The 46,098-nt window shown below is 35.0% G+C and carries 38 protein-coding genes (1 of these 38 cut by a window edge); 22 read left to right on the top strand and 16 right to left on the bottom strand.

The features are described 5' to 3' along the window. Positions 1-93: 93 nt before the first annotated feature. Positions 94-549 carry a hypothetical protein gene (locus ACMHJ2_RS13710; protein WP_413513429.1) on the bottom strand — a complete coding sequence of 152 codons (456 nt, stop codon included), beginning with the start codon at positions 547-549 and terminating at the stop codon, positions 94-96. A gap of 8 nt (positions 550-557) precedes the next feature. Beyond that, positions 558-1,358, bottom strand: a complete 801-nt coding sequence (gene nadE / locus ACMHJ2_RS13705) for an NAD(+) synthase (protein WP_413513428.1) — start codon at positions 1,356-1,358, stop codon at positions 558-560. Between the two features lie 74 nt (positions 1,359-1,432). Here nadE and gldB point away from each other — a divergent pair, with 74 nt between their 5' ends. Both gldB and gldC read left to right on the top strand, forming a co-directional pair. Beyond that, positions 1,433-2,413 (top strand): gliding motility lipoprotein GldB, encoded by a 981-nt coding sequence (gldB, locus tag ACMHJ2_RS13700; RefSeq protein ID WP_413513427.1) that lies wholly within the window; start codon positions 1,433-1,435, stop codon positions 2,411-2,413. 5 nt (positions 2,414-2,418) lie between these two features. Further along, complete coding sequence (gene gldC, locus ACMHJ2_RS13695; protein ID WP_413513426.1) at positions 2,419-2,757, top strand: gliding motility protein GldC; 339 nt, start codon at positions 2,419-2,421, stop codon at positions 2,755-2,757. A 37-nt stretch (positions 2,758-2,794) separates the two neighbouring features. Here the strand turns inward: gldC and ACMHJ2_RS13690 are convergent, their stop codons facing one another. From ACMHJ2_RS13690 to ACMHJ2_RS13675, 4 genes are all read right to left on the bottom strand, one after another. Next, positions 2,795-3,778, bottom strand: a complete 984-nt coding sequence (locus ACMHJ2_RS13690; protein ID WP_413513425.1) for an acyl transferase — start codon at positions 3,776-3,778, stop codon at positions 2,795-2,797. Positions 3,779-3,861: 83 nt separating this feature from the next. Next, positions 3,862-4,221 (bottom strand): T9SS type A sorting domain-containing protein, encoded by a 360-nt coding sequence (locus ACMHJ2_RS13685; RefSeq protein ID WP_413513424.1) that lies wholly within the window; start codon positions 4,219-4,221, stop codon positions 3,862-3,864. Positions 4,222-4,357: 136 nt separating this feature from the next. Next, a complete protein-coding gene (locus ACMHJ2_RS13680) occupies positions 4,358-5,503 on the bottom strand; it encodes a hypothetical protein (RefSeq protein WP_413513423.1) in 1,146 nt (381 codons plus the stop codon). Positions 5,504-5,723: 220 nt separating this feature from the next. Then, the gene (locus ACMHJ2_RS13675) at positions 5,724-8,474 is read right to left on the bottom strand and encodes a TonB-dependent receptor domain-containing protein (RefSeq protein WP_413513422.1); all 2,751 of its coding nucleotides are present in this window, start codon (positions 8,472-8,474) and stop codon (positions 5,724-5,726) included. Between the two features lie 185 nt (positions 8,475-8,659). Here ACMHJ2_RS13675 and ACMHJ2_RS13670 point away from each other — a divergent pair, with 185 nt between their 5' ends. The 5 genes from ACMHJ2_RS13670 (at position 8,660) to ACMHJ2_RS13650 (ending at position 12,125) form a co-directional block, all read left to right on the top strand. Further along, entirely contained in the window at positions 8,660-9,349 is a 690-nt protein-coding gene (locus ACMHJ2_RS13670; RefSeq protein ID WP_413513421.1) for a response regulator transcription factor, read from the top strand. A gap of 5 nt (positions 9,350-9,354) precedes the next feature. Continuing rightward, on the top strand, positions 9,355-10,410 hold the full coding sequence (locus tag ACMHJ2_RS13665; RefSeq protein WP_413513420.1) for a sensor histidine kinase: 1,056 nt from the start codon (positions 9,355-9,357) through the stop codon (positions 10,408-10,410). 87 nt (positions 10,411-10,497) lie between these two features. After that, a complete protein-coding gene (gene trmB / locus ACMHJ2_RS13660; protein WP_413513419.1) occupies positions 10,498-11,169 on the top strand; it encodes a tRNA (guanosine(46)-N7)-methyltransferase TrmB in 672 nt (223 codons plus the stop codon). A gap of 3 nt (positions 11,170-11,172) precedes the next feature. Then, the gene (locus ACMHJ2_RS13655) at positions 11,173-11,796 is read left to right on the top strand and encodes an amino acid permease (protein WP_413513418.1); all 624 of its coding nucleotides are present in this window, start codon (positions 11,173-11,175) and stop codon (positions 11,794-11,796) included. Continuing rightward, positions 11,796-12,125 (top strand): MGMT family protein, encoded by a 330-nt coding sequence (locus tag ACMHJ2_RS13650; RefSeq protein WP_413513417.1) that lies wholly within the window; start codon positions 11,796-11,798, stop codon positions 12,123-12,125. Before ACMHJ2_RS13655 ends, ACMHJ2_RS13650 begins: the two co-directional genes overlap by 1 nt. A gap of 1 nt (position 12,126) precedes the next feature. Here the strand turns inward: ACMHJ2_RS13650 and ACMHJ2_RS13645 are convergent, their stop codons facing one another. Then, a complete protein-coding gene (locus ACMHJ2_RS13645) occupies positions 12,127-13,452 on the bottom strand; it encodes a sensor histidine kinase (RefSeq protein WP_413513416.1) in 1,326 nt (441 codons plus the stop codon). A 12-nt stretch (positions 13,453-13,464) separates the two neighbouring features. Further along, positions 13,465-14,814, bottom strand: a complete 1,350-nt coding sequence (locus ACMHJ2_RS13640; RefSeq protein WP_413513415.1) for a sigma-54-dependent transcriptional regulator — start codon at positions 14,812-14,814, stop codon at positions 13,465-13,467. Between the two features lie 723 nt (positions 14,815-15,537). On the opposite strand from ACMHJ2_RS13640, the gene ACMHJ2_RS13635 reads away from it, so the two are divergent. The 8 genes from ACMHJ2_RS13635 (at position 15,538) to ACMHJ2_RS13600 (ending at position 23,782) form a co-directional block, all read left to right on the top strand. Next, the gene (locus tag ACMHJ2_RS13635; RefSeq protein ID WP_413513414.1) at positions 15,538-16,242 is read left to right on the top strand and encodes an ABC transporter ATP-binding protein; all 705 of its coding nucleotides are present in this window, start codon (positions 15,538-15,540) and stop codon (positions 16,240-16,242) included. A gap of 11 nt (positions 16,243-16,253) precedes the next feature. After that, complete coding sequence (locus ACMHJ2_RS13630) at positions 16,254-17,009, top strand: GIN domain-containing protein (RefSeq protein ID WP_413513413.1); 756 nt, start codon at positions 16,254-16,256, stop codon at positions 17,007-17,009. 8 nt (positions 17,010-17,017) lie between these two features. Next, a complete protein-coding gene (locus ACMHJ2_RS13625; protein ID WP_413513412.1) occupies positions 17,018-19,399 on the top strand; it encodes an ABC transporter permease in 2,382 nt (793 codons plus the stop codon). A 19-nt stretch (positions 19,400-19,418) separates the two neighbouring features. After that, entirely contained in the window at positions 19,419-20,228 is an 810-nt protein-coding gene (locus ACMHJ2_RS13620) for a GIN domain-containing protein (protein ID WP_413513411.1), read from the top strand. A 659-nt stretch (positions 20,229-20,887) separates the two neighbouring features. Further along, complete coding sequence (locus ACMHJ2_RS13615) at positions 20,888-22,018, top strand: P-loop NTPase (RefSeq protein WP_413513410.1); 1,131 nt, start codon at positions 20,888-20,890, stop codon at positions 22,016-22,018. Positions 22,019-22,040: 22 nt separating this feature from the next. Then, the gene (locus tag ACMHJ2_RS13610; RefSeq protein ID WP_413513409.1) at positions 22,041-22,280 is read left to right on the top strand and encodes a NifU family protein; all 240 of its coding nucleotides are present in this window, start codon (positions 22,041-22,043) and stop codon (positions 22,278-22,280) included. A 111-nt stretch (positions 22,281-22,391) separates the two neighbouring features. After that, on the top strand, positions 22,392-23,444 hold the full coding sequence (locus ACMHJ2_RS13605; protein WP_413513408.1) for an NAD(P)/FAD-dependent oxidoreductase: 1,053 nt from the start codon (positions 22,392-22,394) through the stop codon (positions 23,442-23,444). Between the two features lie 2 nt (positions 23,445-23,446). Next, on the top strand, positions 23,447-23,782 hold the full coding sequence (locus ACMHJ2_RS13600) for a ferredoxin (RefSeq protein WP_413513407.1): 336 nt from the start codon (positions 23,447-23,449) through the stop codon (positions 23,780-23,782). Positions 23,783-23,860: 78 nt separating this feature from the next. Here the strand turns inward: ACMHJ2_RS13600 and ACMHJ2_RS13595 are convergent, their stop codons facing one another. Next, positions 23,861-24,553: a DedA family protein gene (locus ACMHJ2_RS13595; protein ID WP_413513406.1), complete on the bottom strand. Its 693-nt coding sequence runs from the start codon at positions 24,551-24,553 to the stop codon at positions 23,861-23,863. A gap of 29 nt (positions 24,554-24,582) precedes the next feature. Further along, positions 24,583-25,830 (bottom strand): dicarboxylate/amino acid:cation symporter, encoded by a 1,248-nt coding sequence (locus tag ACMHJ2_RS13590; RefSeq protein WP_413513405.1) that lies wholly within the window; start codon positions 25,828-25,830, stop codon positions 24,583-24,585. Positions 25,831-26,112: 282 nt separating this feature from the next. Between ACMHJ2_RS13590 and ACMHJ2_RS13585 the strand changes: the two genes are divergently transcribed. From ACMHJ2_RS13585 to ACMHJ2_RS13570, 4 genes are all read left to right on the top strand, one after another. Continuing rightward, positions 26,113-28,014: an alpha/beta fold hydrolase gene (locus ACMHJ2_RS13585; protein ID WP_413513404.1), complete on the top strand. Its 1,902-nt coding sequence runs from the start codon at positions 26,113-26,115 to the stop codon at positions 28,012-28,014. 169 nt (positions 28,015-28,183) lie between these two features. Further along, positions 28,184-29,383, top strand: a complete 1,200-nt coding sequence (locus ACMHJ2_RS13580; protein WP_413513403.1) for an aminopeptidase C — start codon at positions 28,184-28,186, stop codon at positions 29,381-29,383. Between the two features lie 10 nt (positions 29,384-29,393). Further along, complete coding sequence (locus tag ACMHJ2_RS13575) at positions 29,394-30,221, top strand: mechanosensitive ion channel family protein (RefSeq protein ID WP_413513402.1); 828 nt, start codon at positions 29,394-29,396, stop codon at positions 30,219-30,221. A 51-nt stretch (positions 30,222-30,272) separates the two neighbouring features. Beyond that, positions 30,273-30,524 carry a hypothetical protein gene (locus ACMHJ2_RS13570; protein ID WP_413513401.1) on the top strand — a complete coding sequence of 84 codons (252 nt, stop codon included), beginning with the start codon at positions 30,273-30,275 and terminating at the stop codon, positions 30,522-30,524. A gap of 88 nt (positions 30,525-30,612) precedes the next feature. Here the strand turns inward: ACMHJ2_RS13570 and dusB are convergent, their stop codons facing one another. Continuing rightward, positions 30,613-31,605 (bottom strand): tRNA dihydrouridine synthase DusB, encoded by a 993-nt coding sequence (dusB, locus tag ACMHJ2_RS13565; protein ID WP_413513431.1) that lies wholly within the window; start codon positions 31,603-31,605, stop codon positions 30,613-30,615. Between the two features lie 140 nt (positions 31,606-31,745). On the opposite strand from dusB, the gene ACMHJ2_RS13560 reads away from it, so the two are divergent. Further along, positions 31,746-34,112, top strand: coding sequence for a hypothetical protein (locus tag ACMHJ2_RS13560; RefSeq protein WP_413513400.1), 2,367 nt, complete (start codon positions 31,746-31,748; stop codon positions 34,110-34,112). Here the strand turns inward: ACMHJ2_RS13560 and ACMHJ2_RS13555 are convergent. Then, complete coding sequence (locus tag ACMHJ2_RS13555) at positions 34,093-35,250, bottom strand: Pycsar system effector family protein (RefSeq protein WP_413513399.1); 1,158 nt, start codon at positions 35,248-35,250, stop codon at positions 34,093-34,095. The genes ACMHJ2_RS13560 and ACMHJ2_RS13555 overlap by 20 nt on opposite strands. 27 nt (positions 35,251-35,277) lie before the next feature. Between ACMHJ2_RS13555 and ACMHJ2_RS13550 the strand changes: the two genes are divergently transcribed. Continuing rightward, positions 35,278-38,988: a metallophosphoesterase gene (locus tag ACMHJ2_RS13550; protein ID WP_413513398.1), complete on the top strand. Its 3,711-nt coding sequence runs from the start codon at positions 35,278-35,280 to the stop codon at positions 38,986-38,988. Here ACMHJ2_RS13550 and ACMHJ2_RS13545 read toward each other — a convergent pair. Then, positions 38,971-39,852 carry an SdiA-regulated domain-containing protein gene (locus tag ACMHJ2_RS13545; RefSeq protein WP_413513397.1) on the bottom strand — a complete coding sequence of 294 codons (882 nt, stop codon included), beginning with the start codon at positions 39,850-39,852 and terminating at the stop codon, positions 38,971-38,973. The genes ACMHJ2_RS13550 and ACMHJ2_RS13545 overlap by 18 nt on opposite strands. 337 nt (positions 39,853-40,189) lie before the next feature. Between ACMHJ2_RS13545 and lepA the strand changes: the two genes are divergently transcribed. Then, a complete protein-coding gene (gene lepA / locus ACMHJ2_RS13540) occupies positions 40,190-41,986 on the top strand; it encodes a translation elongation factor 4 (protein ID WP_413513396.1) in 1,797 nt (598 codons plus the stop codon). Positions 41,987-42,318: 332 nt separating this feature from the next. Here the strand turns inward: lepA and ACMHJ2_RS13535 are convergent, their stop codons facing one another. From ACMHJ2_RS13535 to ACMHJ2_RS13525, 3 genes are all read right to left on the bottom strand, one after another. Next, complete coding sequence (locus tag ACMHJ2_RS13535; protein ID WP_413513395.1) at positions 42,319-45,054, bottom strand: M16 family metallopeptidase; 2,736 nt, start codon at positions 45,052-45,054, stop codon at positions 42,319-42,321. A gap of 185 nt (positions 45,055-45,239) precedes the next feature. Then, positions 45,240-45,557 (bottom strand): thioredoxin, encoded by a 318-nt coding sequence (trxA, locus tag ACMHJ2_RS13530; RefSeq protein ID WP_413513394.1) that lies wholly within the window; start codon positions 45,555-45,557, stop codon positions 45,240-45,242. Between the two features lie 5 nt (positions 45,558-45,562). Next, positions 45,563-46,098, bottom strand: partial view of an MBL fold metallo-hydrolase gene (locus ACMHJ2_RS13525; protein WP_413513393.1) — the final stretch only. Its footprint extends 892 nt past the window's final position; the window shows 536 of its 1,428 coding nt (coding positions 893-1,428); the start codon falls outside the window, past its right edge; it ends in the stop codon at positions 45,563-45,565.

The raw sequence follows: 46,098 nt of genomic DNA, 5'->3' as shown, positions 1-46,098 counted from the left end.
GATGGGGTATGAGAAATGGGTGAACGGAAGAGTATTCTTCACTCATAACACATTTCTCATAACTCTTCACACTTCACCACTTACTATTCACTACTAGGGGAGGTATTCTTTGGTTTCTACAAATACACGTTCAGAAGGGTGTAATTTAGGCACAAGTGCATGATAAGTAACATATCTTGATCTTCCTCCATAATTCTGTAGAAAGTCTACAAACAAAGTATATTCATTATATCGATCCTTTTTAAAGACATATCGGATATCTTCTGTATTAGATTCGACCCAATACTGACCTATAATAAGATCAAAGTTTCTAAAGTCAACGGATGTATTACAACCTTGAACTAATCTTCTATAATCAATGGCATTGTTGATGATTAGGAATTCATTTCCTTTAAGCGTAGGTACGTACAAATTTTCTTTTGTATTATAACAGCCATATTGTTCTAGATTCTCGGTTCTGATAAAAATATCCGTATCAAAGTAATCGTCATTTATAGAGCAACTATTAAATAATAGTAGGGACCCTAGGAGTAGATAATATTTTTTCATGATTGCTTTTATTTTAAATGTGTGGGGATTAAACAAATTGGTATAGGGTTTATCTTGTGTTGATTTATGCGATTTAAACGCGTATAGATAGCGAATACTTCTTTTTCTCTGCCTTGGAAGTCCTCGATTGTTTTTCCTTGTTCTACGGCGGTCATGGCTTGTTCTAGTTCGTCATACGTTGCTCCCAACTGATCTTCATCTGTGCGATCATCTCCAAATAAACCATCTGTAGGCCTAGCTTTGATAATGCTTTGAGGAATATTCAGGTATTCGCCAATTAAACGTACTTGAGATTTCAATAGATCGGCTATAGGGCTTATATCAACCCCGCCATCGCCATATTTCGTGAAGAAACCTACACCAAAATCTTCTACTTTATTTCCCGTACCAACTACTAAAAAACCGTTGATTCCTGCATAATAATATAACGTTGTCATACGCAGTCTTGCTCTTGTATTGGCAAGAGTAAGCTGTAATAGCTGTTCATTTTCAGTTGGTGGAACCTGTTGTTTAAATAAGTCAAAGGTTGAAGTTAAATCAGAAACTACCGTGCGAACTGCGCTGAAATTGTGTTTTAAAAAATCAAGGTGCTCTTTGGCTCTATTTACTTGTGATTCGGCTTGATGAATTGGCATTTCAACACAAAGTAGTGGCAAACCCGTTAAAGCACATAACGTAGAGGTGACAGCAGAATCTATTCCACCAGAAATTCCTATTGTGAATCCTTTAATACTATTAGCTAAAGCATAATTTTTTAACCATTCAACAATATGTGCGGTTACCGCTTCGGTTTTAAAGTTTTGATTCATGATGGAAAATTTATGATTGATATGTGTTTCTTCTTTTTATATTTGTAGCTAGCAGAAAATAATTCAAGAATACTATGTTCAAAATTAGTAAAATATCTTTACCTATATTGTTGGTTTCTAGTTTTTTTGTTTTGAGTTGTGGTAACTCAACAACGAAGTTAGATAAAGAAGTAGAACAAATCCCGATGAGCGTTGTTGTAGAGCGTTTCGATCAAGAATTTTACACTGGAAAAAAGGAAAATTTCCAGTCTTTAAAAGCGAAATTTCCTTATATGTTTCCTGCAGGTGTTGCAGATGAAGCTTGGTTAGAGAAAAAACAAGATACAATATTTAGAGAGTTATATCAAGAAGTAACTCAGCAATATAGCGATCTGAAAACACTACCTGAAGATTTAAAACGCCTTTTTCAATATATTAAATACTATTATCCCGAGGAGTCTGATCACAAAAAAGTGATTACCGTTATTTCAGAAGTAGATGTTTCTGCCAAGGCAATTTATGCAGATACTCTGGCTTTGATTAGTTTGGATACGTATTTAGGAAAAGACCATCATTTTTATAAAGGATTTCCACAGTATACACTCACTACTTTTGAGCCTTCTCAAATATTGCCAGATATGGCAGAGAGTTTTGTGATTCAAAAGTTGCCTAATACTGCGGATCGTACCTTTTTAAGCACGATAATCCAAAAGGGTAAGGTAGTTTATGCGAAAGAATTAATGTTGCCTTTAGTGCCTAAGGAGACCTTGATGACTTATACCAAAGAACAGTTGCAATGGTGTGAGGCAAATGAAGCGCAGATGTGGCGTTATTTTGTTGATAATCAATTATTTTTTGAAACGGATGCACTATTGACTACTCGTTTTATAGAACCAGCTCCTTTTAGTAAGTTTTATCTAGATATAGATAGTGCATCTCCTGGACGTGTAGGGGTATGGATTGGCTGGCAAATTGTTCGTTCATTTATGGAAAATAATAATGTAACTTTGCAAGAGCTTTTTGCAATGAATGCAAAAGATATTTTCGAAAAATCAAAGTATAAACCCAAGAAGTAATAGTAATGAGTACAAAACATATTTCTGATATTCATATTAGAGTTGAATTAGATGAGAATCGCGTTCCAGATAAATTAACATGGACGGCTAAAGATGGTGGTGTGGATATGGCTAAATCTAAAGCGATGTTATTATCAATATGGGATGATAAAGTACAAGAAACACTGCGTATTGATTTGTGGACCAAAGATATGCCTGTAGATGAAATGAAGAAGTTTTTTCATCAAACGTTGGTAGCTATGGCAGATACCTATGAAAGAGCTACAGAGGATGAAAAAATGGCTGCAACGATGCGTGATTTCTGTGCGTATTTTGCAGAAAAAACCGATTTAATTGAGAAGTAATAATAAAGGGCGTTTTAACTACTAAAACGCTCTTTTTTTATACAATCATTAGGTTGCATCCTCGGATATCAGAATGATCAAATCGACCTAAAATTTCAAAACTTCCATCCTCATATTTCTTCCCTAGGTCTTGGGTAGCTATGAAAGAGCAAGAATTGATATTAGCTAAATCAATAACATTGACGCCTCCTGTTTTTCCGTAGGTATCAAATCGCGTAAAAGGATCTTGCGGATCTCTAATCACAATATCCATCCACATCGGGCATTGAAAAATTCCATCCCCTAAAGAATAGGCTTGTGAAAGTAATTCGGTCATTCCATATTCAGAATGGATTTTAGTTACGCCAAATCCTTCACAAAGGATCGTATGGAGCTCTTCTCGAATCATTTCTTTTCGCTTTCCTTTCATTCCTCCAGTTTCCATAATAATAACATTACTTAAGTGCATTTGTTGCTTTTCAATAAGGTCTAATAAGGCATAAGTAACTCCTAAGAGTAGAATGTTTTTACCTTCTTGATCGAGTACATGTAAATGAGTAATTAGTTCCTCATAATTATGTAAATAGAAACCACTTTCTGGATGATTTGATTTTTCAATAAAATCTTGTGCCATATAGATTAAAGAAGACCCCTCTCTTTCTAAATAAGAAGGAAGTAAAGCTAATACGACATATTCTTCAATAGGTCCATAAAAGTAAGAAAATCCTTTTCTAAAGCTTTCTTCGTAATACTTCAAATCTGTGACCTGATGTTTACTTGTGATTGCTCCTGTTGTACCACTACTTGTAAAGGTAGTTTCAATCGGATTTGTACTACTTAATACGTCCTTGCTTTTGAAAAATTCAATAGGTAAAAAGGGTACTTGTTCTAAGCTTCGAACTTCGGAAGGCGTTTTTCGAATGAGGTTACAAAATTCATGATACACCTTGTTATTCTCATATTGAAAACGATAAATTTTCATCGCTATTTTATGAAACTCTTTTTTAGTCTGTATGCTAATGATATCTTCTGGTGTAAACACAATTCAATTATTTGCTACAAAAATACAATAAAAAAAGCATCATTGTTGACATGATGCTTTAGATTTAAAGGGTATACTATGGGTTACTTCACTATTAATTTTCGAGTAGCGGAAGCATTATTTTCTTTTATTTTGATAATATAAATTCCCGCAGTTACAGCACTTGGTAAGTTTAATTCTTTCGAACTCAATTGAGTTGAAAAAATCTTTTTTCCTACTACACTGTAAATTTCAATGTCTTTCGTTTCATTTGTTTTGGTTTCTATTGTAATTTTACCATTAGTTACCGCAGGGTTAGGATAAATAGAAAGGCCTTCAATTGTTTTCACAACCGTTGTTTTATTTGGAGGTATAGCATTACCGCTAACTTGAGCAAAACCCAAATTAGTTAGGAAGGCAAAAACTCCAATAAATACGCATTTATGAAAGTAATTTTTAGTCATTCAAATGAAATTTATACCATAAAAGTAGTGAATATTTCTTATATACGAAAAAAAATATTTGCTTTTTTAGGGCAAATATTTTTTGTTAACATAAATTGGTGACTTATTCTTGGTATAAATTGTAAAAATCAAAGTCTTATAAACCTACCGTCCATCCTTTTGTCCATTCAGGAGCATTCGTGCTATTACCCGCACCTTGGTTTTCTCCTTCTACAAATACGCGATTTACATCTACAGATTCACCTGCTGTATTTTTGCCTTTGGCTTTTTCTGTAACATCGATTAATTTAACATTAGTGATTAGTAAAGAACCGTTTCCAACGTTGGCAATTGTTTCGTCGTGCTCAACGTCAAAAGCTGTTTTCCATCCACTTAATACTACGTTTTTCATTTTTCCTTTTGTTCCCTCACGTAGTTTCATCGCTGTTCCTTCTCCTTTTTTGGCTGCAATTAAGGTAATACCATCAATTGTAGGGTTAGAATAAGGCTCTGCAGTTCTTGTTTTAGCATTGTTATCCGCTTCGAATCCTTTATCAGCAGTTCCACTTTGTTTTGAAAACCAAAATTTATTTTCTTGTCCATTCCATCCTTCAGTCCAGTCAAATTGATCATCATCATTATGCGTCGAAACTAAGTATTGTACACTTACTGTACCACCAAACCACTCAAATCCATCATCAGACCCTTCGTGTGCTTGTACATATTCGATTTTTGTTCCGCTACCTACTCCAAATAAAGATAATCCGTTGAATTCTTTTTCACTGTTAAAGTTGGCACCTGCGTACTCGATTCTTAAAAAGCGTATTGATCCTGAATTGTCATTCGCAACATCTCCACCATAAGTTAAATCAGATACTTCTGCAGTAGCTGTTTTTGCTTTGTTAATAGGTGCTTTACCACATATTACTAAACCACCCCAGCTTCCTCTTTTTTTCTCAAGAGCTGTCATTACTACTGGATTTGTAGTTGTACCTTTTACAAAGATTTGTCCTCCTTGTGCAACGGCAATGTACGAAGATGTTCCTCCTGTACCAACGATTTCAACTCCTTCTTCAATGTTTAAGGTTGCTCCTTCTTCAACAACTAATTTTGAAGATAAGTTATATTTCTTATTTTTTTCTAACGTAAGTGTTTGTCCTTTTTTTACAGTTTGTCCAATGTTCTCTGTTGGATTAGGACCTCCTCCGTTACCACCATCATTTGAATTGTCATCAGATGAACAGCTTGCGATTAAAACTGATACTAAGGCGATAGATAAACCTGATTTAAATAATCTTTTCATAAAGTAATTGTGTTATTTTATTTTAACTGATACAAAGATTGTTTAGAAACGTGAACTGAGCGTTAGTATCCTGTCATAAAATTGTTAGGATTAAACACTTGAATATTATAAAATTGTTACGTAATTGAATGTTGTGTTAGCACAATACAACTAACAACAAAGGCATAAAATGAAAAAGCCTGCACTTGCAGGCTTTTACGTGAAATAAGATTGTTTTTATTTAGAAGGTATATTTAAAGCCTAAACTAAAGTTTTGTCCTAGTTTGTAGGACTGTACTAAAACATCTTGGGTTAGGTTTTCTTGTTTTCTCTCTATTGCGGGATCTAGTAAGTTTTTAGCATTAAAACTCATACCGAATCTTTTTGAAAAATCGTACTTGAAGGTGAAATCTAAAAATCCAAAGGCTTTATCTACTAAGTTTCCACTCTGTTCTGTTCCCAATGAATAAAGTTTATCAGAGAAATGCGCATAAGAAAGTGTAGCCATTAATTTTTGATCATTCTTCCATTCTTTGATGTAAGAGATATCAGCATTAAGTAGTAAATCTGAAGCTCCTGTAAAACTAGCATTGTCATGCGTAAAAGAGGTGCTTAAATATTTATTTTCGCGATTTACTTTTTCATTGTCTAATTTCTGGTAGGTTTTCATTACTGAAGCATTTAAACCTCCCGTAATTTTATTAGTCATAGCATCATCAAAACTGAATAAGTTTTTGCGAATTTCAATTTCAATTCCTGCCGCATACCCATAATCTCCAGTGTTTGCAAAAGTAATATCGTTGGATGATGAGGCCGAAACAATTTCATTGATTGGGTTTTTAATGTATTTTCCAAAAACAGTAGCTGAAATTACTTCGTCTGTTTTGGGAAAATACTCCCATTTTAAATCCACATTATAATCATCAGAAGCATATAAATCAGGGTTACCTACTTTAATTTCAGTCACATCTTCGTAGATGAAACGCGCTCTTTCTTTAAACTGTGGTAAAGTGTATGTTTTGGATAAAGCAAAACGCAAATTATTAGTATCGTTTACTTCATATTTTAAAGATAAGCTTGGTAGGAAAGCGTTTTTCGTAAATTTATTATTTGTTTCCTCTGTATCAAGTTGTGTTTGCCAAGTAACATCTTGTGAAATTGTTTCAAAACGAGCACCTAATGATCCAGAAAGTTTATCTGTTAATCGGTATTCAACATTTACAAAACCTGCATTGATTAAAAGTTCACCATCGTAGGTTTGTGGTCGCAAGGCATTAGGTGTCCCCGATCCTCCTCTAAAAGTATAGATATCAAAATAACCCTTGGAAAAATTAGTTGGATTGAAGAAATTATCTAATGCATTTGGATTAATATTGGTATTGTAATCGCTATTAATTTGGAATACAAATTGAGTAGCTTTGAAATTTCTTTCTTTTTTTCTGAAGTTATAACCTACCGTTAGTTTACCGTCAAATAAGTTTTCTTCATTTTTACCAAATTTATAGTCTGCGGCTAGATTGGCTGCAAATTCATTTTCTTTTAAATCTTCGAAATAACGGTTGTTGTCTGATCTAGAGTTAATGGAGAATTGGTAACTGTCAAAATCTTTTAGTTTGTTCAGTGTATATTGTTGTCTATCTGGGGTTTGAGAAGATATGGTGTTGAATGCTGTTCCCCAATTCAAATCAAGCTGATCTGTTAGTTTGTGATTTCCCAATAATTGGTTCACCATTAATTGATCTTGGCGATACGTTTGTCTATTTACATAGGTAAATTCGGAGTTATCTAAGGTAATATCTCGCATGTATCCTTTGTAATCTTCATTTTTTTCTTTGGAATCATTGACAAATAAGAAGTTGTATTTGATTGAATTTTTTGCATTAATGTCAAATAACGCATTTAACATACCCGTTGTATTTGTACTGTATTCAAAAGAATCTAAAGTCAAATCTTTGGTGAATGAGTTTTGAGCTTGTGCAGTTCTTGTAATACCTTCTTTTTGTTTGAAATTATTGCCAAATGAAGCCGTTGCAAATAGATGTAAGGCGGATTCAGTACCAAAGTAGAAGGATTTACCTGTGTTGATGTTTAATCCTGCGCCCCAAGGACTACGGGTATCCGTTTGTGTTGAATTTTTAAAATTGTAATTAGTTAAAGCATTAGCAGGAATTTTACTATCAGAAAAACCCAAATAACTGCGGTTAGCTAGTGTTTTAAAAGCATCTTGTTTTACTGCATTTGTGTTTATGCTTGTTCCTAATCCGATTTCTACATACCCTTCTCCGGAATGGTTTTTAGAAATAATATCGATATTTCCTCCTGCAAAATCGCCGTAATTTCTGGCGAAATACGTTTTGTCAATGGCGATATATTCTACAATATCCGTAGAGAAAATATTTAAATCAATGTTTTTCTTTTCCGGATCATTTGATGCTAGAGGTAATCCGTTTAATAAGGTACTATTATAACGATCGCCTAAACCGCGAACGAAAATAGTTCCAGAGCCTTCTTGTTTCGCAACTCCCGTTGTTTTGGCAACAGCACTTGCAACATCACTTACTCCTTTTCTGGAAAGTTCTTGTGAACCGATATGTTGTTTCATCTCCACTGAACGTTGTTGCTCAATTAATAAGGTAGCTTCTTTTGATTTTGAACGGGTTGCTTGTACAATTACACCTTCTAATTGTACACTTTCCGAAATTAAATCTACCGCAATCTCTAGTATTTCATTTGCTTTTATCTCAACTGATTTATCTACAGAGGTATAACCTACATAGTTGAAAGTTAAAATTTGTTTGCCTTCAGGAACTTCTAAGGTAAAAAAACCATCTAAATCGGTATTTACACCTTGCGTTGTTCCTTTAATACTAACTGAAGCAAAGGCCAAGGGTTCTTTTGTTGCAGAATCTTGTAAAATACCTTTAATAGTTCCATTAGTTGCCCAGGTTATTTGACTGATAAATAATAGGACGAATAATAACTTTGATTTCATATTTGTTATTTTATTTAAGCTAGTGCAAAGAACAAGCGTAAATATGTCCTGTGTGTTATCAGTTCTTTAACACATTTTATAGTAAATGTTATTAAATAGTTACGAGATTAAATAATTGTAAACTTTACTTAACGTAATGTATTATCTTTATCTTTGAACTGTTTTATAACACACATATACAAAGAATGAAAAATTCAGACATTAAGGTCTTATTAGTTGACGATGAGCAAGATATAATCGAAATCATCAGTTATAATTTAGAGAAAGAGGGGTATCAAGTACTAACAGCTAGGAATGGAAAAGAGGCGATAGAAAAGGCTAAAAAAGAGCTTCCGCATCTGATTATTCTTGATGTTATGATGCCTGAAATGGATGGAATGGAAGCTTGTGAAAATATTCGAAAAATGGATAATTTGCAAAATGTTATTATTACGTTTTTAACGGCAAGAGGAGAAGATTATTCACAAGTAGCTGGATTTGATGCGGGCGCAGATGATTATATAACCAAGCCTGTTAAACCGAAGGTTCTAATGAGTAAGGTTAAAGCATTATTGCGCCGATTGAAGAGTACCGATGAAGTAGAAAATAGCGATATTATTCAGATTGGCAATATAGAAGTGAATCGCGATGAATATAAGATTTTGATTGATGGCGTGGAATTGTCTTTGCCAAGAAAGGAGTTTGAGTTATTGTACTTATTAGCATCAAAACCAGGCAAGGTATTTACCCGAGAAGAAATTTTAGATCGCGTTTGGGGAAATGAAGTAGTAGTAGGAGGAAGAACCATTGATGTTCACATTCGCAAGCTAAGAGAAAAAGTAGGGGATGATTGTTTTAAAACAATTAAGGGAGTTGGATATAAATTAGATATGTAATTTTAATGTCAACACGCTTTAAAAGATCCTATAAATTTGCTGTTAAATCAGCCTTGTTACTAACAATTTGTTCACTTGTTATTACATTACCTTTAATTTTTTTGGTGAAAGAAGGCCCTTGGGCACTTTTAGCCATACATACCCTTTTAATTTACTTTGCTTCTTTTTTTGTTATTCAATACCGAGTAGAGCATTTTATATACCGTCGAATCAAAAAGATTTACGATAAAGTTTCTCTCTTAGAGCATACGGACCTTCGTGCCAATGCAGTAACAACAGATATGAAAACATTGACAGAGGAAATTGAGAAGTTCGCCACCCACAAAAAAATAGAAATCGAATCCCTACAAGTTCGAGAAGAATATAGACGCGAATTTTTGGGCAATATATCACACGAATTAAAGACACCTTTGTTTATGATACAAAGTTATCTTGAAACCTTAACGGATGGTGCGATTGATGATTTAGAAGTTCGAGATCGATACTTGGATCGCGCCGCACAAGGTGTGGATCGCTTGATTTATATTGTAAAAGATTTAGATATGATCTCTAAATTGGAATCAGGAGATTTACATCTTAATAGTGGGGTATTTGATTTGGTTGAGATGATTCAAAATGCCTTTGATTTCTTAGAATATAAAGCAAAAAAGAAAAATATTTCTCTTCTTTTTGATATGGGCTATAAAGCACCAATCTACGTGGTTGGAGATAAAGAGCGCATTGGACAAGTGATTACCAATTTGATAGAAAACTCCATTAAATATGGCAAAGAGAAAGGCACAACTGAGGTTAGCATTGAAAACCTTGTTAAGAATAAACTAATTGTACGCATCACAGATAATGGTTTAGGTATTCGAAAAGAACATATTCCTCGTTTATTTGAACGCTTTTACCGCATTGATAAGAGTGGAGCAAGAAGTGTAGGAGGTTCAGGCTTGGGCTTGTCCATTGTCAAGCATATTGTCGAGGCACACGATGAACATATCTATGTGGAAAGTAGTTATGGCTATGGGTCGGAATTCTCTTTTACTTTAGAGAAAGCAGCCGATGGAAATAGCTAAAACACAAGTTAATTTGCGTTCCCTATAAAAAGGTTTTACTTTCGTTATATTTATTTAATTTTGCATCGAATTTAAACGAATAGCCCTGTGGGAAGTAAAAACAAGTTAAAGCGATTTAGAGAAAACGAAACTTTTGGTAATGTTTTCCAGCCATCAAGAGAAGAAGTGATTGCTAATTTACCGCAAAAAGGTAAATGGGCAGAAGAAATATTTAAAAACAATAACCCTATTGTTTTGGAATTAGGATGTGGAAAAGGAGAATATACCGTGGAGCTCGCTCGTCGTTTTCCCAATACAAACTTTATTGGCATTGATATTAAAGGGGCTCGTTTTTGGAGAGGAGCTAAAACTGCTGTTGAAGAAGGCCTGACTAATGTAGCCTTTATGCGTACGCAGATTGAGTTAATTGAATACGCTTTTGCCAAAGGAGAAGTTAGTGAAATTTGGATTACTTTTCCAGATCCGCAAATTAAATATAAACGCACGAAGCACAGATTGACTAACTCCGAGTTTTTACAACGTTACAAAGGCATTCTAACGGATGACGGAGTTGTTAATTTAAAGACCGATAGTGAATTTATGCATGGATATACTTTAGGCTTGTTGCATGGCGAAGGACATGAGGTAGTGTATGCCAATCATCACGTATACAAAAATGATGGTTCACCTGCTATTGTAACTGAAATTCAAACGTTTTATGAATCCCAGTATTTAGAACAAAATAAGGCTATTACTTATATTCAATTTAGAATTAAATAAAGAATGGTCGATTACTTTATATTATTATTTTTTGGTTTTTTAGCAGCAGTCATAGGTGTTTCCCTTCCGGGATTATTAAATATGACGGCTGTTAAAGTGGCCCAAGAAAGGGGGAAACAAGCTTCTATTTTATATATATTAGGCGCTTTGTCTGTCATCTTTATTCAAACCTATGTAGCTGTTTTTTTTGCCAAATTGATTGATTCAAGCCCTTTCATAACCGAAATCCTACATGAAATAGGGTTGGTTATTTTTGGTGCATTGACTATTTATTTTTTGGGATTTGCCAAGCGAAAAAAAAAGGAAGAAAATACGGCTGTTAAACGTTTGAAAAAACCTTATGTATATGGGGCTCTATTGGCTTTAATTAATGTGTTTTCTATTCCCTATTACGTCTTCTTGAGTGTCACCTTAGCTTCTTATTCTTATCCTATTTTTGCATGGGCGTACACCGTTATTTTTTCTGTGGGTGTAGTTTTCGGCTCAGCAATGATGTTCTATGCTTATATTTCTATCTTTAAGAAAGTAGCGAATGAGAATGCTTTTCTTTTGAGAAATATCAATTATATTATAGGTTCCATAACGGCAATTGTCTGTTTGATTACCCTTTATAAATTACTTCGTTAGTGCTTGAGTCAACTAATTTTTTTGAACGCGTTTATGCAGTTGTACGAGATATTCCCTATGGAAAAGTAACAACTTATGGTGCAATTGCAAAAGCAATAGGAGCTCCTCGTTCAGCAAGAATGGTTGGTTATGCAATGAATGCTTCTCATTTTGACGATTCTGTTCCTGCCCATCGGGTGGTAAATCGCTTAGGCTTATTAAGTGGAAAACATCATTTTGATGGAACTAACTTAATGCAACAATTACTGGAAAGTGAAGGTATTCTTGTTAAAGATAACCAAGTACAGAATTTTAAAGCGTTACTTTGGATTCCTCCCGTTCATTTTTAATTTAAATAAGCGGAAAATTAAGGCTGAAATAGGTCAAATTATCCTTTCTCTTAAAGGTTAAATAACCTTTGTGCATTTCTACTATATTTTTAGACAAAGGCAAACCAATCCCCGCACCATCTTCGCGTGTGGTATAAAATGGAATGAAAATCTTCGCTTTAATTTCTTCTGGAATTCCCTTACCATTATCTATAATATCAATCCAAAGGCGATTGTTGCGTTCGTATAAATGAACGCTAATCTGTTTTTCTTCTTGATTTTTTACCGCATAAATAGCATTGGTTAATAAATTGATGAATACTTGTTCCATCTGTTTTGAATCCCAATATTGAGAAAGTTGCGTATCAATCTGAGTGTGAAGATTGATGTTGTTTTGTTGGCATATAGGCTTTAGAATAGCTAGGCTATTTAATAGAATTTCACCACTGTTTGTCCATGTTTTGGTAGGACTTGGCAACATGGTAAGTTTGCGGTAATTATCAATAAAATCACGCAAATGATCGGTTCTATTCGCGATAGTTTGAATACTTAGTTTTAAGTCGTCCATATCATCTTCAGTTAGAGCCGTTTCTTCTTCTAATATCTCTAAGGTAGTATGGGCTAGCGAATGAATCGGGGTTAGCGAATTCATTATTTCATGAGAAATAACTTTCATCAAGTTTCCCCAAGTATCTTTTTCTTTTTTATCTAACACTTTTTGAATCGAATCAAGGAGTACAATGTAAAATTCTTGATTCTGACTTATTGTTGTTGACGTTTGTAGCATGAATGTTTGTTTTTCTTCTCCATCCATACGCAAATCAATGGAGGTTTTAGACTCTTTGAATTCCAATTGCTCCAAGTATTGGGTGAGATTAGGAAGTAAGCGCGCGAGATTCTGCCAAGATTTCACTTTGGGAATATCGAACAGTTTGGAAAAATAATCATTGACTAAGAAAATAGTCCAACCCGTTTTCTGACGTTCAAAAATAAGGATTCCTGTTTCTAAATTGTTCAAAATATTGAGATAAACAAGCTCTTTGATTTCGTTTTGCTCTTGTTCTTGTTGGAGTTTTTTATAGAGTGTTTGTAAGTTGCTAAAAGTTTCATTCACTTGTTTTTTGTTTGATTTTAGAGAGAAATCATTGTAAATCATCGCTAAAACCAACCGGTCAATACTGCCATAATACTTCTTTTGAAAGCTGTATAATTCGATAAGCCCTCCCATAATAACTAGAAGCACAATAAAAAACGTATAAACATACGATTGACGAAACAAGCCTACAGCAAGTAATGTAAGGATAATCAGTACCAGAATACGCACAAAAACTTTCAAGTGAAATGACATGGTCGATAGGTTTTAGTTTTTAATATTGTATTTTTCGAGTCTTCGGTATAAAGCAGCTCGTGATAAGCCTAATTCATCTGCAGCCTGACTTATATTGCCATTCCATTTTTCTAAGGTTTTACTAATGGTGGCTCTTTCTCTATCTTGAAGGGTATTGTCATCTAAATTGGCTTCTTTGATAGCCACAGCAGAAATACCAAAGTCTTGCAACGTTAATTCTTCAGCCTCAGTTAAAATTAAGGCACGTTCTACTCGATTTTGCAATTCTCGAATATTTCCCTTCCATTCATAATGGCATAAGGATTCTAACGTATAAGCAGGTATTTGCGGAATTTGAACTTGATACTTATTAGCATATTGGGTGATAAAGAAATCCAATAAAGCGGGAATATCTTCTGTTCGCTCTCTCAGTGAAGGCAATGTAAGAATCACGGTATTGATTCTGTAATACAAATCTTCTCGGAAAACTTTTTGAGCGACTTCCATTTCAATATCGGCATTCGTTGCTGTAATGATGCGTACATCGACAGGACGCGACTGAGATTCTCCCAAACGAATGACTGATTTGGACTGAATCACTTGTAATAGTTTGGTTTGTAAATGGAGTGGAACGTTTCCTATTTCATCTAAGAAAATAGTTCCTCCATGAGCCGCTTCAAAACGACCAGCTGTATCCTGTTTGGCATCCGTAAAAGCCCCTCTGGCATAACCAAATAATTCACTTTCAAAGAGATTTTCATTTAGCGAACCTAAGTCAACGTGCACAAAAGGTTGAGTTTTTCGGGTTGAATTTTGATGGATATATTCTGCTAATACATATTTTCCCGTTCCGTTTTCTCCTAAAATAAGGGTGTTAACTTCGGTTTGAGCTACGCGTTGCGCCATGCGATAGGTTGCCTGAATGGCAGGGGAAGTTCCTTCAAAATACGTAGTTTCTTGATTGGATGGAACCGTTACTTCTAATTCTTTTTTACGTCGTTGTTGGACCGCTTTTTTAACGATATCAACCAAGTGGTCATTATCCCAAGGTTTTAAGATATAATCAATGGCACCTAGTTTAATCCCTTCTACAGCTGTTTCTACATGTCCATAGGAAGTCATGAGGATGATTTGAGCAGTAGGATATTTTTGTTTAATTTCTTTAAACCAGAAAATACCCTCTTTCCCATCTTCAAAACCGACGCGATAATTCATGTCTAAAATAATGACATCAACAGCCGAATTGTTTAAAATTTCAACTATTTTTTTGGGATTATTATTCGTCAAAACGGATTCAAAATGACGTTTTAAAAGTAGCCTAGCAGCAATCAAAACTTCAGTATTGTCATCAAGAACTAGAATTGTAGCGTTTGTTTTTCTCATGTTTAAGCCTTGTATTAGTTAAAACCGAACATTTTTATGTCCACTATCGAACACTTTGGAATTGGTTTGTTATTTATTGTTTTGATTTACAGTGTTTTGTGTTTTTTTTATTTCGTGGCATGCTTTTGTTAGTACTTCTGTAAAAGAAAGTACCATGGACAGGGTTTTGCCTCGTAAAAATAGAAAAAAACAAAAGATTTTACTAATCGGATGGGGAGTGTTACTCCTAGATCTTACTTCATATAGGGCTTTTTTTTAGGCTATTGTTTGAAAGGTTTCAAAAAAGAAATTCACCTAGCAGAAGTTAAAGAAGAGGTTTTATGAAGAATATTTATCTTTGAGTAAATGGAATCAGACCGTTGAGCGTTTGTCCTACGGCAAAAGCGAAAAACAATTGAATCAAGTGGACGTAAAGCAACTCAATTTTTCAAGGCAAGAAAAAATGAAGCTACAAGAAGGAAATAGTATGAGAATCACGTTTTTTTGTCTGGGAAAGAACAACGACTCTTATTGGCCAAAGGAAGTGTTAGGGTCGATAACAATGGAGAAGGGAAGGGGTATAGGTACATAAGAACAATAAAGCAAAATACGACAAGTAGAATTAGGACGTGAACATCCAGCTTATCTCGAAGTGGTTTCTGGTTTGTCAGTTGGATAAAAAGTTGTAATATCAAGTTATAAGAAGTATTTAAACGTGAATTATTTACAGTTAAAGGAGTAGTTATGGTTATATCAATAAAACAATTGTCCCGTATTTTTCAAACGGAAGATGTAGAGACAACAGCGTTGAATGAGGTTTCATTAGAAGTTAAAAAAGGGGAGTTTATTTCGGTTATGGGTCCCTCGGGCTGTGGTAAATCAACCTTACTAAACCTTATAGGATTATTAGATGATGCTACTTCTGGCAACTACCTTTTATTAGCAAAAGAGATGGTGGGTTTGACAGAGAACCAACGAGCCATTATTAGAAAAAAAAATATTGGATTTATCTTTCAGAATTTCAACTTAATTGATGAATTATCCGTATTTGACAATATTGAATTGCCTTTGATTTACAACAAAGTGCCTAGTAGTGAACGCAAAAAACGCGTCATGGAAATTGCAGAACGCTTGAATATTGTACATCGATTAAAACACTATCCACAACAACTTTCAGGAGGACAACAACAGCGAGTAGCGGTTGGAAGAGCGTTGATTAACAATCCGAAAATTATTTTAGCCGATGAGCCAACAGGAAATTTAGACAGTAAAAATGGCGCTGAAGTAATGGAATTATTAACAGAATTACACCAACAAGGAACAACCATTATCATGGTGACCCACTCAAATCAAGATGCCTCCTATTCGGAGCGTACGATTTTGATGAAGGATGGAATGATTTTATCTGAAAAGATAAATACTAAAATAGTAGATGTTTTTGCCATTTAAACCCAAAATATATGATACGTTTTTTTTTAAGTTTATTAGTGATGTTGTTTACGTTGCTTGCTAATGCACAAGCAAAGCAAACACATACAATTGCGGGAAAAGTAACCAAATTAGTTGCATCAATGCCTGTAGAAGTCAATGTAGATACTAATTCAGAATCTACTGCTGTTCGTGTAGAAGGAGTACAAACCGATATTGAAAAGATTACAGTCAAACAAGTGGGGAGTGTACTTTATATTGATATGAGCACAAAAAAAAATAAGAATAAAGTTATTTATAATTCTAAAATAAAAGTTTTTATTGCGCAACCTAAAATTGTTGATTATGATATCAGTACTGCCGTTCATGTACATGCAGATGGACGTGTACAGGGAAATATGGTTACGATTAAAGCCGATGCAGCAAGTTCATTAAATGCTAATTTCACAGCCAATACGGTGAATGTTAATTTAGATTCAGCCTCTAAGTATGAAGGTGATATTATAGCGAAGAATATCAAGGTAAGTATTGATAGTGCAGCAAAAGTGATATTGACAGGTGATACTGAAAATTTAGTAGTTATCGTAGATAGTGCGGCTAAATTTGATGGAAAAAGTTTGAAGGCCAAGTTTGTTAAGGTAGAGGCAGACTCTATGGGAAAAGCGGAGGTTTATCCAATAGAAAGTTTAAATGCTTATGCAGATTCTATGGGAAAAGTGATTTATTACAATACACCTAAAGAGTTGAAAAAATACACAGATTCTATGGGATCTGTTAAATCTAATTAAACACGGCCATGCTATACAGTTGGTTACATACATTTAGTAAAAATATTCAAAAATCCATTTGGTTTTTTTGTTGGACAATTTTAGGTTTAGCTATTGGTATAGCGTGTTTGCTGTTGTCCTTTTTTTTCTTGCAAGCTGAATGGAGCTATAATAAATGGATTGCGGATGTAGACCAACTATACGAAGTGAACGTAAGCGTTGGAGAAGAAGCAAATCCCATTGTTGTACCCGCTGCGGTTGGGCCACAACTACTACAACAAAACAAGATAGAAAACTATTGCTATTATGCCTTAGATTATATTGATTTTTATGCAGAAAGTAACTTTGAGCAAGCGGTAGTAGGTAAAATATTAAATACACAACGTACTTTTTTTGAATTTTTGAATTTTCAATTTATATATGGAAGTCCAGACCAGGTATTAGAAAATTCCAATCATATCGCTATTTCTGAAAAAATTGCAAATCAGTTTTTTCCAGATCAAAATCCATTAGGACAAATCCTGTCTTTAGCTCATAATGCTTATACAATTGCTGGAGTGTATAAGTTGGATCAAAAAGCGACTATCATGCCTGATATCGTTTTGATGAACATGGAATGGAATGAGGAGGTAAACGCTTCTTTATGGCAAGAAAACGGCGGTGGATTACTTGTTAAAGTAAAAGATGAAAGCAAACTTGGTGAAATTGAATCAAATCTTGTATCACTTGTTGAAAACAATCAAGAACAAGAGTTTGGATCCCATGAGAAGAGGGCAAAATACAATGTTTTGCTTTCTCCATTCAAAGAAGGGCGTTTCATTTCTAAACAGACAGCTTTATTGGAGGGAAGAACCAAAGTAGAAACATTGAATTTATTAGTGGGGTGTTCTCTTTTGATTTTTTTACTTGCTGTATTAAATTATATCAATCTAAATCAGGCGGGAATCCTTGCGCGATTGAAAGAATTTCAAGTTCGGTCTATTCTCGGTAGCTCCAAAGGACAGTTAATGCTTCAAATTGGTTTTGAAACATTATTGAATGTTTTAATGGCTTTGGGAATTGCGTTAGTTCTGGTTGAATTTAGCTTACCCATATACAATGCATTCTTACATCAAACTATCGATGTTAATCATCGCGTACTCTGGGGTGGAATTTGCGTAATGATTGGTCTCATCGTACTTTTTGCTGGAGGTATTCTTTCACTATATGCTTCTCGACTTGTCCAGCAGATGTATAAAGGGAAGGTATATATCAAGCAAAAAAAAGGACCTCAGTTAAGAGAAGTCAGCTTATGTCTGCAAGTAGCGATTGCTTTTTTCTTTTTAGTAGGTGGATGGATTATTGCAAGACAAGTACAGTATATGGAAGATAAATCCCGTGGATTTGAAGGAGAACAAGTCGTTCAAGTGAAATTATTTACCCAACAAATTCGCCGTAAGTTATACCGAAATGACAAGCTAATTCAAGAAATTAAAAAAATAGAAGGCATCAAAGAGGTTGCCCTATCTACGATTGCTTATGAAGACAAGTCAATTAAAACTAAATACACTGCTTATTATGGCATGCAACAAATTCCAGATTTTGTTATGGAAGGCATCGATGAGCAGTATATTGATTTAGTCGAATTTGAAAAGGTAGCTTATCAACCTATTGAAGTGGATAGCCTGCCAAAAGTTTGGATTAATGAACAGTTTGCCTTAAAAATGGGAGTAACTCCTAAAGAAGCTTTGGGCAACGTAATTTCATATGATCGAAGTACTTATTTGATTGAAGGAGTGATTAAAAATTATTTTAGCAATGGTTTTGAAGAAGCGATACAACCTATTGTATTGTTTCGATGGAAGGATATTGGATTTCTACCGTATAAAATTAAGTATGTATCGATAGAATTGGATACGAATTTTAATACACTCGAAACCTTAGAGCGCTTGCATGCTTTCTGGATGGTGAATGTAGATTATGAATATCCTTTTGAACAGCAAACCATGGTTAAACAATTTGAAGAAAATTATCAACATATAAAATCGCAAAAACGCATGTTTAAGGCCTGGGATATGGCTGTTGTTTTTATGGCCTTATTTGGCTTATATGCTAGTTTATCCCTTTATTTGGAACAGAAGCAAAAGGAAATAGTCATTCGAAAAATTGTTGGTGCTAGTACGCGTGAACTTTTCTTTTACTTTGGTAAACCTTTCTTTATTGTTGTGATTTTGGCTTGTTTATTCGCTGTCTACCCCATTTGTTGGGTAATGAATGCTTGGTTGAATAAATTTAACTACAGACAAGAAATAGAGCTTTACCCGTTTATCGTTTCTTTTTTTATTTTGGTCCTTTTGGTTGTTTGTATGGTCTGGGCCAAAGTTCGAATCGCAACAAAAATGGATCTTATTAAACGCATTAAATACGAATAAATTTAAAAAATTATAGAATATGAAAAAATTAGCTTTGGTATTCCTATTGATGGGAAGCGCCGTATTTGCACAAAAGCAAGAGACAAGACAAGTACAGGATTTTTCAGCAGTACAAGTTTCACAGAGTGTCCAATTGGATTTTACCTTTGGTGGAGCTAAGTCAGTTGAGGTGCAAGTACAAAATGAAGGTGATTTACAATATGTAAAAACAGAGGTGAAAAATGGTGTTTTACAAGTGTATATCGACAAACCGAAAGGGGTGTTTAATACTTCAATTAATGGAGTTCAAGTGAAAGTAAGTAACCCAACTTTGACAGGAGCTTATGTGTCTTCATCCGCCAAATTCAATGTGAAGAATAAAGTGGTAGCTAAAGATTTTAAAGCAACAGCAAGTAGTTCAGGAAAATTTGAGGCAGATTGGATTCAGTCCGATAATTTGACTCTTACAGCGAGCTCCTCTTCCAAGATAGAAGGCAAATTTGAAGTAGCAAATTCAGCTTCTATTGAAGCAAGCTCCTCTGCTAAAATTGATTTAGATTTAAAAGGAAATAAAGTAGAGGTAACCGCAAGTAGTTCCTCTAAGATTGAGATGGAAGGAACAGCTAAAGACGTGAGTGCTACAGTTTCGAGTTCCGCTCAAATTGAGGGGAAAGATTGGACTATCCATACCCTTAATGCTAAAGCAAGTTCATCGGCATCTATGCGCTTGACGGTGACTAAAGAAGTAATCGGAAAAGCAAGTTCATCCGGAAAAATTTCTATCTATGGATCTGCTTCTTTAGTTGATGTAAAAAAATCATCTGGAGGAAAGATTGAAATAGTGAAATAACTATAACATATGGTTTCTACTGGTTTAAATTAGATCTATGGTATTTTAAAAACTACATAATTTTGACCAGTGGAACCCATAAAAAAAGGGATATACGATGTAGAGAGAATTTTCGAGTCTTAGTTTAAAAATTAGTTTCCCACACTCCAATGGCCACTTGATTAGAACAAGTGCTTGCTATTATTGAGCCTTATATTTTTTTCATTCTATGAGCGGAGGCGTGTCAAAATTGAAGTGGGAAAGGCATTTTATATCAAATAGAAGCACAGCAAACGAATTTTTTTGCGTTCGTGTTTGAAAGGGAATTTGTTGGATTTAATACGGTTTATCAATTTAATCCTAGACTTGAAATCGAGTATTCTTTTGGCTCAATAATCCTTTCAAACAACACTAGTTAAATACGAGAATGGAAAGGCAGATGTTTTTCATTTAATACGGCAAAAAATCAGGTATTAAATGCCGAATTCGCGTTGATTCGGAATGAAATAAAAAGCATTTTTTTAGTTAAAAAAAGGACCCTAAACTACACGAACCACCTATAATACCAAGGGCGTTAGTCATTTGTATTTAGAATATATTAACATCCAAATTTCAAATATAACTGCTATATTTGCGTAAGTCAAGATTTATATTAAAATATTGAAAACTAATCGCATATAATGAAATTAGATAGAAAAGATATTCTGAAAGCATTAGAGACTATTTCTATTGCTGGAGAAGGGAAAAATATGGTTGAAAGTGGGGCAGTTAACAACGTAATGACTTTTGGAGATGAGGTTGTTGTTGACTTAGTTTTGGCAACACCCGCTTTGCATATTAAGAAAAGAGCCGAAGTAGATGTGATGAAAGTGATTCACGAACTGGTATATGAAAAAGCAAAGGTAAAAGTTAACATCAAAGTTGAAGCACCTGAAAAACCAGAGATAAAAGGAAAAGCTATTCCAGGTATTAAAAATATCGTTGCGATTTCTTCTGGTAAAGGCGGTGTAGGGAAATCTACAGTTACAGCAAATATTGCTGCAAGTTTAGCGAATATGGGCTTTAGTGTTGGCGTTTTAGATGCAGATATCTATGGTCCTTCGATGCCTATTATGTTTGATGTAGAAAATGCAAAGCCTATTTCCGTTGAGGTAGAAGGGCGTTCTAAAATGAAACCGATTACTTCGTATGGCGTTGAGATTTTATCTATTGGTTTCTTTACAAAAGCAGATCAAGCTATTATTTGGCGAGGTCCTATGGCTGCCAAAGCCTTAAATCAAATGATTTTTGATGCTGATTGGGGTGAATTGGACTTCTTGTTATTGGATTTGCCTCCAGGTACTGGAGATATTCACTTGTCTATCATGCAATCACTACCCGTAACAGGTGCTGTAGTGGTATCTACCCCTCAAGCAGTAGCTTTAGCTGATGCTAAAAAAGGAGTTTCGATGTTCGCTTCAGAAAGTATCAATGTGCCCGTCCTAGGGATTGTTGAAAATATGGCGTATTTCACACCAGAAGAATTACCAAACAACAAATATTATATTTTTGGAGAAAACGGAGCTAAAAATCTTGCAGAAGACTTAGCTGTACCTTTCTTAGGAGAAGTACCTCTTGTTCAAAGTATTCGCGAATCTGGCGATTTTGGTCGTCCAGCGGCTTTACAAAAAGATACAATTGTTGCTAAAGTATTTGAAGAAATTACTAGAAATGTCGTAGAGCAGGTTGTCTTACGCAATGACTCATTACCTCCTACAGAGGCAATTAAAATTACCACTATGGCTGGATGTTCAGCAGTAGGAAAAAAATAAAACCATTTTATATACTAAATATATGGCATCAGAAACTATCAGAGAAAACGTTATGAAGGCGTTAGACGAGATTCGCCCGTTTTTACAAACCGATGGAGGAGATATTACATTAGTTGAGATAGTTGATAACAAGCACGTGAAAGTTCGCTTAGAAGGTGCCTGTACAGCTTGCAGTGTGAATCAAATGACGTTGAGTGCAGGGGTTGAAACTACAATTAAAAAATATGCACCACAAATCGAGACGGTAGTTAATGTTGGATAAAAATAACATGGTCAACCCTTTGCTAAAGAGAGAGTTCTCTTGGTGACTGGTTGACTTTTATCATTTTTAATAAACATTACAAAGGGTACCTTTGTATTAAAGAACTACACCATGATTGAAACCGATATAATTATTATTGGAGCTGGACCAACAGGTCTGTTTGCTGTTTTTGAAGCAGGCTTGTTAAAATTGAAATGTCATTTAATTGATGGATTGCCTCAACCTGGAGGACAATTAACAGAGCTTTATCCGAAGAAGCCTATTTTTGATATCCCGGGATATCCTTCGGTTGGAGCGGCAGAATTAGTTGATAATTTAATGGAACAAATTAAGCAATTCCAACCGGGGTTTACCCTAAATGAAGTTGCTGAAACAATTGAAAAACAAGAAGACGGTACGTTTATCGTTACCACCAATAAAGGTACAAAACACCACGGTAAAGCTGTGGCAATTGCTGGAGGTTTAGGTTCTTTTGAGCCACGTAAGCCAGAGTTAGAAAACTTGGCTTTTTATGAAGATAAAGGCGTGGAGTATTTCGTGAAAGACCCAGAGGTGTTTGCAGGTAAAAAAATAGTTATTGCTGGTGGAGGTGACTCTGCACTTGACTGGAGTATTTATCTAGCTGATCTTGCGGCAGAAGTGTATTTAATACATAGACGTAATGAATTCAGAGGAGCTTTAGATTCTGTAGAGAAAGTACAAGCATTAAAAGATAAAGGAAAAATTAAATTAATTACACCAGCTGAAATTGTTGGATTAAAAGGAACAACAAAACTGGAGGCTGTTGTTGTGGACTGTGAGGGTGTAAACCAAGAAGTTCCTTGTGATTATTTTATTCCTTTATTTGGGTTGACACCTAAATTGGGACCGATTGCAGATTGGGGATTAGAAATTGAAAAAAATGCAATTAAAGTAAATAATGCATTAGATTATCAAACCAGTATCCCTGGTATTTATGCAATTGGTGACGTTAATACATATCCAGGGAAATTAAAGTTGATTTTATGTGGTTTTCACGAAGCAACTTTAATGTGCCAAAGTGTGTACAATTTGATAAATCCTGGAAAGAAATACGTGTTGAAATACACCACTGTTTCGGGTATTAATGGATTTGATGGTACGCGAAAAGAAGCAGAAAAAGCTGTTGTTAAATCAATTGAATAGTCATGTCAGATATTAAAATTACAATTATTGATAGAGAAGGGGTAGAACACATTGTCGATGCGCCAACAGATATGAGTATGAATATCATGGAAGTGGTTCGTGCCTATGAATTAGCACCCGAAGGAACTATCGGTATTTGTGGTGGAATGGCCATGTGTGCGTCTTGTCAGTGTTACGTACGCAATGCAGAGGAAGTTGATTTGCCAGAAATGAATCCCGAGGAGGAAGCAATGCTTTGGGAGGCCTTAAATGTCAAAGACACTAGTCGTTTAGGTTGTCAAATAGGTATTTCTCCAGAGTTGGAAGGTTTAATTATTGAACTAGCTCCTGCAGAGTAAATGAGTGAAGTATAGAGGTGAAAAGATACCTCTAAGGATAAAAAAAGCGACGTTGTTTTCAACGTCGCTTTTTTGTTTTTATTCTTCTGTAATCGTTTCTGTTTTCTTTCTTTTTGCCAACTTTATAATAATAGGTAAAGTCGTTGCTAAAACTAAGAATAACACAATATATTCAATATAGTCTTTCAAATTGATTCCGTAGCTATCTAATAACCAAACTTGTAGATAATGACCTGCAAATATTAAAGTGGTTGCCCATAAGAAGGAACTAATTACGTTATAAATCATAAAGCGTTTGATATCCATGCGAACGATTCCTGCAACAATTGGAGCAAAAGTTCTTACAACAGGTAGAAATCTTGCGAAGATAATTGCTCTTCCTCCATGTCTTTCAAAGAACACTTTAGATTCATATAAGTATTTTTTCTTGTAAACAAAGTTGTCTTTTACATTGTAGAGGTAATTGCCGCTCTTGGCACCGAACCAATAACCAAAGGTGTTTCCGAGAATTCCAGCTAAGGCTACTAAGGTGGATAACAAGGCAACATTTAAAAAATCGCTTTCGATTGGGAAGATTTCTTGCATTAAAGAGGTGCTATAAATACCCGCTAGAAACAGTAAACTATCTCCTGGTAAGAAGAAACCTGCAAATAAACCGGTTTCGGCAAATACAATAAATAGTACAACATATATTCCAATAGAGTGTCCGGCAATCTCTAAATTGATATAGAACTCAGGATTGATTAATTGTGAGAAGTGAAATTCGTCCATAGTTTGTTTTTATTCTGTCTTATAGCATATTAATTCTCTGTGAGTGGAGAATCGTTCGTGTTGTTTTCAAATTTGTCAATAGAAGCTGTTGATAGGGCATTCCCCAATACATTTGTCATACTTCTTCCCATATCACAGAAGTGATCAATAGGTAGGATAAAGGCAATTCCTTCAGGTGGGATGTTAAACATCGCACAAGTAGCTACAATTACAATCAAAGAGGCACGCGGTACACCGGCAACTCCTTTACTAGTGATCATCAATACGAGTAGCATTAGAATTTGATCGCCTAATGTCATCGGTACATCGTAGATTTGTGCAATAAATATACTCGCAAAAGTCAAATACATCATACTGCCATCCAAGTTAAAGGAATAACCTAAAGGCAAAGTAAAGGATACAATTTTAGGCGAGCAACCAAATTTAGTTAATTGTTCTACTAGTTTAGGAAAAACAGCTTCGCTACTTGTTGTAGAGAAAGCAATTAGTAAAGGCTCTTTAATCGCTTTTAAAAGACGCCATACTTCTTTTCCTAAGATTAGGTAGCCAACGAGTATTAAAACAGTCCATAAGACTACTAAACCGGAAACAAAGGCTAGTAAATATTTGGCGTAAGTTAAGAAAATACCCAAGCCATATAAAGCAACAGCACTTGCAATAGCTCCTAAAACGCCTAAGGGAGCAGTCCACATAATATAAGTAACCATCTTTAAGACAACTTCTGCAATGCGATCAAATAATTTGATAACCACTTTTCCTTTCTTACCCAAACTCGCTAATCCTATACCAAAAAAGACCGCAAAAACGACAATTTGAAGGATTTCATTATGAGCAAAAGCATCAAAGACACTTTTTGGAATTAAATGCTCAATAAAAGATTGAAGACTCAACGCATTGGTTCTCGTTAGTAAATCACTAGCCGAAGAGGTATTCTCTAAGTTGAAATTAGCATTAGCACCCGGTTTAAACCAGTTGACAAGAATTAAACCAATACTAAGTGATACTAAAGAAGCGGTAATAAACCATCCCATTGCTTTACCTCCCACTCGACCTACCATTTTCATATCGCCCATTTTGGCAATTCCCACCACAAGTGTACAGAATACCAAAGGTGCTATAATCATTTGAACCAAGCGAATAAAGATAGTTCCTAGTAATTTGATGTTTTCTGAAAAACCAGCAATATAATCAGGCAGTGAGTAATGAATAATGCTTCCAAAAACAACACCCAAGACTAAGGCGATGATGATAGCAATAAAAAGTTTATTGTTTTTCATAGGTGAAAAAATTTGTTCGTGAAAATAGTTATTATTTTTATAATATTTCCATGTTTTAGATAAAAATAACACTTCAAAACGGATTCCTTTCTGTATTAATATTTATTTATTGTTGGATTTATTATATTTTAGATGGATATTGAAGGTAAAGGTTAAAATAGAAAAGAGATTTTACTTCTTTTTCAAAGGGCCTTTCTGACTGGATTTAACAGCATCTAGAACGAATGCTTCTGTTTTCTCGAAAGAAAAGATTAAATTTACCCCTCAATAAACCTACTGAATATGAAAAAAATAGTTTTGTTTGCCTTGAGTTTAGTGTGTTTTAATGCCTTTTCTCAAGAGGTAATGACAAAAGAACTCTTGTGGAAATTAGGGCGAGTAAGCCCAATTGGAATTACCAAGGATGGGAAAAATCTTATTTATAAAGTGACTCATGCCAAGATGGAAGAAAATAGTTTTGAATCTAAAACGTATCAAATCCCATTAGCTGGAGGTAAACCTGTTGCAATTGAAAATGCTAAAGATTTAGTTAGCGATGCTGCTATTTCGCCTGACGGAAAACATATTTTATTTGATGAAGCCGTTAAAATCAATAAAGTTTTAGGTAAAGATTTATACCCAACCATGGAAAAGTCGAATACGTATGTGTTTGATGGATTGGATTACAGACATTGGGATACGTGGAACGATGGAACACATAACCACGTATTTTATGCTTCAATAGACGATAAAGAGAACAAAATTGACATCATGCAGGATGAACCTTATGATGCTCCACAAAAACCATTTGGCGGCGCGGAGGATTATGTATGGGCTCCAGATGGAAAATCAATTGTTTATGTTTCCAAAAAGAAATTTGGAACCGAGTATGCATTGAGTACAAATACAGATTTGTATTCGTATCATTTAGAAACCAAGCAAACTAAAAATTTAACGGAATCGAATGTAGGTTATGATACACATCCAACTTATTCACCGCAAGGTCATTTGACTTGGTTACAAATGAAACGCGATGGCTATGAAGCGGATAAAAATGATATCATCGTTCGCTTTGGAGAGGTTGAACAGAACTTAACCGCTAATTGGGATGGTACAGTAGACAGTTACCAATGGAGTAAAGATGGTAGCAAAGTATATTTCGTTGCTGCAGTTGGTGGAACGGTTCAATTATTTGAAGTGAATTTCCCTGGATTAAAACGCATCGCTCCAAGGGTTAGACAACTAACCGATGGGGATTTTGATGTAACGGGCATCGTTGGTTTGGATGGAGATAAAGTTGTCCTTACACGTACCGATTTTAATCATGCAACAGAAATTTTTTCGTATGACTTAAAGAAAAAAACGTGGAATCAATTGACGAAAGTAAACGATGAAGCGTATTCAAAAATAGCATTGAGCAAAAGTGAGAAGCGCATTGTAAAAACAGTAGATGGAAAAGATATGGTTACTTGGGTTGTTTATCCACCTAACTTTGATCCAAATAAAAAATATCCAACTTTGTTGTATGCACAAGGAGGCCCACAATCTGCTTTATCACAATTTTATTCTTTCCGTTGGAATTTCCAATTAATGGCCGCTGAAGGATACATTATCGTTGCGCCAAACCGAAGAGGAATGCCAGGACACGGCGTAGAGTGGAATGAAGCAATCAGCAAAGATTGGGGTGGAAAACCAATGCAAGATTATTTAGCCGCTATTGATGATGTTGCCAAAGAAAAATATGTCGACAAAGATCGTTTAGGAGCTATTGGAGCAAGTTATGGAGGGTATTCTGTATTCTACCTAGCAGGGATTCACGAAAACCGCTTTAAAACGTTTATATCTCACTGTGGTGTATTTGATTTAGTTAGTATGTATGGAACGACAGAAGAAGTATTTTTTCCTACTTTTGATACAGGCGGAGCATATTGGGAAAAAGACAATAAAGACGCCCAAAATGCGATTAAAAACTTTAACCCAATTAACAACGTGGATAAATGGAACACACCGATCTTAATTATCCAAGGGGGTAAAGATTACCGTGTGCCGATTGGACAAGGACAAGAAGCTTTCCAAGCGGCTCAGATTAGAGGGATTAAAAGTAGATTTTTATACTTACCTGAAGAAAATCACTGGGTAGTTCAACCTCAAAATGCACAAGTGTGGCAAGGTGAATTTTTCCGTTGGTTAAAAGAAACATTATAAAAAAAAAGCAATCCTTTTCGGATTGCTTTTTTTTTGGAAAATGAAAAGGAGCGATGAGAATGGGTGCATAGGCTAGATTAAAAATAACCCTCATGAAAAACGTTTTCTTTATCTATTCACGGTCATTAGCGAATGTTTTTTTATATTTACAACTATAACAACAAGTAAAATGAATAAAAGAACGATTCAATCATGGGTATTGACGGCAGTTTTATCTGTTAGTACGGCGTCAATTACATTTGCACAAGATAATCTTGTTAATGCGTTAAAATTAAATGCAAGTGATAAGAGCAAGGAGCTTTATCAGTTTAAGCCAGTAGTGGATATTGAGAATACATCCATTAAAAATCAAGGATCATCGGGTACTTGTTGGAGTTATTCAGCTAACTCTTTCATTGAGTCAGAAATGATGCGTATGGGTAAACGTCCTGTAGAAATTTCTCAAATTTTTTCTGCGCGTAATGCATATGTTGAAAAAGGAAAAATGTATGTACGCATGCAAGGGGCAGTAACCTTGGGAGATGGTGGAGCTTTTCATGATGTAATGAATATGTATCGCAAATACGGTGCTGTACCTCAAGAGGTGTATACCGGATTAAACTATGGTACAAAAAAGAATCAATTCGCTGAAATGGCGGCTATTCAAGAAGGAATTTTAAAAGCAGTCGTTTCTAATCCGAATGGAAAATTAACGCCAAACTGGGAGAAAGCTTATACTGCTGTAATCGATGCGTATTTGGGTGAAGTTCCTGAAAAATTCAAATGGGAAGGTAAAGAGTATACACCTCAAACCTTTGCCAAAGAAGTGGTTGGAATTAATGTGGATGACTACATTGAAATTGGTTCAGATATGAATTATCCATACTATGATAAATTCGTGTTATTAGTACCTGATAACTGGGCTTTTGATCAAGTATATAATGTAAAAGTTGAGGAGTTAACAGCTATTATTGACCAAGCAGTAAACAATGGGTTTACAGTTGCTTGGGGAGGTGATGTTAGTGAAAAATCATTCAGTTGGAAAAATGGAGTAGCATATGTTCCTGAAAAGGAGTGGGACGAGATGAATGAAGAAGAGCGCAAGGAAATTTTCAATGGACCACAAGCAGAACGTAAAGTAACCGCAGAAATGCGTCAAGAGGCATTTGATACTTATTCAACAACGGATGATCATGGAATGCACATTGTTGGAATTGCAAAAGATCAAAATGGACGTGAATATTATATTGTGAAAAATTCTTGGGGTATTTCCAATGACCACAAAGGCTATATGTATATGTCGAAAGAATACGTAAAATACAAAACAACAGACTTTATGGTACATAAAGATGCCTTGTCTAAAGACATGAAAAAGAAATTAAAAATTTAAGTAAATAGCTATGGAAAAAGTGTTACTGGGACTTGAAAGAATGGTGGAAGCAATATTGACATCCTTACCTAAAATTGCCGTAGGATTAATCATATTGGGACTTGGAACGTATTTGATTAAATTAATTTTAAATCTTATTCGCAAGCGCCTTGAACGAAAAAAGGTAGAATTGTCTTTAAGAGGCTTTTTACTAAGTGTAGTTAAGGTAATCTTATATATTATATTGTTCGTTATTGTAGCGGCAACGATGGGGTTTCAAGTAGCAGGCATAGCGACAATTTTTGCCTCGGCAGGGTTAGCTGTTGGTTTAGCTTTACAAGGAAGTTTATCAAATTTTGCTGGGGGAGTTTTGATTTTGTTATTTAAACCTTTTAAAGTTGGAGATTATATTTCAAATCCAAGTGGCACGGAAGGAACGGTAGAAAATATTGATTTGCTATATACAACTTTGATTGGATCTACAGGATTGAAGATTTTTAGTCCAAATGGCCCTTTGGCCAATTCCGTAATTACCAATTATTCGGAAATTACCTCTAGACGATATGATTTTGTGGTGGGTATTGGATACAGTGAAAATATCAAAGAAGCACAAACGATTATTTTAGCCACTTTAGCCAAACATAAAGCAGTACTTCAAACACCAGCACCTCTTGTTTTTGTTAGTAATTTAGGAGATAATTCGGTGGATTTAAGCGTGCGTTCTTGGATTGGAAAAGCAGATTATTGGAATACGGTATACGAAATTCAACAAATCGTCAAAGTAGCTTTAGATGAAGCAAATATTGAAATTCCATTTCCTCAACGCGATTTACATATTGTTTCAGATAAAACAAAATAGTATAGGTTGTTCCATTTTGGATAACTAAAAAATGGAAGTATGGAATAAAACTTGTTGATAAATAAGGAACCCTCTTTACTTGCTGAAGTATATTCAGTAAGTAAAGAAAATTATGAATTATTTGTTCAAATAACATATGAGAAGATTTATAATTCGGCTCAATCTTTTTTTATAAAGCCAGATTATGACCCGTTGTATCCCGAGCAAAATATTAATTTGATTTACTTTGAATCACAAGATGAAAATTTATCCATTTACCTAGATACACAAATGAAGCAGCTATATTTTGCAGTTTCGTATTAAATTAAAAAAAACAAGGGATTGATTATCTCTTTTTTTGAAGGATATGCTAATGAAATATAAAAAAAGACCTCAAATAGAGGTCTTTTTTTTATACTATCACGTAATCTTTATACTCTTCTGCAATTTGATCAAACAAATGCAATAATTCAGTTACATCATCGGTAGTTACTAGTTTTAAACGATGCGGTTTAAAGCCGTGAATCCCCTTGAAGTAATTGGTGTAATGACGGCGCATTTCCACTATACCTAATCGTTCTCCCTTCCATTCCATAGACCAGATTAAATGGTTTTTGGCGGCCTCTAAGCGATCTTCAATCGTTGGAGGGGGTAAGAGTTCACCTGTTTGAAAATAATGCTTTATTTCGTCGAAAATCCATGGATATCCAATAGCGGCTCGACCAATCATCATGCCATCTAAGCCAAATTTTTCTTTGTATTCCAATGCTTTTTGTGGACTGTCAATATCGCCATTGCCAAAAATGGGAATTTTAATGCGTGGATTATTTTTAATACGCTCAATATGCGTCCAGTCCGAATGGCCTTTATACATCTGTGCACGCGTTCTTGCATGAACCGTTAAGGCTTGTACGCCTATGTCTTGTAAGCGCTCCGCAACTTCATCAATATTGATGGATTCTTCATCCCATCCCAAGCGTGTTTTTACAGTTACAGGCAATGACGTACTGCTGATTACGGCTTTGGTTAAGCGAATCATCAAATCAATATCTTTTAATACACCTGCTCCTGCACCTTTAGAAACCACTTTTTTAACGGGACATCCAAAGTTAATATCCACTAAATCTGGACGAACGGTTTCTACAATTCGCGCAGACATTGCCATGGCCTCTTCGTCACCCCCAAAAATTTGAATACCAACGGGACGTTCATAATCAAAAATATCTAATTTCATCTTGCTTTTGATTGCATCGCGAATTAATCCTTCTGAAGAAATAAACTCCGAATACATTAAGTCCGCCCCGTGTTTTTTACACAAACGGCGAAATGGAGGGTCACTTACATCTTCCATCGGCGCCAGAAGAAGCGGATGGTCAGGTAGTTCTATATTGCCAATTTTAATCATAATCGTTTTCGATATTTCCTGCAAAAGTACGATATTTTATTTTTTCGTTTTTTATATCTTTTCAATTAAGATAGTGGAGTGGAAAACGGATTTAAACTTTAGGTTTTTATATCTTTAAGCTTTTATTGAAGTAATGCGATATGAAATTAAAAGCTTTTGACTTAACTCCCTTTCAAATAGAATTCTCCTTTGATACCTTAAAGGAAGAATTGAAGCGTTTTATTGCCGAAGAAAATGCAAATCCCTATAAGAAGGCCTATTATAAAGATTTGTTAGCAAGAGCGGATCAAGAGTTAGTGATTGATTCAGCAATGATAGACAATCCACTGGGAGATACGGATGTGAATTTAGTGAAAGAACTTTTAGATGTTATTTTTCCAGAGGCTTTATCAGACAATGAGATTAAGGCAGTTTCCATGCCCTTTCAAAATATAATGTTTAATCATACCAAACGCTTCAAACAAATTATCGTTGAGGCAGGGGGCAAGTTCAATGGAGAAATCAGAAATTTTCATCAAAATGAATATTATATCGCCTGCTGTTGCATTATTATGAACCATTATTTCAAGGCAAATTTTGATTTGACCCAACCTTTGTTTATTGATCTCCCTGACAAAAGAGGCATCATACGCTACTATCGCGTTTTGTACAATGCAGATTTTGTAGATTTAATTCCGCGAGAAAATGCAGTGATGTTGACCCAAAAAGATATTGAATTATTAGAAGATAACTATGATGATTTTGAATTGTGGCAACGTTATTTTCCACAAAAGAGTTGGGGACTTAAAGGATTTGGATTGTTGAGTTTAGTTGATGTTACCTTTGAGAATGCTTTATCCTTGCTGAAAGAGAATTTTCTAAAATCAGAATTACAGCGCAAACCGTTGGGCGATTTTATCAATCAATTGTTTAGTTCGATATTTAAATTGCCGGATTTAAAAATTGGATTGACGGTTCTACAAGGCGATAGAGCGACACAGACTGAGCTAAAAAACGTCATGATTGTCAACAGTTATTTACTCAATGAAGAGGAAAGTCAAATTGTGATTTCACCTCAAGCCTATCGTCGATTAATGGTTCAAAAGCAATATTTCAGTATCTCAGATGTAATCAAGGAAGCACAAAGCGAGGAGCATCGGGATATGTGTCTGAATTTGGAGCGAAAAGGCGTGCGAAGCTGTTTGTTTAGCCCTATTGTAACATCGACGGGTATTGAAGGGATTTTGGAAATTGTATCGAGTAATCCCCGAGATTTACACAGTGTGAATGCTCAAAAGCTCAATGAGCTGATGCCTATTATTTCCGAAACGATGGAACGTGTAAAATCCGATGCACTCAATCACATTGAAGCCATTATACAACGAGAGTATACGACCATTCATCCAAGTGTGTATTGGAAGTTTTTAGAAGAGGCACAAAAAAACTACATTGACAGTGTGACGGAGAAGAATTATATTCTAACCCCTATTGTTTTTTCGGATGTCTTTCCACTGTATGGAGAAATTGATATCAAAGGATCTAGTCAATTGAGAAATGATGCGATTCAAAAAGATTTACTTGTTCAACTCGAACAGTTATCTAGTATTTTAGATGATTATGCAAAGGACGTAAAAAATATTTTGTTAGAGAAGCACCGGTTGAAGTTGCAAGCCTATCACAAGCAGGTGCTCAATCATTTTTACTCTGGTTTAGAACAACGCATACAAAGTTATATCAAACAAGAAATACATCCGCTATTGCAAAAAGAAAGCTACTTGTTTAATACAGTGCTTCTCAATGCATATTTTGGGTATATTGACTATGAATTGGATGTGTATTATCGCTATCGCAAGGTATTTGACAAACAAATTGGACGAATTAACAAGTCTTTTTCCGATGTTTTAGATCAAAGACAAAAAGAAGTGCAAGCTGTTTATCCTCACTATTACGAACGATTTAAAACCGATGGTGTAGAACACAATATCTATATTGGCGATTCAATTAATCCCAATCGCGCGTTTGACATTACGTATTTACAGAATCTTCGGTTGTGGCAGTTACAAGTAATTGCAGAGCAGATGTGCATCCATTATCGCAATAATATCCAAGATAAAATTCCAATGGACGCTACATCGTTAATTCTGGTGTATGATAGTTCGTTGAGTATTCAATTCAGAATGGATGAAAAGAGATTTGATATTGATGGATCGTATAATACACGTTATGAGATTATTAAAAAACGACTTGATAAAGCCGTTATTAAAAATTCAGAAGAGCGCATTGTACAGCCTAAGAGTATTGCTATTGTTTTTGTTTCAAATGCAGACAGAGATGAATATATGGGCTACATCAAATATTTGCAAAAATTAGGGGTATTGCAAGCAACGATTCAAGCCTTTGAAGTAGAAGATTTACAAGGTGTTGTTGGCCTAATTGGCCTTCGTGTACTCGTAAATCTCAATCACAATTTAGAAGCACTTGACTACCAACAATTAATGGTAAATTTTCTTAGAAACCAATACCTCTAAACGCTAAAACAAAAGAAATAACCGATGCCAATATACCAATGGTGAAAATAGTATACGTAATGCGCAGCAACATATATTTTCTATTTAAAACTTTTCCTAGATAGTATAAATCGGTGGTTAGAGCTTCATAGATATTTTCTTCTTTGCGTATTAAATCCCTTAGTGTTTTATAATACTCATCCAAAGGCATTTTGTGAAAAGAACCAAAGAAAAGCAAGTTAACCGTGTGATTTTCTACCTCTTCTTGCGAATAAGTTCCTGTAGTTACTTTAGGTCTTGTAGACATAATAGCAAAAATAATAGTGGCTACACTAAAGAAAACTAAGATAAAAGTTGGACCAATTAGATGCGCATTAGAAGGACTGTCCAATTTAGGTATTAAAGTGGATAAGCAGATGGAAATGATAATCGCATTCACAGAAAGTAAGATATTGGCCTTGCGATCGGCAATAGCACTTAATTGGGTGTGATTGCGCAAGGTGGTTCTAAACAAGGTATCAATGGATCTGAAATGCTCTTTTTTGTTCGATTTTTCTTTTTTCTTTTTCTTTTTATCCATGCATTCGCAAATATTGAAAATATTCTGCTGCTTTTTAGATTGCCAATTTTGGCGTGCATAATCTGTGTAGTAACGGTGCTTGTAAAGTAAAAAGTTTAAGTTTTGTTTATGCCACTCCTCTTGCGTACAAACCAGATTGCAAGTTGTAGCCATTTCAGTCCTTAATAAATTGCTGATTTCTATAAAATTGTCATCAGAAAGATGAGCGAAATCTGCATCTTTGATTATGCATTCTAAAAGATTTGTAGGCGTATGATTTAATTGAGTAGCCATGATTAACTGCTTGATACGCTCAATATCCTCAGCTGGTACTCCTTGTTCTGCCAAATATTTTTCAGCAATAAGCGCGCCGTGTTTTTCATGTTCTTCACATGATAGTGTATACCCTATATCATGAAACCAAGCAGCATATTTTAAATTTAGTGCTTCTCTATCACTTACCTCTATTTTTGTTAATAATTCCTCTAAACCATTCACTACACGTGTAGTATGGTTGAAATTATGATAGGTATATTGTTGTGATAATGTATCTTTGTATAGTTGAAAGATATATTCCTCAACTTTTTGTAAAATAGTCATAGCAACCTTTTTTTGATGTCTAAAAATATGAAATTATTTAGTCAAAACCTTTATAAGATAATAAAAATACAGCATATAGCTTATTTTTTCCTTTTTATATGTGCCTATTCTTGTGCAACGTTAAGCCCGCAAGATAAGACAACAACCTCTAATGCTGTACCACAAGAACGTATAAAAGACAAAAAAGTTGTACATACCTATTATTTAGCAGGAGGTTTATTAGCGGCTCAAACGCAAGAGGAACAAGCCCATTTGGAGCAATTAACGCAAGTTTTTCAACAAGCGGATAAGAACTCAACCCTAGTTTTATTAGGAAATAATATAGAAAAAAAACAGCTAAAAGGCAAGTCCGAACTTCAACTAAATACAGCACTAAGTTGGGCTAAACAGTTTGCTGGACAAACTGTTTTTGTAAATGGAAACGTAGAGTGGAAAAAGGGGTATGAAGGAATCAAAGATATTTCTAAATATTTGACCACAGAATTAGGTGATAAAAAAGCGCTTTTGCCTCGTAAAATTTGCGGCTATGAGCGACTGAAAATTAATGATGAAACAGTTTTAATTGTAGTAGATAGCCAGTGGTACCTTGAAAATTGGGATAAGCAACCTAATATGAATGAGGATTGTGATATCAAAACACGCGAAGATTTTTTTGAAGAGCTAAGAGGTGAAATCAATAAGAACCAAAATAAAATTGTTGTTTTAGCAATGCATCATCCTGTGTATAGTACAGGGAATTATGGAGGATATTTTTCTTTGCAAGATCACTTGTACCCCTTTGAGGCTAAGATTCCGTTGCCTCTAGTGGGATCAGTAATAAACTATACCAGAGCTGTTTCAGGAATGTATACCCAAGATTTGCAAAGTAAAAAATATAATACATTCAATAAGAGAATCCAGACAATGGCTCAGATGTATGATAATGTAGTGCTCGTTTCTGGGCATGAACGCAATATGCAATACATAGAAAAAGAGAATGTAAAACAAGTAATTAGCGGTGCCTTAGGAGATGTGTCACCGGCTAGAGCAATTGAACCAGGTAGTTTTTCCGTAGGAAAGTTAGGCTATGCAACGTTGGAGATTCAAGCGGATAAAAGCACCTATTTAAATTTTTATATCTTTGATAAAGGTACCTATAAACACCTAGGGCAACAACAAATTTTTAAGCCAGAAACAACAGAAATACTCACTTTTGAAACACCGAAAACAGACTCAATTATCGTAAGTGTCTATCCTGAAAAATGGACAAAAAAGGGAGGATTCTATCGTTTTCTATGGGGAGAACATTACCGTTCAACGTATGGACAACCCATTCAGGTACCTATCGTGAATTTAGATACGCTAAAAGGAGGATTAAAACCTTTGATTTCTGGAGGAGGACATCAATCACTCTCTTTGCGCTTAGAAGATAAGAACGGAAAACAATATGTGATGCGTGGCATTCGCAAAAGTGTCTCCCGTTTTTTACAAACGGCTGTTTTTAGAGATAATTATGTGATGGAATCGTTTGACAATACTTGGGCAGAAGGATTCATTTATGATTTCTATACAACCGCTCATCCGTACACACCATTTATTATTGGCGATTTATCCGCTAAAGCAGGCATTTATCACACCAACCCAGAATTGTACTATATTCCTAGACAAGAGGTACTCGGCGCATTTAATTCTAAGTATGGCGATGAATTGTATATGATTGAAGAGCGTCCAAGTGAAGGACATGAAGAAGAAGATAGTTTCGGAAATGCTGCCAAAATTATCAGTACAACCGATGTAATTGCCAATTTGAGAAAAAGTGAAAAATATACCGTCGATGAACAAGCGTATTTAAGAGCGCGAATTTTTGATTTATTAATTGGCGATTGGGACAGGCATGGCGATCAATGGCGATGGTCTGAGTTTAAAGAAGAAGATAAAACAATCTATCGTCCTATACCTCGCGATCGCGATCAGGCCTTTGCTAAAATCGATGGCGCTTTGTTGTCGTTACTTAAAAAGTTACCTGTATTGCGACATATGCAAAATTATACGACTGATTTTGCAAATCCAAGATGGATTAACCATACGGCTTTTCCTCTAGATCAATACCTGTTAAAATCAACTTCGGTAGAGGATTGGACCACGCAAGCTGAGGCCGTTGCTCAGGCTTTGGATAATGCGAGTATTGACCAAGCTTTTGCTAAGTTGCCTAAAGAAATACAAGGGGAAGATATTGAACATATCAAAACGGTACTGAAAGAACGCAAGCGAAAAATAGTAGATTATGTACCTAGATATTACAGTGAACTGCGTAAATACGTTGTCTTATCAGGAACAGATAAGAAAGATACCTTTGTATTGAATAGAAAGGATAACGGCTCGGTTGAGGTAACACAATTGAGAGATAAAAAAGAAGGGCAAGAACCTGTATTTGAAAAAACATACTGGGCCAATGAGACCAAAGAAATTTGGATTTACGGGCTAAATGATGAAGATACTTTTATTGTACAAGGAAGTGAAAAAGCAAAAATAAAAGTGCGTTTAATTGGCGGAAAAAATAAAGATACGTTCCAAATTGAAAAAAACAAAAAAGTAGTGGTTTACGATTATGCAGATAAGCAAAACGAAGTGGTTGATGGCAATAATAACACGACCCATTATTTTGCGAATCGCTATGATTTAAATAATTTCAATTATGAGAAATTGCCATTAACAGTGAATATGTTATTACCCAATGTAGGGTATAACCCAGAAGATGGAGTGAAAGTAGGTTTTTTGTATTCTTCAAAACGCCTAAAATTTGTGCAAGATCCCTATGCTGCTAAGCACACCTTGAAAGGGTTTTATTCTTTCAATACGCAAGGAGTTGAAGCAGAGTATTTGGGGCATTTTCCAAATGCAACAAACAATTGGGGATTTACCTTGAATGCAAGAGCAACGAGTCCAAATTTTGCCGTTAATTACTACGGAATAGGCAATGAGACTCATTATTTTGACGAAGAAATGGGGGACGAATATAAACGCGTGAGAATTCAAAGTTACTCCCTTGCTCCAGGATATAAGTTTGAAGGTAAAAATGGAAATTCTTTTGAAGTAAATGCAGAATATAAAGCGATGAAAGTACAAGACAAAGCCAATCGTTTTATTACCAGTAGCCCTGATGTTGTAGATCAAAAAGTATTTGAATTTCAACAATATGGAACTCTAAAGGCTACCTATGATTTTCAACAATATAACAACCAAGCCAATCCAACGAAAGGATTTGCCTTTCATACCACGTTGGGATGGAAAACGAATTTAGAAGACACCAAGCAAAACTTTCCTTATTTGGATGCAAAAATAAGTTTTGCACACTATTTAGAAAGAAGTGAACGCTTAGTGTTGGCCACTAATTTTACGTATCAGACCCGATTTAATTCCAATTATGACTTTTACCATGGAGCAACCATCGGTGGTAATACCAATTTAAGAGGATTTAGACCTGAGCGTTTCACCGGAAAAACATCGTTTGTACAAACAACGGATTTGCGTTTTAATGCCGGTCAATTTACCGCGGGTTTTATCCCCATGTCTTATGGGGTATATGCAGGATTTGATTATGGACGCGTTTGGACCCCACTAGAAAGTTCTTCCAAGTGGCATAATGCCTATGGTGCTGGATTATGGGTCAATGCCATCGAACAAGCTACTTTACATTGTTCATATTTTAATAGCAAAGATGGTGGACGATTTGTATTTGGTTTAGGATTTGGGTTTTAATTGATTCAAATCAACCTTGTAGATTTTTCCACCCGAATTTTTCTTGACTTCATCCGAAATATATAAAGTGTTGTTATCTCCAAAGGTAACAGCTTCTTTTTGTGTATTGTGATGAAGTTTGTGCACTTCAATTTTTCCGTCTAAAATGGCATTGGGATTGAAGTTGTCAATTACCCATAGTTTTGTATGAGAGAGTAAAACAAACGTTTTTTGATCTGGACTAATAGCAGCAGCTGTAATTGCACAATGTTTGTAAACATTACATCCTCGGAAAGTTTGTACGTATTTCGCTTGATGATGTCCCGCCTCATTGGGAATCTTGTAAACTAAAGAAGTACCATCAAAGGCTTTGCTTCTGTTTTTGGTGAAAATATAAAAATGATCATCAAAGTAGAAAAAAGCTTCTGCATCATAGAGGAGTTCCGTTTCTTTAGGAGGGAATTCTTTTTGCTCAGGATATTCAAAAGTAATCACATAGTCTGCTTTAGTTTGGGAAGCGGTTAATTGATCTTTATTAATCTTGATAATTTGTAAATCTTTACGCGTATTCTTGTTATTGCCAAAATCGCCAATATATAAATTCCCTTCTGTATCAGCAGTTAATTCTTCCCAGTCTCTATTTTTTTGATTTTTAATTTTCAAGGTTTGGACAACCTGACCTAGAGAGTCAACGCGATACAATTCACTCTTATTTCCACTGTCTTGTAATACCCAAAAAGAATTGGAATTGGCATCATACGACATGCCTGAGACTTCTTTTAAATAGGAAGGAAGGTTGGCGTAATCTTGGACGATGTCACTCTTTTGACTACAACTTGCTAAAGAGGAAAAAACAAGGATTAGGACAGGAAATAACTTTTTCATGATAGCGTAAATTTTATATGGTAAATTACGTAAAAACTTTATTGTAAACGAAGAGATAGAGGGGAATATTATTTAAACAGGGGATAGAAATTCAAATTTTTTATCGCCTATCGCTTGCTTTGCTCAATGAAGACAGGAAGAAAGGATTGCTTTCTATCGATTAAAAGTAAATATCTCATCCAAAAATTCAAACTTTAAAGTATATTTGCAAAATATAGGCTTATTGTTTGTAATTAGAATAAAGCGAAAGTCTTACAACTTAGATCACGGGGAGAGGAAGTCCTATTTCTTCTGACTTTTTTACTTTATTGATCTTATAATACTGGATATAACCAAGATGAAGAACATTAGAAACTTTTGTATTATTGCTCACATTGACCATGGAAAGAGTACGTTAGCAGATCGTTTGTTAGATGCTACACAAACGGTAAGTGCACGTGAGCAACAAAATCAACTTTTGGACAGTATGGATTTGGAACGTGAAAGAGGGATTACTATTAAATCTCATGCGATCCAAATGGAATATACCTACAAAGGTGAGAAATATATATTAAACTTAATTGATACCCCAGGGCACGTAGATTTTTCTTACGAAGTTTCTAGATCTATTGCAGCTTGTGAAGGTGCGTTGTTGATTGTTGATGCGGCTCAAAGTATTCAAGCCCAAACGATCTCAAACCTTTATTTAGCACTTGAAAATGATTTGACGATTATACCTGTTTTGAATAAAATTGATTTGCCTAGTGCAAATCCAGAAGAGGTAAGTGATGATATTGTGAATTTATTAGGCTGTGAGTATGAAGATATCATTCCTGCTTCTGGTAAAACAGGATTAGGAGTAGAAGAGATATTGGCGGCTATTATTGAAAAAGTTCCTGCTCCAAAAGGAAGTGCAGAGGAACCCTTACAAGCGCTTATTTTTGATTCTGTTTACAACCCTTTTAGAGGAATTGAAGTAATTTTCCGCGTTATCAATGGGAAAATTTCTAAAGGGCAGAAAATTAAATTCATGGCTACAGGCAAAGAATATTTTGCTGATGAAATTGGAACATTGAAATTGAATCAGGTTCCTAAGCAAGAAATAGCTACAGGAGATGTAGGATATCTAATTTCAGGTATTAAAGAAGCGAAAGAAGTAAAGGTAGGAGATACACTTACGGATGCAAAGAATCCAACGCAGAATATGATTGATGGATTCGAAAACGTAAAACCAATGGTATTTGCGGGTATTTATCCTGTAGATACGGAGGATTATGAAGAATTGCGTAACTCGATGGAGAAATTGCAATTGAACGATGCTTCGTTGGTATTTGCAGCAGAGAGTTCTGCCGCTTTAGGCTTTGGTTTCCGCTGTGGATTCTTGGGTATGTTACACATGGAAATTATTCAAGAGCGCTTAGAAAGAGAATTCAATATGACCGTTATTACAACGGTTCCCAACGTATCGTATTTAGCATACACGAAGAAAAATCCTGAGATAGGAATCGTGGTAAACAACCCTTCGGACTTACCAGAACCTTCAAAATTAGAACGTGTAGAAGAACCTTATATCAAAGCAACCATCATTACAAAAGCTGACTTCGTTGGTTCAGTAATGAATTTGTGTATTGACAAACGTGGAATTATCACCAATCAAACATATCTAACAGAAGATCGTGTAGAACTTATGTTTGATATGCCATTGGCAGAGATTGTATTCGATTTTTACGATCGTTTAAAAACGGTATCAAAAGGATATGCTTCGTTTGACTATTCGCCAATCGGAATGCGTACATCGAACTTAGTAAAAGTAGATGTAATGTTAAATGCAAACATCGTAGATGCACTATCTGCTTTAATGCACGCAGACAACGCACATCACATTGGAAAGAAAATGTGTGAGAAATTGAAAGAATTGATCCCACGTCAACAGTTTGATATTCCAATTCAGGCAGCTATTGGTGTAAAAGTAATTGCCCGTGAAACGGTAAAAGCTTTGCGAAAAGACGTTACTGCAAAATGTTATGGAGGAGATATTTCTCGTAAACGTAAATTACTTGAAAAGCAAAAAGCAGGAAAAAAACGCATGCGTCAGGTAGGGAACGTTGAAATTCCTCAAGAAGCATTTATGGCTGTATTAAAATTAAATGATTAAAAGATACTATAACGAAAAAAAGACTATCCTGATAAGATAGTCTTTTTTTGTTATAGATGACTGAATGACTCGATAAGTAACGGTAAAAAAGATGTTTTTTGCATACTTTGAAGTTCTTATTCTCCTCATTGAGTTTAAACCAGGTGTTTTTAAGGGCATTCTCTTCTTTTTAGCCGTAATTAGGGCAGAAGTATAGTTGTGTTTGTATAAAATAAGTAACAGCTAAAAAGGCCTTAAAAAAGGCCGGTGCTTACAATTGCTATGTAAGTATAGATAGCAAATAAGGTATAATAAAAAAACCTCTTGCAGCGCAAGAGGTTTTTTTGTACTTGTTATTTTTTAGTGAAATCACCTACGTAAATCGTTGTGAATTTTGAAGGTTGCAAGTATTTTTTGATTGCAGCATTCACTTGTTTTACGGTAAGTTTTTCGATTTCAGCATTTAATTTATCGAAGTCATTAAACGGAATATCATACGTTAAATAGAGATTAGATAAAGACATCAGGTAATTGTCATTCCCCAAGTTGGTTTGTCTTGAGCTCTTCCAACTTGTTTTGTTTGCCTTTAATTCTTCTTCTGTAATTCCATTGGCAACTAATTTAGCGAATTCATCGGTAATAGCACGCTCAACATCATCACGTTTCGTTGGATTTAAAAACGCATAAATCATCCAAGTTGAATTGTTGTTTTTTACATCAGAAGGTACATTTAAAGAAGTTCCTGCACCATAACTAATACCTTCTTTTTCACGTAAACGCTGAGGAATACGAGCAGTCATAAAACCACCACCCATTACTTCGTCAGCAAAAGTTAGCGCAGCATAATCAGGATTGGATTTGTTCATTTCAAAGTTTAAACTCCCCACTGCTGCTGCATTTTCTTTATCTGGTGTTTGGATGATTTCCTTACTTTGTTTAGTAGCATAGAATTTAGGATAAGCTCTTTCAAAAGAAACTTTGTTGTTCCAAGTTCCTAAAACATTTTCTAGTAAGCCTTTTACTTTTTCTTTGTCCTGAATCCCTAAAACTGTGGCTATACCATTGTTTGCTCCAAAGAATTTACCGTAAAAATCTTTGATTTCTTGAATTGTAACGGTTTTAATACCCTCAATATCCTCTTGGGTTGAAGAAGCATAGAAAATACTGCCTTTTACTTCATTTGAAGTCAGTTGTCCTATTTTATTAAATGCAACCGTTTGAGGATCATTTAAATTCCCTTCTAAATAAGTGGTGTACTCCAATTTTAATTTGGTTAATTCACTTTCTGGAAAGGTTGGGTTTTTCAATATATCATTCAAGATATCCATGGTTTCCTCGATTGTATTGCGGTAAGAAGAAACAGCTATTTGGATAGTTTGTCCATTGAAACGAACACTAACACTCGATTTTAATTGATCTAATTGATCTTTGATTTCTTGTTTTGATTTTGTTTTCGTACCCGCAGTTAACATATTCGCTGTAAACCCACCGATATATTGTTTGTTGAGAAGGTCTTTTTGGTTTCCAACCGGAATATTGATTGAAATAGTTACTTTCTCACCTTTTAAATCCTTGTCAATTATACCATATTTTAACCCGTTGCTCAATTGTCCTGACGTATAATTTTGCTCTAGATTAGCAATGGTAGGAGCGAAATCTCTAATATCGTGTGAGGTTTCTTTTCCTTTGTACCCCTTTACTAGTGCATCAATATCTGTATTCAAGAATTCCGTTGGCTTTACGCGAATTTCATCTTTGGTAGGAATGAATAAACCTACGGTGCGGTTGTTGTCTTTGAAGTATTTATTTGCGACGCGTTTGATATCTTCTAAAGTTAATTTTTCAATATTGTCGCGGTATAAAAAACCAAGGCGATAATCTCCAGAACCAATGATTTCCGTTAAGTTAATAGCCGTTCCAATTGTATTGTTTTGAAGCGATTCAATATCTTTCAATATCTTGGTTTTAGCGCGATCCAAATCTGCCTGTGTGTAAGCAATATTGCCAATTTTAGCCAGTTCGGCTTTAACGTCTGCTAAGGTTTTTGTCTGGTCTTTGTCATTCGGTACATCAAAGTTGAATAGCATAAAACTAGCATCTCTTACAGTAGGAGTGAATGCCCAAAGTGAAGAAACCTTTTGTGTTTCAACCAAAGCTTGGTGTAAATAACCTGAAGGGTCGTTGTTTAAAATGTGTTCTAAAGCTTCCAAAGCTGCAAAGTCTTTGTCCGCATAAGAAGCGGTGTGATATAAAACTTGAATGTGTTTACTATCGCCATTGCGTTTAACTTCTACGTACTTTTCACCATCTTGTGCAGGTTCAACCGTTAGAATTTCATCTAAAACACGGGTTGGCTTTGGAATAACAGCAAAATATTGTTCAATATAATCAAGGGCTTTTTGCTCATCAAATTTACCTGCAACAACGAGTACTGCGTTATCGGGTTGGTAATATTTTTCATAAAAACGTCTCAGTTGAGGTGATTTTACACGCTCGATATCTTCTTTGGAACCTATGGTGCTTAAACCATAGTTATGCCATAAAAAGGCGGTATTAATTGTTCTTTCCATTAATACACCTGACGGGTCGTTTTCGCCAATTTCGAATTCATTGCGCACAACAGAGAATTCCTTATCTAAATCTGCTTGTAGAATAGTAGCGTTAATCATACGATCCGCTTCCATTTCCAAAGCCCAAGCTAGATTTTCATTGGTAGAAGGAAAAACTTCATAATAATTAGTTCTGTCATACCAAGTAGTTCCATTGGCAGATCCCCCTTTGTCAGAAAGCATTTTTTTGATATCACCAAGGTTTTTTGTGCTTTTAAAAAGCATATGCTCTAACAAGTGAGCCATTCCTTTTTCGCCATATCCTTCGTGTTTAGAACCTACTTTGTAAATAATGTTTACAACTAAATTGCTCTGTGAGGCATCAGGAAGTAATAAAACTTGAAGTCCGTTGGCGAGTTTATATTCTTTGATATCCTCAACTTGTGTTACAAAATCAGCCTTACTTGCTTGCTGAGCAACGGCGACATTTATAAAACTAATTGTACTTGCTAGTACAATAGTGTAAAATAATCTTTTCATTTTAAGTGTTTTAAGATAGATTGGTTTAAAAGTAGTTGATTTTTAGGACAATAAAAATCTAACCACAAAAGATTAGTCGTGTTTTATTTATTTTGTTACTAATTTCTATTTATAAATTAAAAAAAAAGCACTTAGTATAACTAAGTGCTTGAAGTGTTTTTTTTAAAACAAAGGTTTTCTGTTGTTTAATATTGCTTTTTATAATATTCGAAATGAGATAATAGCGTTTGTTTATCCGTAAAGCCAGATTGCTTCCACAAGAGTTTCCCTTGACGGAATAACATCAAAGTAGGAACCCCTCGCATATTATATTGGGTGCTGTATTGCGCGGTTAATGCCTGATTTTTATCTACATCAATTTTGAGAATGGTTATTTCATCTTTTAGAATCGCTTTTACTTCTTCTAAAACGGGAGCTTGCATTTGACAAGGGCCGCACCAAGTGGCGAAAAAGTCGACCAAAACAAATTGATTAGATTGAATTAACGTTTCAAATTTTGTCATTGTTTTTATTTTAGTGTAGATGAACAAGTAGAGGCACAGCTATTGTCTTCAAGGGTAATTCCCGTGTTCTTAATAGCGCCAAATCCACCTATTACATCAATCATGTTGTGATAGCCTCTTGCTTTTAAAATAGAAGCTGCAATTAGCGAGCGGTATCCACCGGCACAATGAATATAAAAGTTTCCTGTTGTTGGAAATTCAGCTAAATGATTGTTTAAGAAATCTAATGGAGTGTGAATTAGATTCTGGTGCTGAATGTGTGAAGCATCATATTCTCCTGGCTTTCTCACATCAAAAATAGTAATATCTCCAGCGTTCATCGCTGTTTCTAGTTCACTAGCTGTTGCTTGTTGTACCGTGTCATATTCTTTACCTGCCTCTTGCCAAGCGGTAAATCCACCCGCTAAATACCCTAAAGAATTGTCATAGCCAACTCTTGCAAGGCGAATGATACACTCTTGTTCGCGTCCTTCAGGTGTAAGGAGTAAAATAGGTTGTTTAATATCGGTGATTAAAGCACCTACCCACGGAGCAAATTGCC

The organism is Myroides odoratus (assembly GCF_965118575.1).
In the GTDB taxonomy this organism is placed as follows: domain Bacteria; phylum Bacteroidota; class Bacteroidia; order Flavobacteriales; family Flavobacteriaceae; genus Flavobacterium; species Flavobacterium odoratum_B.
This window is presented reverse-complemented; position numbering and strand designations above follow the sequence as displayed.

Coding starts and splice junctions, on each gene's coding strand:
- gldC (WP_413513426.1), top strand. CDS start 2,419: ATGAGTACAAAACATATTTCTGATATTCATATTAGAGTTGAATTAGAT.
- ACMHJ2_RS13600 (WP_413513407.1), top strand. CDS start 23,447: ATGTCAGATATTAAAATTACAATTATTGATAGAGAAGGGGTAGAACAC.
- ACMHJ2_RS13625 (WP_413513412.1), top strand. CDS start 17,018: ATGCTATACAGTTGGTTACATACATTTAGTAAAAATATTCAAAAATCC.
- lepA (WP_413513396.1), top strand. CDS start 40,190: ATGAAGAACATTAGAAACTTTTGTATTATTGCTCACATTGACCATGGA.
- ACMHJ2_RS13575 (WP_413513402.1), top strand. CDS start 29,394: ATGGAAAAAGTGTTACTGGGACTTGAAAGAATGGTGGAAGCAATATTG.
- ACMHJ2_RS13580 (WP_413513403.1), top strand. CDS start 28,184: ATGAATAAAAGAACGATTCAATCATGGGTATTGACGGCAGTTTTATCT.
- ACMHJ2_RS13640 (WP_413513415.1), bottom strand. CDS start 14,814: ATGAGAAAAACAAACGCTACAATTCTAGTTCTTGATGACAATACTGAA.
- ACMHJ2_RS13555 (WP_413513399.1), bottom strand. CDS start 35,250: ATGACTATTTTACAAAAAGTTGAGGAATATATCTTTCAACTATACAAA.
- ACMHJ2_RS13560 (WP_413513400.1), top strand. CDS start 31,746: ATGAAATTAAAAGCTTTTGACTTAACTCCCTTTCAAATAGAATTCTCC.
- ACMHJ2_RS13680 (WP_413513423.1), bottom strand. CDS start 5,503: ATGAAAAGATTATTTAAATCAGGTTTATCTATCGCCTTAGTATCAGTT.
- ACMHJ2_RS13635 (WP_413513414.1), top strand. CDS start 15,538: ATGGTTATATCAATAAAACAATTGTCCCGTATTTTTCAAACGGAAGAT.
- ACMHJ2_RS13595 (WP_413513406.1), bottom strand. CDS start 24,553: ATGGACGAATTTCACTTCTCACAATTAATCAATCCTGAGTTCTATATC.
- ACMHJ2_RS13665 (WP_413513420.1), top strand. CDS start 9,355: ATGTCAACACGCTTTAAAAGATCCTATAAATTTGCTGTTAAATCAGCC.
- nadE (WP_413513428.1), bottom strand. CDS start 1,358: ATGAATCAAAACTTTAAAACCGAAGCGGTAACCGCACATATTGTTGAA.
- ACMHJ2_RS13655 (WP_413513418.1), top strand. CDS start 11,173: ATGGTCGATTACTTTATATTATTATTTTTTGGTTTTTTAGCAGCAGTC.
- ACMHJ2_RS13545 (WP_413513397.1), bottom strand. CDS start 39,852: ATGAAAAAGTTATTTCCTGTCCTAATCCTTGTTTTTTCCTCTTTAGCA.
- ACMHJ2_RS13670 (WP_413513421.1), top strand. CDS start 8,660: ATGAAAAATTCAGACATTAAGGTCTTATTAGTTGACGATGAGCAAGAT.
- ACMHJ2_RS13710 (WP_413513429.1), bottom strand. CDS start 549: ATGAAAAAATATTATCTACTCCTAGGGTCCCTACTATTATTTAATAGT.
- ACMHJ2_RS13585 (WP_413513404.1), top strand. CDS start 26,113: ATGAAAAAAATAGTTTTGTTTGCCTTGAGTTTAGTGTGTTTTAATGCC.
- dusB (WP_413513431.1), bottom strand. CDS start 31,605: ATGATTAAAATTGGCAATATAGAACTACCTGACCATCCGCTTCTTCTG.
- ACMHJ2_RS13550 (WP_413513398.1), top strand. CDS start 35,278: ATGAAATTATTTAGTCAAAACCTTTATAAGATAATAAAAATACAGCAT.
- ACMHJ2_RS13630 (WP_413513413.1), top strand. CDS start 16,254: ATGATACGTTTTTTTTTAAGTTTATTAGTGATGTTGTTTACGTTGCTT.
- ACMHJ2_RS13620 (WP_413513411.1), top strand. CDS start 19,419: ATGAAAAAATTAGCTTTGGTATTCCTATTGATGGGAAGCGCCGTATTT.
- ACMHJ2_RS13675 (WP_413513422.1), bottom strand. CDS start 8,474: ATGAAATCAAAGTTATTATTCGTCCTATTATTTATCAGTCAAATAACC.
- trxA (WP_413513394.1), bottom strand. CDS start 45,557: ATGACAAAATTTGAAACGTTAATTCAATCTAATCAATTTGTTTTGGTC.
- ACMHJ2_RS13535 (WP_413513395.1), bottom strand. CDS start 45,054: ATGAAAAGATTATTTTACACTATTGTACTAGCAAGTACAATTAGTTTT.
- ACMHJ2_RS13610 (WP_413513409.1), top strand. CDS start 22,041: ATGGCATCAGAAACTATCAGAGAAAACGTTATGAAGGCGTTAGACGAG.
- ACMHJ2_RS13605 (WP_413513408.1), top strand. CDS start 22,392: ATGATTGAAACCGATATAATTATTATTGGAGCTGGACCAACAGGTCTG.
- ACMHJ2_RS13685 (WP_413513424.1), bottom strand. CDS start 4,221: ATGACTAAAAATTACTTTCATAAATGCGTATTTATTGGAGTTTTTGCC.
- ACMHJ2_RS13615 (WP_413513410.1), top strand. CDS start 20,888: ATGAAATTAGATAGAAAAGATATTCTGAAAGCATTAGAGACTATTTCT.
- ACMHJ2_RS13645 (WP_413513416.1), bottom strand. CDS start 13,452: ATGTCATTTCACTTGAAAGTTTTTGTGCGTATTCTGGTACTGATTATC.
- ACMHJ2_RS13590 (WP_413513405.1), bottom strand. CDS start 25,830: ATGAAAAACAATAAACTTTTTATTGCTATCATCATCGCCTTAGTCTTG.
- gldB (WP_413513427.1), top strand. CDS start 1,433: ATGTTCAAAATTAGTAAAATATCTTTACCTATATTGTTGGTTTCTAGT.